The 46,016-nt window shown below is 34.0% G+C and carries 41 protein-coding genes, 1 tRNA gene, 2 pseudogenes and 1 riboswitch; of the genes and pseudogenes, 19 read left to right on the top strand and 25 right to left on the bottom strand.

The features are described from left to right. From ACI9TV_RS07060 to ACI9TV_RS07000, 13 genes are all read left to right on the top strand, one after another. Positions 1–1,490: flagellar hook-length control protein FliK (locus ACI9TV_RS07060; protein WP_415250067.1), on the top strand; the 1,490-nt coding region annotated here is incomplete at its 5' end. A 10-nt stretch (positions 1,491–1,500) separates the two neighbouring features. Then, positions 1,501–2,169, top strand: a complete 669-nt coding sequence (locus ACI9TV_RS07055) for a FlgD immunoglobulin-like domain containing protein (protein WP_415250066.1) — start codon at positions 1,501–1,503, stop codon at positions 2,167–2,169. 12 nt (positions 2,170–2,181) lie between these two features. Then, entirely contained in the window at positions 2,182–3,435 is a 1,254-nt protein-coding gene (locus ACI9TV_RS07050) for a flagellar hook-basal body complex protein (RefSeq protein ID WP_415250065.1), read from the top strand. 96 nt (positions 3,436–3,531) lie between these two features. Next, positions 3,532–6,279 (top strand): flagellar hook-basal body complex protein, encoded by a 2,748-nt coding sequence (locus ACI9TV_RS07045; RefSeq protein WP_415250064.1) that lies wholly within the window; start codon positions 3,532–3,534, stop codon positions 6,277–6,279. Between the two features lie 53 nt (positions 6,280–6,332). Beyond that, positions 6,333–7,496, top strand: a complete 1,164-nt coding sequence (gene purT, locus ACI9TV_RS07040; protein WP_415250063.1) for a formate-dependent phosphoribosylglycinamide formyltransferase — start codon at positions 6,333–6,335, stop codon at positions 7,494–7,496. Further along, the gene (locus ACI9TV_RS07035) at positions 7,497–8,420 is read left to right on the top strand and encodes a D-2-hydroxyacid dehydrogenase (RefSeq protein ID WP_415250062.1); all 924 of its coding nucleotides are present in this window, start codon (positions 7,497–7,499) and stop codon (positions 8,418–8,420) included. Positions 8,421–8,503: 83 nt separating this feature from the next. Further along, positions 8,504–8,812: a DedA family protein gene (locus ACI9TV_RS07030; protein WP_415250061.1), complete on the top strand. Its 309-nt coding sequence runs from the start codon at positions 8,504–8,506 to the stop codon at positions 8,810–8,812. A gap of 100 nt (positions 8,813–8,912) precedes the next feature. After that, positions 8,913–10,412 (top strand): FAD-dependent oxidoreductase, encoded by a 1,500-nt coding sequence (locus ACI9TV_RS07025; RefSeq protein WP_415250060.1) that lies wholly within the window; start codon positions 8,913–8,915, stop codon positions 10,410–10,412. Position 10,413: 1 nt separating this feature from the next. Next, a complete protein-coding gene (locus ACI9TV_RS07020; RefSeq protein ID WP_415250059.1) occupies positions 10,414–11,130 on the top strand; it encodes a succinate dehydrogenase/fumarate reductase iron-sulfur subunit in 717 nt (238 codons plus the stop codon). A gap of 63 nt (positions 11,131–11,193) precedes the next feature. After that, a complete protein-coding gene (locus tag ACI9TV_RS07015; protein ID WP_415250058.1) occupies positions 11,194–11,691 on the top strand; it encodes a YajQ family cyclic di-GMP-binding protein in 498 nt (165 codons plus the stop codon). A gap of 10 nt (positions 11,692–11,701) precedes the next feature. Next, positions 11,702–12,373, top strand: a complete 672-nt coding sequence (locus tag ACI9TV_RS07010; RefSeq protein WP_415250057.1) for a DNA-binding protein — start codon at positions 11,702–11,704, stop codon at positions 12,371–12,373. Between the two features lie 10 nt (positions 12,374–12,383). Then, on the top strand, positions 12,384–13,394 hold the full coding sequence (locus ACI9TV_RS07005; RefSeq protein ID WP_415250056.1) for a response regulator transcription factor: 1,011 nt from the start codon (positions 12,384–12,386) through the stop codon (positions 13,392–13,394). A gap of 20 nt (positions 13,395–13,414) precedes the next feature. Then, complete coding sequence (locus tag ACI9TV_RS07000; protein ID WP_415250055.1) at positions 13,415–15,136, top strand: PAS domain S-box protein; 1,722 nt, start codon at positions 13,415–13,417, stop codon at positions 15,134–15,136. A gap of 3 nt (positions 15,137–15,139) precedes the next feature. Here ACI9TV_RS07000 and ACI9TV_RS06995 read toward each other — a convergent pair whose 3' ends face one another. Continuing rightward, positions 15,140–17,065, bottom strand: coding sequence for a DUF1538 domain-containing protein (locus ACI9TV_RS06995; RefSeq protein WP_415250054.1), 1,926 nt, complete (start codon positions 17,063–17,065; stop codon positions 15,140–15,142). A gap of 253 nt (positions 17,066–17,318) precedes the next feature. Here ACI9TV_RS06995 and ACI9TV_RS06990 point away from each other — a divergent pair. Next, positions 17,319–17,406 (top strand) — tRNA-Ser (locus tag ACI9TV_RS06990). A 114-nt stretch (positions 17,407–17,520) separates the two neighbouring features. On the opposite strand, the gene ACI9TV_RS06985 is transcribed toward ACI9TV_RS06990, so the two are convergent. Continuing rightward, a complete protein-coding gene (locus tag ACI9TV_RS06985) occupies positions 17,521–18,429 on the bottom strand; it encodes a ketopantoate reductase family protein (protein ID WP_415250053.1) in 909 nt (302 codons plus the stop codon). Between the two features lie 156 nt (positions 18,430–18,585). Between ACI9TV_RS06985 and ACI9TV_RS06980 the strand changes: the two genes are divergently transcribed. Then, on the top strand, positions 18,586–18,990 hold the full coding sequence (locus ACI9TV_RS06980; protein WP_415250052.1) for a hypothetical protein: 405 nt from the start codon (positions 18,586–18,588) through the stop codon (positions 18,988–18,990). A gap of 2 nt (positions 18,991–18,992) precedes the next feature. On the opposite strand, the gene ACI9TV_RS06975 is transcribed toward ACI9TV_RS06980, so the two are convergent. The 8 genes and pseudogenes from ACI9TV_RS06975 to ACI9TV_RS06940 form a co-directional block, all read right to left on the bottom strand. After that, a complete protein-coding gene (locus tag ACI9TV_RS06975; protein WP_415250069.1) occupies positions 18,993–19,358 on the bottom strand; it encodes a CZB domain-containing protein in 366 nt (121 codons plus the stop codon). 66 nt (positions 19,359–19,424) lie between these two features. Further along, positions 19,425–19,784: pseudogene (locus ACI9TV_RS06970) on the bottom strand (methyl-accepting chemotaxis protein); the annotation flags it as partial. Between the two features lie 416 nt (positions 19,785–20,200). Continuing rightward, positions 20,201–22,123, bottom strand: a complete 1,923-nt coding sequence (locus tag ACI9TV_RS06965) for a LapD/MoxY N-terminal periplasmic domain-containing protein (protein ID WP_415250051.1) — start codon at positions 22,121–22,123, stop codon at positions 20,201–20,203. Between the two features lie 54 nt (positions 22,124–22,177). Beyond that, a complete protein-coding gene (locus tag ACI9TV_RS06960) occupies positions 22,178–22,819 on the bottom strand; it encodes a transglutaminase-like cysteine peptidase (protein WP_415250050.1) in 642 nt (213 codons plus the stop codon). Positions 22,820–22,842: 23 nt separating this feature from the next. Then, complete coding sequence (locus tag ACI9TV_RS06955; RefSeq protein ID WP_415250049.1) at positions 22,843–24,342, bottom strand: DUF4080 domain-containing protein; 1,500 nt, start codon at positions 24,340–24,342, stop codon at positions 22,843–22,845. A gap of 3 nt (positions 24,343–24,345) precedes the next feature. Then, entirely contained in the window at positions 24,346–24,675 is a 330-nt protein-coding gene (locus ACI9TV_RS06950; RefSeq protein WP_415250068.1) for a CZB domain-containing protein, read from the bottom strand. 138 nt (positions 24,676–24,813) lie between these two features. Further along, positions 24,814–25,056: pseudogene (locus tag ACI9TV_RS06945) on the bottom strand (methyl-accepting chemotaxis protein); the annotation flags it as partial. 697 nt (positions 25,057–25,753) lie between these two features. Then, a complete protein-coding gene (locus tag ACI9TV_RS06940; protein WP_415250048.1) occupies positions 25,754–26,239 on the bottom strand; it encodes a PAS domain-containing protein in 486 nt (161 codons plus the stop codon). 75 nt (positions 26,240–26,314) lie between these two features. On the opposite strand from ACI9TV_RS06940, the gene ACI9TV_RS06935 reads away from it, so the two are divergent. Further along, the gene (locus ACI9TV_RS06935) at positions 26,315–27,421 is read left to right on the top strand and encodes an MFS transporter (protein WP_415250047.1); all 1,107 of its coding nucleotides are present in this window, start codon (positions 26,315–26,317) and stop codon (positions 27,419–27,421) included. Positions 27,422–27,424: 3 nt separating this feature from the next. On the opposite strand, the gene ACI9TV_RS06930 is transcribed toward ACI9TV_RS06935, so the two are convergent. Genes ACI9TV_RS06930 through ACI9TV_RS06910 form a run of 5 tightly spaced genes read right to left on the bottom strand, consistent with a single transcriptional unit; the run spans position 27,425 to position 31,224 of the window. Beyond that, positions 27,425–28,270 carry a DUF481 domain-containing protein gene (locus ACI9TV_RS06930; RefSeq protein ID WP_415250046.1) on the bottom strand — a complete coding sequence of 282 codons (846 nt, stop codon included), beginning with the start codon at positions 28,268–28,270 and terminating at the stop codon, positions 27,425–27,427. 2 nt (positions 28,271–28,272) lie between these two features. Beyond that, a complete protein-coding gene (locus ACI9TV_RS06925) occupies positions 28,273–29,121 on the bottom strand; it encodes a mechanosensitive ion channel family protein (RefSeq protein ID WP_415250045.1) in 849 nt (282 codons plus the stop codon). A gap of 60 nt (positions 29,122–29,181) precedes the next feature. Then, positions 29,182–29,508 carry a DUF309 domain-containing protein gene (locus ACI9TV_RS06920; RefSeq protein ID WP_415250044.1) on the bottom strand — a complete coding sequence of 109 codons (327 nt, stop codon included), beginning with the start codon at positions 29,506–29,508 and terminating at the stop codon, positions 29,182–29,184. Next, positions 29,495–29,821: a hypothetical protein gene (locus ACI9TV_RS06915; RefSeq protein WP_415250043.1), complete on the bottom strand. Its 327-nt coding sequence runs from the start codon at positions 29,819–29,821 to the stop codon at positions 29,495–29,497. The genes ACI9TV_RS06920 and ACI9TV_RS06915 overlap by 14 nt, the downstream gene beginning before the upstream one ends. Positions 29,822–29,826: 5 nt before the next feature. Then, complete coding sequence (locus ACI9TV_RS06910; protein ID WP_415250042.1) at positions 29,827–31,224, bottom strand: putative bifunctional diguanylate cyclase/phosphodiesterase; 1,398 nt, start codon at positions 31,222–31,224, stop codon at positions 29,827–29,829. Positions 31,225–31,261: 37 nt separating this feature from the next. Here ACI9TV_RS06910 and ACI9TV_RS06905 point away from each other — a divergent pair, with 37 nt between their 5' ends. After that, positions 31,262–34,096: a helicase-related protein gene (locus tag ACI9TV_RS06905; RefSeq protein WP_415250041.1), complete on the top strand. Its 2,835-nt coding sequence runs from the start codon at positions 31,262–31,264 to the stop codon at positions 34,094–34,096. 4 nt (positions 34,097–34,100) lie between these two features. On the opposite strand, the gene ACI9TV_RS06900 is transcribed toward ACI9TV_RS06905, so the two are convergent. From ACI9TV_RS06900 to ACI9TV_RS06890, 3 genes are read right to left on the bottom strand one after another with little or no spacing between them, the layout of a single operon-like run. After that, a complete protein-coding gene (locus ACI9TV_RS06900) occupies positions 34,101–35,690 on the bottom strand; it encodes a methyl-accepting chemotaxis protein (RefSeq protein WP_415250040.1) in 1,590 nt (529 codons plus the stop codon). Between the two features lie 41 nt (positions 35,691–35,731). Further along, positions 35,732–36,289 carry a histidine phosphatase family protein gene (locus tag ACI9TV_RS06895; protein WP_415250039.1) on the bottom strand — a complete coding sequence of 186 codons (558 nt, stop codon included), beginning with the start codon at positions 36,287–36,289 and terminating at the stop codon, positions 35,732–35,734. Next, positions 36,286–37,017: an adenosylcobinamide-GDP ribazoletransferase gene (locus ACI9TV_RS06890; RefSeq protein WP_415250038.1), complete on the bottom strand. Its 732-nt coding sequence runs from the start codon at positions 37,015–37,017 to the stop codon at positions 36,286–36,288. Before ACI9TV_RS06890 ends, ACI9TV_RS06895 begins: the two co-directional genes overlap by 4 nt. A 100-nt stretch (positions 37,018–37,117) precedes the next feature. Further along, positions 37,118–37,197: riboswitch (cyclic di-GMP riboswitch) on the top strand. A 202-nt stretch (positions 37,198–37,399) separates the two neighbouring features. On the opposite strand from ACI9TV_RS06890, the gene ACI9TV_RS06885 reads away from it, so the two are divergent. Then, positions 37,400–39,034, top strand: coding sequence for a hypothetical protein (locus tag ACI9TV_RS06885; protein WP_415250037.1), 1,635 nt, complete (start codon positions 37,400–37,402; stop codon positions 39,032–39,034). A 42-nt stretch (positions 39,035–39,076) separates the two neighbouring features. Here the strand turns inward: ACI9TV_RS06885 and ACI9TV_RS06880 are convergent, their stop codons facing one another. Beyond that, a complete protein-coding gene (locus ACI9TV_RS06880) occupies positions 39,077–39,577 on the bottom strand; it encodes a bifunctional adenosylcobinamide kinase/adenosylcobinamide-phosphate guanylyltransferase (protein ID WP_415250036.1) in 501 nt (166 codons plus the stop codon). Then, positions 39,567–40,622 (bottom strand): nicotinate-nucleotide--dimethylbenzimidazole phosphoribosyltransferase, encoded by a 1,056-nt coding sequence (locus ACI9TV_RS06875; RefSeq protein ID WP_415250035.1) that lies wholly within the window; start codon positions 40,620–40,622, stop codon positions 39,567–39,569. Before ACI9TV_RS06875 ends, ACI9TV_RS06880 begins: the two co-directional genes overlap by 11 nt. Positions 40,623–40,690: 68 nt before the next feature. Between ACI9TV_RS06875 and ACI9TV_RS06870 the strand changes: the two genes are divergently transcribed. Continuing rightward, entirely contained in the window at positions 40,691–41,260 is a 570-nt protein-coding gene (locus tag ACI9TV_RS06870; protein ID WP_415250034.1) for a PAS domain-containing protein, read from the top strand. Here the strand turns inward: ACI9TV_RS06870 and cbiB are convergent. The 5 genes from cbiB to ACI9TV_RS06845 form a co-directional block, all read right to left on the bottom strand. Next, positions 41,246–42,094 carry an adenosylcobinamide-phosphate synthase CbiB gene (gene cbiB / locus ACI9TV_RS06865; protein WP_415250033.1) on the bottom strand — a complete coding sequence of 283 codons (849 nt, stop codon included), beginning with the start codon at positions 42,092–42,094 and terminating at the stop codon, positions 41,246–41,248. The two genes, ACI9TV_RS06870 and cbiB, sit on opposite strands and share 15 nt — an antisense overlap. Further along, positions 42,087–43,466 carry a cobyric acid synthase gene (locus tag ACI9TV_RS06860; RefSeq protein ID WP_415250032.1) on the bottom strand — a complete coding sequence of 460 codons (1,380 nt, stop codon included), beginning with the start codon at positions 43,464–43,466 and terminating at the stop codon, positions 42,087–42,089. The genes cbiB and ACI9TV_RS06860 overlap by 8 nt, the downstream gene beginning before the upstream one ends. 115 nt (positions 43,467–43,581) lie before the next feature. Next, positions 43,582–44,649, bottom strand: coding sequence for a Fic family protein (locus tag ACI9TV_RS06855; RefSeq protein ID WP_415250031.1), 1,068 nt, complete (start codon positions 44,647–44,649; stop codon positions 43,582–43,584). After that, positions 44,646–45,593 (bottom strand): hypothetical protein, encoded by a 948-nt coding sequence (locus ACI9TV_RS06850; RefSeq protein WP_415250030.1) that lies wholly within the window; start codon positions 45,591–45,593, stop codon positions 44,646–44,648. Before ACI9TV_RS06850 ends, ACI9TV_RS06855 begins: the two co-directional genes overlap by 4 nt. Continuing rightward, positions 45,590–46,016, bottom strand: a 427-nt coding sequence (locus ACI9TV_RS06845; RefSeq protein ID WP_415250029.1) for a hypothetical protein, incomplete at its 5' end; no start/stop codon positions are given. The genes ACI9TV_RS06850 and ACI9TV_RS06845, both read right to left, overlap by 4 nt.

Here is a 46,016-nt window from a genome sequence, read left to right as displayed (position 1 = left end):
TGAAAGCAGTTTCTGCTGAGAAAACAGATGTGAAAGCTGTTCCTGCTGAGAAAACAGATGTGAAACAAGTGCATGCTGAGAAAACAGATGTGAAAGCAGTTTCTGCTGAGAAAACAGATGTGAAAGCTGTTCCTGCTGAGAAAACAGATGTGAAACAAGTGCATGCTGAGAAAACAGATGTGAAAGCAGTTTCTGCTGAGAAAACAGATGTGAAAGCTGTTCCTGCTGAGAAAACAGATGTGAAACAAGTGCATGCTGAGAAAACAGATGTGAAAGCAGTTTCTGCTGAGAAAACAGATGTGAAAGCAGTTTCTGCTGAGAAAACAGATGTGAAAGCAGTTCCTGCTGAGAAAACAGATGTGAAAGCAGTTTCTGCTGAGAAAACAGATGTGAAAGCAGTTTCTGCTGAGAAAACAGATGTGAAACAAGTGCATGCTGAGAAAACAGATGTGAAAGCAGTTTCTGCTGAGAAAACAGATGTGAAACCAGTTGATATTGCAAAAATAGATATGAAGTCTAATCAACCCATAGAAGTAGGCAATGTAGTAAAAGAGAAAAGTACATATGATGTAAAAGACACGGCTAAAATAGATGTAAAGGTAGAAGATACTGTTGATGTGAAAGTACCAAAGAGTGCTGTACCCAAAACTTCAGTAGAATTGGATGAAACACAAGAATTAAAACAAAAATATAATACTAGAGTTGATGAAAAAAAGCTAGAAACTATTAAGGAAGTAAAATCTACACCACTTTTTAAAGCACAAGAAAAAGTAGAACATACAACAGAACAATTAGTACAGATAAAGCAATTCAAAGTTGAAGAGAAAACTCCTAAATCAAGAGCCGACGAGACCTTGAAGCTTCTGCTCCGAGGAGAAAAACCTTCAAATGACAATACTAATCTTGGAATGACAAAGGATTTCTCAGTAGCAACAGCAAGAGTTATCGCCCCTAGGGCAACTACTGAAGCTTCCAAATCTGTAGAACAACTTCTTCGTGGAGATGTTGGAGATGATATATCTAAAGTTGACGGCTTACAAACAAACAAAGCAGATAGTTTTGAAGTAAAAATTAATGAAGCAAAACAGATGCTAAAGTATCTTTCTCAAGATGTAAAAACAGCAATAGAAGACTATAAATCTCCATTTACAAGAATCAAAGTACAGCTCAACCCTGCAAAAATGGGGGAAGTTGATTTAACAGTAGTACAACGTGGAAAAAATCTTCATATTAACCTTACTTCAAACAATGCTGCGATTAACACCTTGGTTTTAAATGCGAATGATTTAAAAACACAGCTAACAAATAATGGAATACAAAATGCTACATTAAACTTTAGCGACAGCTCTCAAAATAGTGAACAAAATTCTCAACAACGTAATCGTCAAAATGAGCGAAAAGCAGATGAAGAATATAACTATTTTGACAACGAAGAGCAAAATGAAGAGATTATAGACTCTTTAGAAATTGTAGTTCAAAACTACGCTTAAAGGATAAATTATGGCAATAAATGCATATGGAAGTAATTTAGCAACCAATGGAGCTGTAGGTACTAGTTCAACAGCAGTAGAAGATAAAACAGTCTTAGGCAAAGATGATTTTATGACTCTTCTTTTAGTTCAGTTACAACATCAAGATCCTACTGAGCCTATGGATAGCGAGAAAATTTTAACACAAACATCACAACTTGCTGGTCTCGAATCCTCTGAAAACACAAGGACAGCTTTAGAAGAGTTAACTGCTTCACTAGGCAGCACAAATCAGTTCTCAACAATTTCAGCTATTGGGAAAACGGCAGACTTAGGAAGTGATGCTATTGCACTTGATGAAGGGAGTGCAGCTTCTTTTGAAGTTTATTTTCCTTCTGCTATTGAGCAAGGAACTGTAAGTATTACAGATTCAGATGATAATACAATCACTACAATTGATGTTGGAACAAATCCATCCGGTGTGTATAAATTCGATTGGGATGGTTTAGACTCTAATGGTAATTTAGCTACAAGTGGTATCTATCATGTTAACGCTTCTTATTCTGACCCAGATGGAAACACGTTACAAACTAGACTGGGTGCTTACCCGATAGAATCAGTAAGATTTGAAGGTGGGAGTACACTTGTAAAAGTTGGTTCTAATTATGTGCCATTAGAAAACATAGTAGAAGTATACTAAAAGGAGTTTATTATGTTGACTCAAGCTTTTTATACGGGACTTGCAGGGGTTAGAAGTAATCAGTTTGCAATTGACGTTACATCAGATAACTTAGCAAATATCAGTACTACAGGCTTTCGTGGTTCAGAATATGAATTTGCATCTCTCTTTGAAGATGCAATAAATACATCACATAGTCTTAATTCTAGTACAGTTGGTATAGGATCAAGAATACAGGCAACAGCTTTAAAAGAAGCGCAAGGTTCACTAGAGTTAACAGATAGAAGTACTGATTTAGCTATTTTAGGTAATGGTTGGTTTGGTACTCAAGGTGCCAATGACCCTATTTACACACGTGATGGTGCTTTTACTTTTGATGCTAATAGTGATCTAGTATCTCAGGATGGCGCTTACGTACTCGGAACAATAGGTGGTAATATTAGTGATGATGATACCCTTACTGAGATTATTGATGAAGTCCCACTGGGAAATGTTGGGACTCAGGAAAAATTACGTTTTCCAAGTACATTAACGTATCCTCCAGTAGCTTCGACAACAGCAAGTTTTATTGGTAACATCGGTACAACAGATGATTTAAGAACAATGAGTGCAGGTGTAATTGACCCAGAAAACAATAGAAATAACTTAGAACTTATCTTTACTAAAGCTACAAATCAAGTTCCTCCTGGAATTCAGTGGGATGTTATAGCGAAAACAAAAAGTCTTGATGAGCAAACAACATATGATACTCAAGAAGGATTTGTAGAATTTGATTCTCAAGGTTCATTACTTTCAAGTACATTTACTACTATAGACAATAATGGAGTGGATGTTACAATAGACCTAGGAACAGGTTTTAATGGTGTATTATCAAACAATACAGCTATAAGTGCTTCAAGTTCTGCTAATGGTACGATTGGTGGAGATTTAGTAGGATATTCCATAAATAAAAATGCAGACGTTCTTGCTACATTTTCAAATGGATTTCAAAGTAGTGTTGGAAAAATTGCTGTATACCATTTTCAGAATGATCAAGGTCTTGAGCGTATAAATGGTTCAAAATTTCAAGAAAGCTCAAATAGTGGCCGACCATTATTTTACAAAGATTCAGATAATCAAAATATTATTGGTGTAGATATAGCAAATTTTAAATTGGAAGGTTCTAATATTGACATGACCTATGGAATTACGGAGCTTATAATCTTACAAAGATCTTTTGACGCGAACTCAAAGTCTATAACAACTGCTGACCAAATGATGCAAAAAGCCCTTAATATGGATGCTTAATCCAGCTAATATGAAGTTGGAACACTAAGTGCTATATATTCATTAATAACTAAATAAATTTATCTCTTTTGAGTAAATTATAAAAAAGGATACAAAATGTTAAAGTCATTATTTGCCGGTGTATCCGGTCTACAGTCACATCAAATTGCGATGGATGTAGAGTCAAATAACATAGCGAACGTTAATACCGTTGGATTTAAATATTCTCGTGCTAATTTTTCAGATCTTTTAGCACAAACAAAGTCAATAGCAACAGCTCCTCAAGGTCAACTTGGAGGAAAAAATCCTGTTCAAATTGGTCTAGGTTCAACAGTAGCTTCAAGTACACGTATTTTTTCACAAGGATCTATTCAAAATTCAGATAAGAATACAGATGTAGCTATTCAAGGGGATGGATTTTTTATAATTTCTCCAGATAGTGGTAATACATATAAATATACTCGTTCGGGAGACCTTAAATTTGATGCATCTGGAAACTTCGTCGATAATAATGGTTTTATAGCACAAGGTTGGGTAAGAGATGCAGGTACAGGTTTAGTTGATTCAACTGCTCCTATCACAAATATACAAATTGCACCTGGATTAACAACTCCAGCTAGTCCAACAAGTGATGTAGTTTTAAAAGCAAATCTTAACTCAGGCCCTTTAGTAGAGAGTTTTTCTCCTGCGTATCAGGTTAAAACGGGAACATCAGGCTCAACACCAGCTTTAGATTCAAGTGGTAATGCTATTGCCTCGGGAAATGTAGGTGTAATGTTCAATGAAATTGGACAAGCATTCTCTCTACAAGCAAATCAGGGTGTATGGGCTTCATTCGTAAGTGCTGAAATTGCCGCTCCTGCTGCAGTAAGTGCTTCTGTTTCTTCTATTACATCTGTAACAAATAATGTAGCGTTAGATGATGATTCACTCAACATTACAATAGATGCAGTAAATATTACTTTAGCTGACTCTGGGACTGCTAACACAGCTGATGAGAATGGTCTCAGGTATGCTAATGCAATTAATGCTCAGTTGGATACAGCTGGTAAATCAGGGATATCTGCTGTCTATGATTCAAGTACGGATAAATTATCAATTGTTAATACTCAAGCTGCTCCTGTACAAATAACTGCTGTTGCAGCTGCTGGTAATAGTGGTTTAGGAACCTTGGCTTTACCTTACACAGTCGGTGGAAATCAACTTGACATAACATTTACCCTTGATGATGGGAGTACAAAAAGTATAACTACGTCTAACGGAACAGGTACAGAAAGTGTCATAGAAAATGCAAACAGATATGTTGCCGCGATTAATGCACAGACTGCAACAACAGGTGTGGCTGCTTCGGTTAATGTAAATAATGAAATTGAACTTGTAAATACAAATGCTAATCCTGCTGCTTCACACAATATTAGATTGACAGTTGGTACGAATGATAACAGTGGATTATCAGATACTACAGCAACAACAGCCTATAAGTATCAGTATGACCAATCAGGTAGTAGTACAACGACTGCAGGTTTTGCTAAAACATTTACGACAATGGCTGACTTAAGAACTGCCTTAGAAAATGAAGCACGAAATGTTGGACCTGTTATAGATGGTTCTATTAGTTCAACCGTTCTCCCAACAGATGGTACAGATAATATTTTAGATATGGTTATTGATGGAGTTACTATTAATGTTCCAGCATTGGTTGGAGCTGATACGGCGGCTAATACAGCTATAAGATATGCAAGTGAAATCAATATTGATTTAGTAGCAGCAGGTAGGCCAGATATAGTTGCTACGGCTGTTGGTGATGAACTAATTATTACAAATAGTTCAGGTATTGATATTGACATTACAGCTGTTACAAATGCTGGTGTTAGTGGACTTACAGCTCCTACTACAATATTAGCTATAGATCCAACACCAAAAGATATTAAGATAGAAGTGAGTGTTAACGAACAAGGTAAGTTAGAGATAATAAACCCAGGTGGTGGTGCTGATGCTTATGATATGAATCTAAAAGTTACGGCATTTACAGCGCAAGGTATTACTGAAAACGAATACTTTACAACGAATATGGTAGCTTTAAACTCAAGTTTACCTACAGGTAGTGCCGGTACAGCATTCTCACAAAGTTTTAATACAGCGACGCATTCAAGTTCTATTGATATTTTTGATTCACTTGGTTCAAAACATACACTAAGAATGGAATTTAGAAAAACAGCACTTGATATTGCTACAGGTAGTGCATGGGACATGTTGATTACTGTTCCAGAACCAGCATCCATTGATACCTTATCCCCATTGAATCAAAAGACTGGACAAATAAGGTTTAATAATGATGGTTCATTAGCAACTTTTAGTCCTCCAAATATATCATTTTCAGGTAATAATGGCTCATCTCCAGAACAGCAAGTAAACTTAAGATTTGGTACAGCCAATGCTTTTGATGGAATGACAAGTTTTGATTCAACTTCTTCTACATCTGGGATTAGTCAAGATGGATTTACCGGTGGTGATTTAGTTGGAATAAGAATAGATCAGAGTGGTACCTTAGTTGGTTCATTTTCAAACGGTCGTTCTTTTGGTTTAGCGCAAATAGGTATGGCTAAATTTACAAATAATGAAGGTCTAGGAACAGAAGGTGGAAATATTTTTGTTCAAACTGCCAACTCTGGTGACCCTATTATTGGTACAGCCGCAACTGCTGGACGTGGATTTATTCAGTCATCTGCACTCGAGGCTTCAAATGTTGACCTTTCTCGTGCTTTAACCCAACTGATTATTATTCAGCGTGGTTATCAAGCAAATGGTAAAACTATTACAACTTCAGATCAGTTACTCCAAACTCTCATTGGATTGAAAAACTAAATTTAATCCTAATTTGATATAATTTCTTCACTATAAATGAAGGAATTATTCACATGCAATTCTCTGCACCCCTTAAATCAAACTCAAAAAAAGTAATGTTATTAGGTTCCGGTGAACTTGGTAAAGAAGTTATCATCGAAGCGCAACGCTTAGGTCTTGAGACTATCGCTGTTGACAGATATGAAAATGCTCCTGCTCATCATGTAGCACATCGTTCTTATGTACTCAATATGCAAGATAAAGATGCTATCTTAGAGATTATCCGTCGTGAAAAACCTGACTATATTTTACCTGAGATTGAAGCTATTTCTATTGAGGCTTTGTTTGAAGCTGAGAAAGAAGGTTTTAATGTCATTCCCAATGCCGAGGCTGTTTCTAAAACGATGAACCGTAAAAATATTCGTACTTTTGCAGCTGAGGATTTAGGTCTTAAAACTGGTCCTTATAAATTTGTTACAACGAAAGAGGATATGTTAGAAGCTGCTCAGTCATTAGGGTTTCCCTGTGTGATTAAGCCTGTTATGTCTTCATCTGGTCATGGTCAATCTGTGGCAAGAGATGAAGGAGATATACCACTTTCTTGGGAGATGGCAAAAGAAGCAAGAGGTGATGCGAGCGAGTTAATTGTTGAAGCTTTTGTTGACTTTGATTACGAGATTACAATGTTAACTGCTAGAAATGGACAAGAGACTGTGTACTGCGAACCTATCGGACATGAGCAAAGAGATGGTGATTATGTGTTCTCGTGGCAACCAATGCAAATGAGTAATGTAGCAAAAGCTAAGGCACAGAACATGGCAAAAGTGATTACTGACGGTCTTGGTGGTCAAGGTCTTTTTGGAGTTGAAATGTTTGTTAAAGGAGATGAAGTATATTTCTCTGAGGTTTCCCCACGTCCACACGATACAGGAATGGTAACCCTCATCACTCAGTCTCAAAGTGAGTTTGCACTTCATCTTCGTGCAGTTCTTGGTCTTCCTCTTGGTTTTACTTTTTATGGAGATGGTGCATCGGCTGCATTTAAATCTGAGACGCATAACTATGCTCCAGTTGTAGATGTGGATGATAGTTTATTTTCTGATAATTCTTTTGTAAGAGTATTTTCAAAACCTGAAGCTCACAAAGGAAGACGTTTAGCAGTAGCACTTGTTTTTGATAAGGTTGAAAAAGCTTTAGAAAAGTCTCGTGCAATGATTACTAAAATTAAGGATGCATAAATGAAAATAGTTTTACTTGATGCTTTAACATTCGGCTCTACTAGTTTAAGTGGCTTTGACACTTTAGGTGAAGTAGAAATTTTTCAAACTACTTCAAAGGAACAAACATTAGAACGTATAGCTAACGCAGATGTTATTGTGACTAACAAAGTTGTTATAACTGATGAACATATGCAAGAGTGCAAAAATCTAAAGCTCATTTGTGTAGCTGCGACTGGAATGAATAACGTTGATTTAGAAGCTGCAAAGAAGCAAGATATACAAGTGAAAAATGTAGCTGGTTACTCAACTGACTCTGTAATTCAACATACATTTTCTATGCTTTTTTACCTAATGGGACATTCTCGTTATTATGATGAAGTGGTGAAGGATGGAAGGTACTCTCGAAGTCCTATCTTCACTGATGTCTCAAAACCATTTTTTGAAATTAAAGGTAAAAAATGGGGAATAATTGGCCTTGGTTCTATTGGTCGTGGAGTTGCAAATATTGCTCAAACTTTTGGTGCAGAAGTGTATTACTACTCAACAAGTGGAGTTAATCGTACAGATGACTTCCAGCGTGCAAATTTATATGAGCTTTTAAAGACTTGCGATATTATCTCTATTCATTCCCCTCTTAATGAAAAGACAAATAATCTTTTAGATTATGAACAATTACAAATGTGTAAAGACGGTTCTATTATTTTAAATCTTGGACGTGGTGGTATAATTAACGAAGGTGCGATTGTGAAAATAATTGATGAGAAAAATATATCTTTTGCTTTAGATGTTTTAATGCAAGAACCTATGAAAGAAAATCATCCTTTTTTATTGGTAAACAATAAAGAAAACCTTTATATTACGCCACATATTGCTTGGGCATCTGTTGAGGCACGAGAGAAGCTTATTACTTTAACTATTGAGAATATTCAATCTCTGAACTAGCTCTTTTTTTCTCCGCTTTTCTAGCGGCAACGATTTTACCATTTTCTTCTGAAGTTGCTTTTTTATTCGCTTTGGAAAATGGTATGCCTCAACTTTCTGCTCTTTTCTTTGCATCACTTGGTAATATTTTGGCGATTATTCTTAACTACTTCCTTGGATTTTGGCTTTACGATAAAACAAAAGAAAAATTACACTCGAGTAAAATAGGAAGAAAATCACTCTATTTTGGCTATAAATATGGATTTATTAGTTTATTTTTAACATGGATTCCGATATTCGGTGATCCACTAACATTAGTTACTGGAATACTTAGACTAAGATTTATATCATTTTTACTTATAGCAGGTACTTTGAGAATACTTAGATATTATGCGCTCACATTTGTACTATAGTGCATTTAATTAAATCAAATGGATGATTCAATTTCTAAGCTAATTGATGATGAAGAACTGTATAATGTTATAAAGAAGTTTTTAGGTAAATAGGAAATATATGTATAGTGATGTTTTAATTATAGGAGCTGGAGGAGCAGGACTTACTGCTGCTTTACATGCTAGAGAAGAAGGTGTGAGCGTGAGAGTACTAACAAAAGAGTATCCAACACGTTCACAAACATGTATGGCTCAAGGGGGTATTAACGCTGCTCTTGGAAACAATGGTGAAGATACTACTGAGTCACATATAGAAAATACTTTAAAATCTGCGCACGGTATGGCAAATGAAGATGCGGTACGTCATTTGTGCGAGAGTGCTCCTTCAGCGGTAAGGTGGTTAGACAGTATTGGTGTATGTTTTTCACGAACAAAAGATGCAAAAATCGCTCAAAGAAGTTTAGGTGGGGCATCCTCTCCTCGCGCATGTTACGCACAAGACTATACAGGATTAAAAATACTACATACTTTATATGACCAGTGCTTAGCTAAAGAGATTGAAATCTTAAATGAAAAATTCTTACTTGAAATCCTAAAAAATGATGATAGAGTGTGTGGAGCAAGTGTTTTAAATATTAGAACTGGTGAAGTGGAAGTGTATGAAGCAAAGTCTGTTATTCTCGCAACGGGTGGTTATAGCCGAATTTACGATAAATACTCAACAAATTCTACAGCTTCGACAGGAGATGGTATAGCAACTGCATTGAGAGCTGGTGCAAAGCTCAAAGATATGGCATTTGTGCAGTTTCACCCTACAGGATTAAAAAAGTCTTCTATTTTGATTTCTGAGTCTGCTCGTGGTGCTGGTGGTTATCTTGTTAATACAAAAAATGAAAGGTTTATCGATGAGCTTCTTCCTCGCGATAGAGTTGCTCGAGCGATTGATGAGCAAATTAAAAATGGCCAGAATGTATTTTTAGATATTCGCCATTTAGGTGAAGAATTTATTGATGAAGAGCTTCCACAAGAAAGAAAGTTAGCAAAACTTTATGAAAATGTTGACCCGGTACATGATTTGATACCTATAAAACCAGTAGCTCATTATACTATGGGTGGGATAGAAGTAGATGTAAAATCAAGTACTTGTATAGATGGATTGTACGCAGTTGGGGAATGTGCGAACCATCAAGTTCATGGTGCGAATCGTCTTGGTGGGAACTCTCTCTTAGAGTTGATAGTATTTGGTAAACAGGCGGGTATGAATGCCGCTGAATTTGCAAGAGAAAACGACACTTTAACACTAGAACTACAAGTTAGCGAAATACAAAACACCCAAGAAGTGGAAGTAGATTTCTATAAAATAAAAGAAGAGATTGGTGAATTGTTTTACAAAAATGTTGGGATAGTACGAACTGAGAAAGAGTTAGCGCACGCACAAGTAAGTATCAAAGATATACAATCAAAACTTTACCTTATGGGATGGACTGATAATGAAAAAGTCTATAACACAAATAGAATAGAATTTTTAGAATTTAAAAATATGTTGGATATTTGTGAGCAGGTTGTTACTCAAGCATTAGAGATAAAACAGAGCTGCGGCGCTCACTATAGGATTGATTAGTATGAAAATAACAATACAAAGAGAAAGTATAGAAGAGTATCAAGTTAGTTTGCCTGATGCAACACTTTTGGAAGTTTTAGGTGAAATAAAACATCATCAAGACAGAACATTGTCCTATTCAAGTGGATGCAGAAGTAGTGTTTGTGGATCATGCTCTATGCGTGTAAATGGACGAGAAGTGTTAGCATGTTCTTATAAGGTACAAGATGGAGATTTTGTTGAACCGCTTAAAAATGTGAATGTAATACGTGATTTAGTTGTAGACATGGATAAGGCAATGTCCTTTAATGCAAAAGCAAAAGCTTATGCAAAAACAAATAGTGAGGGTATATTAGTTACGCAAGAGAATGAGAAACTTAATGAAGTGCAAAGTGATTGCATCTTGTGTGGTTCATGTTATAGTGCTTGTCCTGTATATGCAGTTAATGGTGAATTCTTAGGGCCATTTTCTCTTACTCGTGTTTGGAAATATGTGAGTGATGTTCGTGAGCAAGATATGAAAGAAAAAATTGATACGATTCAAATAAACGGCATTTGGGATTGTACTTTATGTAATGAATGTACAATTGTTTGTCCTCAAGATATATCTTCAAAAACAGACATAGAAAAACTTCGTTCACGTTCCGCAATGGAAGGACATATGGATCCAAGTTTTTCAGGTGGATTTGGAGATTCATTTGGTAGCGGATTTGGATTTGATGGAAGTCCTACTTTTTAAGACAAACTACTAACATTTATTTATGTTATAATAACTATAATACGTTATTAAGGATATAGATAAATGGCTAAAGAACATTCATTTGACATTACAGCTAAAATAGACATTCAAACTTTTAAAAATGCAATTAATCTAGTAGATAGAGAAGTTGCTAATCGTTATGACTTCAAAGGAACTACCTATGAAGTTACTTTCAATGAAAAAGCAAAAACTCTTGTCTTAATCGCTTCAAGTGATAACAAGCTTGATGCCCTCAAAGACATTGTTATAGCAAAGTTTCTCAAACAAGGATTATCTTCTAAAGTAATAGACGAACTTAAAGTCGAAGACTCTTCAGGTGGAAATAGAAAAGTTACTTTTAAAGTGGTTGACTATATTGAAGTTAAAGAGGCAAAGAAGATTACTGCTGAAATAAAAAAGATGAAACTAAAAGTAAATGCTCAAATAGAAGGTGATTCTATAAGAGTTAAAGGTGCTAAGCTTGATGAACTACAAAAAGTTATTGCAATGGTAAAGGCTGAGGAATGGGATGCTCCTCTTGTATTTGAAAACATGAGATAAGGAAAGTAGTATGGCAAGCATGACTATAATGGATGCAGCAGAGCATTTAGGAATTTCTAAAGAAGCTATTCATAATCGAGTAAGACGTGGTTCAATGGAAGTTACTGTGATTGACGGGGTAAAGTATGTAAATGTAGATGCCACGTTAAATACTGCGAGTTCTACTAAGACAAAAAAAGCACCAGTGAGAAGAACATCTACTAAAGCTGCTGAAGATAGATACTATAAACTTTTAGAAGAACAAAATGCACAGCTTCAGAATAAAGTGGAAAAACTTGAAGGTGAAACACGAACTTTACGTGATCAAAAAGAAGAAATGTTGATTCAAGAGCGAATTAAGATTGAACAAATATACAAAGATAAAGATGAACAACTTAAAAATCTTTTGAACACAATATCTTCACAGTTCATGATTCAAGCTCCTGTTGTAAAACAAGAAGAAGAACATCTTGATGCTGAGATTGAAGAAGTAGAGGAACTCGTAGAGGTTCAAGAAGACGAAAAAGGTAAACTTATCTCTTTGAAAAAATACTTGAGAAATTATAAGTATTCTGAAAAAAAACAAGAAAAAATTAAAGCTAGATTTACAAAAAAATCAAAAAATGATGACAGAATTATTGTTTTAGGAAAGAAAGTTTATATAGATATTTTGAAGTATGATTATAGTGATTTAATTCGATAAGGAAAATACTATGGCTATTACCGCAAAAGATTTAAAAGAAGTTGCATCTTCTCTCAACATTTTATATGCTGAGGATGAGGAAATATTAAGAGAGGGCATGCAAAGTAGTTTATCAAAACTTTTTGCTAATGTTTATACAGCTAGAAATGGTCAAGAAGCATTTGAATATTTTAAAAAAGAAGATATTGACATAGTTATGACAGATATAAATATGCCAATAATGAGTGGTGTTGAGCTTATCGAAAGCATAAATCGTTATACAGATAAAGAACCTAAAATTATTGTGTTATCAGCGCATAATGAGTCAAAACTACTTCAAAATATTATTAATATGGGTGTAAATAACTACTTAAATAAGCCTGTTGACAAGCAGGTAATGGTTAGTTTACTTTATAAAGCTGCCCAAGCCATAACAGATGGAAAATTACTTATCGAGTATAGAAGTAGATTAGAAAAAGAATTAGAATTTTCAGATAGAAAAAATAAAATCCTTGAAGAAAAATTAAAGCAACTTGCTGTGCATGTAAATAAAGCTGAAGCAGTGGAAAATAAAGAGTCTGTAGTTGAGGTAAAAAAAGTTGATGATAATTACTTTGATACGCTATTACAAGATGATAAAGATGAATTAAGAGACTTATCTCATGAATTAGAAAGTTTCATAGCGATGCTTTTTACAGATGATGGACTCAATGAAGATTACATTGACATACTTTCTGTTACTTATAAGAATTATGCTTCTGTGTTAAATGCTTATGTAGAGTTTTTTGATGTAGCAGTATCCTTAACAGAATTTAGTAACACTATACTGTCTTTGCGAAATAAATTTATGGAAAATTTACAACAAACGGGTATTTATTTTGAATCGCTACAACTAACACTAGAAAGCTTTAGACACAATGTATGGGAAAAAGAAGCACAAAATCCTAGGTTTTACAATGCTTCATTGAAAATGGATATTCAACTGATTATAGATTTCTTGGAAGAAAAAGAGATAGTAGAAAACGAGATAGAGTTTTTTTAAAATACATGAAGGAGTGAATTGTGAGTCTCACTAGTTTATTATCTAATCCACATAAAAGAATAGAATATACACACTTTCTTGTAGTATTTATCTTAAGTGTTAATATCATATTCTTCACGCAAAATAATATGTCAATGCTTATCCAAGTAGTCCTTATAATTGCAGTATTCTTACATAATAAAGATGACAAACTAGTAAGAAAAGACCTTGAAAATATTGAAAGTAAATTAAGAGAAGATGCAAATATATTTGATCGTAATATTATTGTATCAGAAACTGATATAAATGGAATTATTACTTATGCAAATGAAAATTTTTGTAAAGTAAGTGGCTATTCTAAAGAAGAATTGATAGGTTCACCACATTCTTTAGTGAGATCTCAAGATATGTCTAATGAATTTTTTGCAAACCTTTGGTCGAGTATAAAAAGTGGTACTACTTTTCATGAAATTATTAAGAATATAAACAAAAAGGGTAAGACATATTGGGTTGATTCTTCTATTTCACCTATTAATGTCAATGGTGAAATTATTGGTTATAAAGCTATCCGTTTTGACATAACAGATAGTTACTTAGCAGATAAGTGTCATAAAGACGAGATGATAGTCAAAGATGATTTACTTCATGAGCAAGGGAAGAGATTTGAGTTTGCTATCAACTCTTCACGAGATGGGTTTTGGGATTATAACCTTGTGAGTAAAGAATTTTATTTAAGTTCTGGATGGAAAGAGCGTTTAGGTTTTGAGAAGAATGAAGATATAACGTACCTTGATTTTCTGAGCTTGATACCGGAGAAGGATAGAATTGATCATCACAATGCTATGGAAGATACTATAGATGGCTTTGCAGACGTAGTAAGTTTTGTGCATTTTAGAATTAAATACTCACTTATAACAAGAGCAGGAGAAAGGTTACTTATTGAAGATGTAGGCGATGCATTTTTTGATAGTGATGGTGAAACCTTACTAAGAATAACAGGCTTTCATAGAGATATTACAGAACAAGAAAGACAAAACAAAATGATTGAGTCTCAAAATAGAGTATCTGCCATGGGAGATATGATAGGAAATATAGCACATCAATGGAGACAACCAATAGGTGCGATTAACAACACGCTAAATGACTTAGAATTTGACATAGAACTTGAAGACCTTACAGAGATTGATGCAAAAGTATTTTTAGAGGTATCAACTAAGGTAAAAGGATATATATCCCATTTAAGCCAAACTATTGATGATTTTCGAGATTTAGCAAGTAATGAAAAAGAGAAGACTGATTTTATGGTTAAAGATGTACTAGAAGAAGCATATGCGATTGTAGAAACTGAATATACAAAACACAATATAATATATAATATAAATATTGATGGGGAGTGTAGCTGTAATTTCAGTGGATTTAAAAGAGAACTTTTACAGGTTGTTATCAATATTTTAAATAATGCAAAAGATATTTTTCTTGAAAAAAATAGAGAGAACCCTAAAGTTAAAATGGGAATTTATAGAGATGAAGATAAAGTATATATAAGTATACATGATAATGCTGGTGGGATACCAAGTACGATAATAGAGAAAATATTTGATCCTTATTTTACAACAAAACATGAAAGTATAGGAACTGGTATAGGTTTATTTATGAGTAAAAAAATGATAGATGAGCATTTCCACGGAACTTTATCCGTTGAAAATGAAGATGATGGAGCGAAGTTTATTATAGCTTTACCACGTCAAGATAAAGAAGACTAACTTTTATAAATCGCTACCTTTGAGTGTTAATCCTTTAAGATGTGTGATAGGATATGCATACGAAATACCTTCTCCCTCTCCTGTTATATCAAGATCAGTTATAACTGTTTTGATGATTCTATCAACCATTTTTGTGGGTGTAATAAACATTAAGTTTGAATCCGTTGAATCACTATGAAGTCTGTTATAGAAGTTAGTCATCTCTTCAAGGCCCATACCATGTGCAGACATAATTGTAACTCCACGTGCTCCAGCTGACTTAGCTGAGAGCAAGGCTTCTTCTTCTTTGTTATGTGGTACGATTATGTGTACTGCTGAAAACTGCATTGCATAAGAATGACGCTTATCAGTTCCATGAACATTAACGGTAGAAAGACCCATGTTCTCAGCATCTTGTAACGCGTGACGAAGTTCATCAAGATGAATTTCTTCTTTTTCGTGTTCGCCGAGAACACCCATTCTCTCAGTAATAACACCATAAGCCATAACTGTTATCATAGGGAAAAGTGAAGCAAAGGCAATAAGCCCAAATCCATCAATAAGTGGATCTCTCCCAGGGATATTTGTAGCTAAACCAAGACCAAGTGCAGCAACTAAAGGAACTGTGACTGTAGAAGTTGTAACTCCACCACTATCGTACGCTATAGAGACTATATATTTTGGTGCAATGAATGTGAGAGCGATTACAAACATATAACCAGCAATGATATAGTAAACAATATCTCCACCATTTACAATTCTAAAAGCACCTAATGCGATACCAAAAGATACTCCAAAAGCAACTGCTATTCGAAGTACAAAGTCATTTATCTTTCCATCGCTAATTTCTTTAGCTTTTCTTGCTATTGCTGTGAGTGAAGGCTCTGCCATAGTAGTTGAAAAACCAATAGCACCAGCAAAAGAATAAATGATAACATTACTGTCATTTTGAGTGAGTTGTAAGGCCATAGTCTCGCCAAGGGAGAAAAGTCCCATCTCCAAACCAATAATAAAAGCATCAAGACCAATAATTACTAGTCCAAAACCTATGAGTACCTCTTTAAGATTTTCAACTGGTTTTTTAAGGATTATATATTGAAAAAATAAAATAACACCTAGGATTGGAACAACATCTCCAACAACACCGAGTAAGCCTTTGAGTAGATTTAAAATTTTAAAATCAAAGGCAGGAGCAGTTTCAGCTATATGAGCAGCAACTGGCATTACAATTTCTGAAGCTTCTACAAATTGGTAGACATAAATTCCATAAAATTGTACAAAAATCATTGGGGTAAGTGAAGCAAAAGCAATAAGCCCAAAACCGTCTAGAACAGGATTTCGACCTTTAATGGTTGATGCAAGACCAATACCTAAAGCTGCAACAAGTGGAACAGTGACAGTTGATGTTGTAACACCACCAAGGTCAAATGCAAGCCCAACTATTTCTTTTGGTGAAAAGAAGGTTGCTGCAACAACCATAATGTAACCAGAGATTATGTAGTAATGGATTGGGGTACCTTTAATGATCCTCCAAACACCAACAACTATTGCAAAACCAACAGAAAATGCAACAACCATTCTCAGCGTAAATGCATCGATACGACCAGCACTAATCCCTGCAGCTTTATCAGCGATAACAAGAAGTGCAGGTTCAGCAACTGTAGTACCAAAACCTATCATAAAAGCAAATATGATAATCCAAAGAGTAGAACCTTTACGGGCAAAATCTCCTGCTAATCCTTCCCCAACAGGAAAGACTCCAACTTCTAGACCGAGTAAAAATACAGCGAGACCAACACCAACGATAGCGAGACCAATAGTAGTACTAAGCCAGTTATCTGGTATGGCTTGAATAATTGCGAGTTGAAAAAACATAATTACCAAGATTATTGGTAACAAGTCTCTAAAGGATTCCTTGAGGAGTTTAAAAAATGATGCAAAACTAAGCATTGGTACACCTTGTATAATATATTTTCTTATTTTATCTTTCTAATTTTAAAGTAAAGGGATATGTAAAAGCATGTTCCTTTATTTTCGTTACTTTATAGTAATATTTTTATTTCATTAAAAAGTTCAGCCCTTCTTCAATTTTTGAAAAATTTAGTATTATAAGTAGTACTAAAAAAAGAACTATTTGTGATATGTATCATTTTTAATAAAAACACAGTTTATTCTTGTATAATTCTATTCTCTTTGTAAATATGGTTTCGTGTCCGAGTGGCCGATGGTGCAACCTTGGAAAGGTTGTGTAGATTTTTCTACCGTGAGTTCGAATCTCACCGAAACCACCAGAAATACTCTTCCATCTAAAACTACACTTTTAATAGTGTAAGCTAGTTCCTCAAACTCATTAATTTAATGTCTCAACCAAGGGATAGATCTATGATCTTTTTATTTCTAATATACTATTTTTTTTCTCTTAATGCATCATAAAGCTTTTGCATCACAGGTACGTCTATATTCAATAATTCTGCCTCATCTATGATATATTTTGTCAGAGTATCCAATTCAGTTTGGCGATGCTGTTGAAAATCTAGATGCATAGATGTAGAGGCACCTTGGGGAAGAGAAGATGCTGTTTTGAGAGCTTTTGCAATTTCATTTTTAATATCAATACCTTTAGCATTTGCTACAGATATAATTTCTTCTAGGAGCTCTTCGCACTCATGGTAGTGTTGATCATGAACTTCTTTGATACTCATATCATAGTAAGATGTAAGAGATGCAAATGTACTGATAAAGAGATATTTTTTCCAAACAGCAGTTTCTATATCTTCTGTGTACTTTGAGCGTAAGCCTGCATCTTTGAACATATAGTCAATATAAAGACTTTCATTAGACCAAATACTATCTCCGAAAGAAACAGCAAATACACTTCCTTTTTTGTGAATAATCCCTGCTGATTTTATGTGAGAGAGAATGTAGGCACAACCATTGATTACTTTTGCATCTAGTATGCTACTTATGGTTTGCGCATTGTTAACGCCATTGGCAAATGACATTACTACGGTGTCTTGGCGAATATTTTTTTTAAGGGGGAGAAGGGCCTCCGTTATAGCATAGCTTTTGACACAGACTATGATGAGATCAAATGTACCTTCCGCTTCCTCTGCCGTACAAACAGCTGTGGGAGTAACAGTGAATTCGCCTTCATCTTCGATTATTTTTAAACCATTTTGTTTCACTGCTCGCGCATGTTCACCACGGGCAATGAAAATTATTTCGTATTTTTTCTTTTGTGTGCCAATTAAGCTACATAATTTTGCTCCAATATAGCCTCCTAACCCACCAATTCCTACTACTGCAATTCTCATTGAAACTCCATATTACATATTTGTATTATTATATCCGAAGATAGGATACAGGCCTATATAGGATTGAGAAAATTTACAATAGTATAAATAAAAAAACGAGGGAATAAGCTAATTGGAATTCCTCCTTGACAATGATTGACATGGTATAATACTTCTATGGATATTTCATTACTTATACAATTTTTTGTTATTCTTGTTATTATTTTAGGAGTGTTGCTATTGTTTTTCTTTCGTCTCATGAAGGCTAAAAAGAATCGCTTACAAAATGCTAAAAAGACAAAGAAAAAAACTAATTCTATGGACTTAAAAACTTTGAGGGATACACTTAAAGATAAAAAACTCTCTATCACACAACTCCAAGAGACAATGGATTTAATTATAAAAGAATATGGAGATATTGATGATTATAGTTTATATGCAGATATTATTTTAAGAATGACACATCACCCTTCGGCAAATAAAGAGATTATAATTAGTTTTGATAGAGAACTCTCAAAGTTAAACCCACATTATGCATCGTCGATATCACATAGTGTTACAAATGGACTAAGCTCTAGATGAACTTAGTTTTTGGCATGTCTCATGTTCTTTTCTTCTGCTAACATAGAGTTAAGGTTTGAAACAACTTTTTTACTTGCCTCTTCTGCTGTATGAAAGTAAGTCATAACATTTTGTGAATGTTCAGTACATGTACCTTCGGCTACACACTGAACAGCTTTTTTAATGTTGTCGTGAACCTCTTTATGAGGTGCTGCCATTTTTGTATAACTTGGACATTTAGAAAATTTATCTTTTCCTTGGCCAGTAAAATACCAGTTACCAAGTCTACATTCAGTTTCTGCTAGAAATTGGCCATGTACTTCACCAGTAAATACAGTTTTATATCCATTTGCTTTAAAGAGTAGGTGGTCTAATTTACTTAAAATCATGAAAACAGCATAGGTAATATCTTTGTTCTCTTGAGCAATGATATTTGCATTAGTTGTAAGTTGACCCATTCTACCTTGAAAAATATCCATTTGTGCATTAGAACTTGTAGAGAGTTTTTCCATCTCAACGGAATGAGAATGAACTTCTTGTGTATTTTGTTTTAGACTTTGAACAGTGATTTCTACTTCGCTTGTAGCTTTTTGTGTTCTTTCCGCAAGTTTACGAACTTCATCAGCAACAACAGCAAAACCACGTCCATGTTCACCTGCCCGTGCTGCTTCTATAGCAGCATTAAGAGCAAGAAGGTTTGTTTGGTCAGATATATCTTTGATAAGGTTAATTACATCTGAGATACTCTCAACATTAGAATTAAGAGTATTTACTTGATCAAAAGTACTTGTAATATGTTCTAGTAAAGAATGCATAGTGCTACTGAGTACTTCTACATCACTGCTACATTCATTGGTATGTTCTGTATTTGATTGGTTTCTTGTATCGATATCTTCAAGTGCAGCTAGGTTGTTACTTAAATCTGTTTGAAGTAGTTTAAGGTCTCGATCGCAACCATCTGTGAGACCTTGCGTTAGAGATTTTATGAGGTCATTCATAATTTTGTCACTACCAGCATTTTTTACTTTTTTCTCAAGTTGGCTAATTGTAGCATTTGCACTTGAAAGCTCATTCTCAAGTTCTGCAATTAGTATATTTTTCTCTATTAATTCTTGTTCAAGTTTTTTATTATTTCCAAATAGCATTTATATATTCCTTTTTAAAGACATTTAAATACAAGATTATATCATAATCACTTATAAAACATATAATTTTTTAGAAATTATATATTTTATACTAATTCTATCATTTCAGTGACTCTACCTTGAATGACATATATATCTTTAGCTTGTAGTTTTTCTAGTGCTTCCATACTCATAACACCAGTAGCTATAAGTGAGATTCCAACAGTATCTGTAATCAATCTAAGTGCAGAAAGTGCTTGATCACTTTGGCTTAAGAAATAGCTTGGTTCACCTTTAATGTAGACAGGTCGTAAATCTTGAAGATACTGATAGTCATCACTTTCTCCAATAAATTCATAAATACCCATGTCAATATTATATTTTTCAAAAAGAGCTTTATATTCTTGTATCTGTGTTGAGTTTTGACGAAACATTTTATCTGGAATTTCTAGAATAAGCTTAAATGGAAGTTGATACGCATAAGTCTTAAGTAAATCACTTAATTCTGTATATGTTTCTCTCATATCCATGTATTCAAAAGAAAGTCGTATGGAACATACATTATTTTTAAGCTTCATATCCGGAGATTTAAACATCATTCGCATAATATTTTGATAAATCTTAGAACTCAGTCCAATCTGATTTGCAGAAGCCATAAACTGACCATAAAAGTATTTTTTGTCATCTGCTTGCATGGTTAAACTTAGAGCATGATGTGCAATTTTTTTCGCTTTAGAGTCTACTGCAGTCCAAGATACAAACTCAAAGCTATTTGTATCGATAGCCTTGTTAATAACAGCCCTCCAGTCATCTTTACCCATAACCTCTTCATCTTCTAAAGATTTATCTAAATGGATTTTAGAGTCCTTAAATTTTGCTTGTGCAAGAGCATTATCAGATCCCGAGAGTAATTGACCTATATTTTGTTTATAGTTGTATTGGTATACACCAAGGGATATAAAAACAACATCTGCATCTAGTTCATACTTTGCGATTGCTTTTCCTGCATCTCTGGAAATACCTTCAGCAATTGCTAAACCATTTACGGAAGGACAATCTGGTAAAAGTATAGAAAATTCGGTACCATTCATTCTGGCGATAAGAGGATCCTCATATATTTGTGCATTATTACGAAAAATAGTGGCAATATCATTGAAGAGTTGATCGACATCTCTATGCCCAATTTGCTCATTTGCTTCTACTAATCCTGAAAGGGAAGTCATTATGTTTACCCCACCTTTTGATGCTGCATCTATTTTTAAGTATTCCGGTAGTTTATCGATGAGGTATTTTCTATTTCTTAATTTGGTTGTTGGGTCAATATATTCAAGTTCTTTTTGACGTTTAAGCTCGGCATTTCCTTTATCAAACATTGCTTTTACTTTTGAGACCATCTTGTTCATACCAAGAACAACTTCTTTAAACTCTTTGGTCTTTGGAATATTTTTTTGAAAGATAAATTCATTCCTACCAACAGCCTCGGCTTGTTTTTGAACCTCTTTAAGCGGCTTAAGAATTGCAGCGAGTATGCTATATAAAACTATGAGAGCTATTATGGTTATAAGACCAAAAGAAATCAGAAGGTTCATTAAAATTGTATAGAGTTGTTTATATGCAAAAGCGACGTCACTTTGAACATTGAGGATTCCAACTTGACTCCAACCAGCTGAAACATTTGCAGAAGCAACTGGTGCTTCAATAGTGACATTTTCTAAAAACCATGTAGGAACTTCTGAGTATTCACTCTCAGCAGTTCTTTCATACAAAAGTACATCATCTACGTCAACAAGAGAGATAATAAGGTAGTTTCCACTATCAAAGTTGGCGTTTATCATAGTTGACATCATAGAAACATCGCCATTAGCACTTCCAAGAGAAAGACTAAGCGAACTCGCGGTATTCTTAGCATCTTCATAGAGTCTATCTTGAACGGAAGTGTTAGCACTTTGAAAGTTGAGTGTTAGTACAGTTGTTAGTATAATCACAAGAAATATTGATAGCATGATTGCAATCTGTTTAAATAATGTCATAATCTAAATCTCCTTACTTGGTATAAAATAATCTTCTAGCATATCTTAGTCCTTTTATATTTTTTTATTTTTCATGTTTCGCATGAGTTGATCCCATTTTTTGTGAGCCTTCTTAGAGTTCACCTTTTTCCCATTGCCTTTTTTACTTGCTCTGTAAAGAGACTCCCCATTAAAGTTATAAATAGGGGTTAAATCTTTTCTCTTTGAAGCTGGAAATATTTTATGGTTGTTGTTATCTAAAATAAGAGGTTCACTTCTTGGTGTCTTAAAGTAGGTAAGAACCATGTGGGCTGCTTTAAACTTACTTGATCGTACATAGGTAAAAAAGAGTTTTTTAGAATCAACACCAAGATAAAGAAGTGCAAAGTATTTACTAATAACATAATCTTCACAGTCTCCTTTGTCTTTACCTAAAAACTCCCAAGGTGTGGCCCAGTAATCTTTCTTTTTATATACTTTTAAGTCTGACATATAGCGAACGCCATTATAAAAAGTGTTGACTTTGTTAAGTTTTTCTAGGTCAGTTTTTCCTTGTAGAGAATCAAGAGATTTTTGTTCGTAAAAGAACCTTTTTTTTGCAAAAACTTTGTATTTTTTTGTAATTTTTTTAAGTAGAGGTTTCTCTACGTAAGGCTTTGCTGCATAGGAGAAGGTAGTGATGATAAAAAAAAGCAAAACAAAACGTAAAATATTCATAAATAATTATACTACCTTTGTAATTAGTTTTGTCTTTTATTAAAACCAGATGTACCTTTTTTTGCATCTTGAATAAAGTCTTGAGCATAAGGCTTGAGATAACTTGGTACCGCACGACCTTTAAGTTTCATCATGTCTTGGAGCATTATATCAGCAATTGTTTGAGGATTACCATCTTTTTCTTCGTGTAAGTACTTAAACAATAGTTCACCGAGTCTTTGCAGAGATATTTTCCAAGTAGAATCAGTTTGGGTATATATCCAAAGACTAAATGCATAAAAGTTTTCATATACACTTTGGTTTTCCCAAAGAAGTGTAATGGAATTTTTAAAGTTCCCACTGTTGTATGTTATATCCCAAAATCTTGCGAAGCGTTTCATAATTTGTATATCGTTAAAAGAGAGGGTAGAGTTTTTGAGTATGTCATAGGGTGGAATATCACTATAGACCATGCCGTAGTTTATATCATGTCTATCAATCTTTGTTCCGGAGAGTTTTTTAAGTATACCTATTTGAATTTCGCAAGAACTCATTTGTACTAGAGTATCAAGATTATTACCGAAACTCTCTAAGCTTTCACCGGGTAATCCAACAATCAAGTCTAGGTGAATATGAGCATGTGTTTCATTTTCTAAAAAAGAAACATTTTCTCTGATTTTCTCTAGTTTGAGTTGTCTTGATATATTGATAGCTACTTCAAGATTAAGAGTTTGAATTCCGATTTCCAGTTGTAAAGCTCCATGAGGGAATTGTTTGATTTTTTCCTTGAGAGAGGCTGGAAAATGATCAGGGATAACCTCAAAATGGGCAAAATATTCTTCATCTTTTGCTAAGAAAAAATCTAAAATTCTATTTGAAGCTTTTATGTTTAGGTTAAAAGTCCTATCTACAAACTTGTAGTTTCTTGCCCCTCTATCCCAAAGTTTTTGAAATTCTTCTAAAACATCATCGAGCTTAAAAGCACGTACTTTTTCATCCATAGAGGAGAGACAAAATTCACATTCAAAAGGACAACCTCTGGAGATTTCAACATAAATATAGCGATTTTGAATATCGTCATCCGTATAAAACTCATAAGGGAGTACTAATTCTTTGAGATTTGGAGTACTCATGCTGATAATTTTATTCTGAGGTTTTTCTTTTCTTTTGAGTTGTTTACATAACTCATAAAAGCTCACTTCACCTTCACCTTGGATGATATAATCAGCATCATCAAGATCCACTCGAAATGGAGAGTAACTTACTTCAGGACCACCTAAAATAATAATAAGTTGGGGAGATATCTTTTTGAGTATGTGAATGAGTTCTACAACTTCACTCACATTCCAAATATACACGCCAATACCTATAACATCAGGTTTGTCAGCAAGTAGTTTTTCACCAACAGTTTGAATAGCATCATTGATGCTAAATTCTAGTATTTGAGTATCATTTTGAAGTTCATGAAGGTTTGCATAGATATAACGCAAGCCTATAGAGCTATGAGTGTATCTAGAATTAAGTGTGCTAAGTGTTATCTTCAAGTATTAATTACCTGCATCAAATTCGTCTAGCATACCATCAAGATTAACATAGAGTTCTTGTGATGCATTTTCCATAACTTTGAAGTTATCTTCAATAAGTGTAGGGTTATTAAATTTTAATGTTGTTTTAGCTTTTACATATTCTAAGTTTTTAAATACACTTTCATGAACAAGAGCGTGAGGTCGATCCATTGCTGCAAATGATTTAGTATGTCCAAATCTTTCTTTACCTAAACCTAAGTACCATTTACCCATACGACAGTTGTGATGATCGGCAAATTCTTTAGTAGCATCAGAGGCTAAAACTGTTGAGTATGCATTTGATTTAAAGATGATGTGATCGACTTTAACAAGTGTTGTGAAAAGACGGTTTTGTACATTAATTGCAGATGCGTAGGAGTCAGCCGCAAGAGAAGTGAGTTCTGTAAATGTACTCTCAAATTTACTAACAACATTATTAGAGTTTTGCGCGATATCTGAAATTTTATCAGAGTTATTTCTTATATCATTAGATTCTTGCTGAAGTGTTGAAATGCTCATTTCAATCTCAGAAGTTGCTTTTTGGGTACGTTCAGCAAGTTTTCTAACCTCGTCTGCAACAACAGCAAATCCACGTCCATGTTCACCAGCTCGCGCTGCTTCAATAGCGGCATTTAAAGCAAGTAGGTTTGTTTGATCGGCAATATCTTTAATGAGACCAACAATAGTAGAAATTTCTCCTGAGCGTTGTTCTAGACTAATAATTCCTTCGTGACTAGATTCGATTAACTCAAGTAAACTACTAAGCATTGAACCTATTTGAACTACTCCTTCTAAACTTTTTGAAGACTCATCAGATGTTTTTTGGGATACCCTAACGATGTCATTAGCATCATTAGAACTTCTGCTAATATCATTTTGAATTACTACAAGTCCTTCACTTATTCCACCACCTAGAGTAGAGAAACTCAGTGCCATTTTACCTATAATTCTTGTTTCATAGCCAGCAGCAATGGATGCAATAGCATTGTTTATATCACTTGCTGTTGTATGAAAAAGTCCATGAAGTCCAGAAGGGTAAGTTCGTCTGTGTGTTTTTCCCTCTGAAGCATTCGCCATGGTGGTAGCCGCATCACGCATAAAAGCTTCAATCTGATCAAGGGTATCATTTATTGCCCAAGCAAATGAGGCTTCATTAGAATTGTCATCTGGAATATGGGTAACACGATCTTCTAGTTTACCTTGTGCTGCTGCTGTTATAACTTTATACATTTGTTCTTGTAAAGAGGATTGCTTTTTTGCATTTGAAGATGATGGCACAAACCACGCAACAACACAGATAAGAAATACAATGCCACTGAGTATATAGTTATTTGCAACTAGGCCAAAAATGATTACTCCCAAAAGTGTACTGCGTAGTAGAAGTGTTTGTTTATCCTTGAATAGTGATGATAAATTCATTGTAGCTCACTCCTTTTTCATGTAAAATATCTGTAAGTATTTTCATCCCAGCATTAATTCCACCAGATTTTTCGGCTTGTAGCATTTGGGAGTACAGTGGAGTAATGATTTCTAGGGCTTTTGGATTGGGCATTCTTCTAACAGAATAATAGGCAATAGTGTTTCCATTTTCATCACGAGAAGGAGTTACATTTGCATAAACCCAATATTCATTGTTGTTTTTTGTTTTATTAAGTACGAAAGCAAAAATTTCATCTCCACTTTGAATTATATCCCATAGAAGTTTAAATACTGCCTTTGGCATACTTGGGTGACGTATGATACTGTGAGGCTGGGTAAGAAGCTCTTCTTCTGAATACTCACCCATCTCCATAAAGATTTTGTTAGCGTATGTGAGACGACCTTTTAAATCTGTTTTTGAAATTATAAAGTTATTTTTACTCATTTGTTTTAGCATACAAACCCCTGTTTGTCTTTTAATTATATCTTTTAATTATAGCACAGAAATATTGGATTTCAGTTATAATCACCTATGCCAATATTATTATCAACATTTTATTTTTTTTACTTTGCAATTATCGGTGTATACATAATCTTCATGCCTAAAGTGCTAGCTATGAGTGGCTACTCTGCGAGTGAAATTGGGATTATTTTTGCAGCTGGTCCACTCGTTCGTTTCATCCTTCCTTTTGCTTTTATTAAAGGTTTGAAGATTGACTTGAAAAGTTTTAATTTTGCACTTGCTATTATGCTTTTGAGCGCAGTGAGTTTTTACTTTTCACTTGATAGCTTTTATAAACTTCTTTTTTCTAACATTGGATTAGGGATTGGGTTGAGTGTTATCTTGCCATATATAGAAGTGATTTCTCTTAGCGTAATTGGAAAGGAGAGATACGGGAAAGTGAGACTCTTTGGTTCGGTTGGTTTTGTGCTTGTAGCCTTAGTTTTGGTGAAGTACCTCTCGGCTCCTGTTATAGCTTTAAACTACTTACTCTTAGCAACAGGTGCAACCGCAGTAATTGCTTTTGTTATTGTATTAAACGCACATGCTAAGCGTGTAAAAAAAGAAGAAATTAAAAACGACATTAATCTTTTAGCGGATTGGAAATTATGGTTAGGACTTACCCTGATGCAAGTGAGTTTTGGTTCCTTTTATAACTTCTTTACCATCTATGAAACAGACTTTGGTGTGAGTTTAGATATGACTATTTATTTGTGGAGCTTTGGTGTTATAATGGAGATTGTGATGCTATTTTCTCAAGGAAGGTTTTTACAAAATAACCTTTTAACAATCTTACAAATTACAACATTCGCATCAGCGATTCGATGGTTCTTAGTCTATGCTTTTCCTCAAGATTTAGTAGTTTTATTTTTTAGCCAATCATTACATGCACTTTCATTTGCACTTTTTCATTCAGCTGCGATTAGCTACTTGTTTCATACATACAAACATCAGGCTTTAGCGCAGCAGTTTTTTTCAGGAATTACATATGGATTAGGTGGTTTTAGTGGTGCTCTACTTGCAGGGTATATTTATGAGATTTTTCCAAGAGAGCTGTTTTTAAGTTCAGCTCTCATTGCTTTTTTAGCTTTTGTATCTTTACGTTTTCACGCACAAAGAAGTAAGGGAAACTCTTAAGTACTAATAGTCAGCGATAAGATTGGCGGTTAAAGTCTTATCTGAGTGTTGCGTAGATGCTGGGGGTGCATTTACATAATCTATCTTATAGTTGATACCAAATGAAAAAATATCAGATATTTTACTTATAAAAGCAGTTTTTGAGTATACAAAATAATTATTTGAGTCCTCTAGTTCCGTTCTATAGCTTAGGTCTTGTGCAAATTTTAAGTTCTCAAGAATCTGCCATTCGTAAACACCTTTAGCTCTAAATGAACCGTAGTTTGAAGTCTTTGATGTAAGTTCTAACTCATCTTGAGAGTATAGAATATTCCCCTCTAAGCTAAGGTTATGATTTTCTTCTTTAATCGCTTTATATTTAATACCGGGTCCTGTATATGATTGGTAGTTGTAGCCTGAAAATTTATCATCTTTGTATCCAACTAAATAATTAAAAGCGAATCTCTCTGTGAACTCATAGTCATATGATAGTTCAGAAAAAAACTTATTTTTTGTTTCTATACCATTGTCATCAGCATATTGACCATCAAAAGTTAAGGCAAATACATGTTTATCCCAGTTCTTTTTTACGCTTAAATCGAGATTGTAGTTTGTTGTATCTGTGTTCCCAGACGTTGATATAAAACCTAACTCAGTATGTGTTACAAAAGCATTCTTTTTCTCTTGTTCTGCTAATTGAGCCATTTTTTCTTTTTCTATATTTTTTGGTAGGCTAGATTCAAGTTTTGTAACATTTGCCTGAAGCTCAGCTATTTTAGCTTTTGCTTGTGCAATTTGTTCTTGAGTGCTTAAATTATTAGCTAAAAGTACGCTACTAAGGGTGAGTAAAAGTAGTGAATATTTTTTCATGATTACGCTTCCTTTTGTGGATTGTGAATATCCATTTGAGGATAAGGTATAGAGATTCCTTTCTCATCAAATGTAAGTTTTACTGTTTCAAGCATATCAAAATATACAGCCCAATAGTCATCAGTTGCTACCCATGCACGAAATACAAAGTTTACACTGCTGTCCCCTAGTTCACTTACTGCAACAAATGGAGCAGGTTCGCTTAAAACTCTCTCATCAGCTTGCATGATTTCCATTAAAGTATTTTTTGCAAGTTTTAAATCATCACCATAACCAATACCAAAAACATGGTCAACACGTCTTTGTTTTTTAGTTGAAAAATTTGTTATGTTGCCACCAATGATTGATGCATTTGGAACAATAACAGTACGATTATCTAGTGGTGAAATAATAGTTGAAAAAAGATTTACATCATCAACTGTACCTGTTGCTCCACCAGCTTCTATGAAGTCACCAACTTTAAATGGACGAAACACAATAATAAGAACGGCAGCTCCAATATTTGCTAATGACCCTTGAAGTGCCAAACCAATAGCAAGACCAGCAGCACCAAAAATAGCTACAAATGAGGTAGTATTTACACCTAAAGAGTTTAGAGATGCAAGAACAACTACAAGCATAAGGATAAAGTAAATTAAACTTTCACCAAACTCAACTAAAGTTTGATCTACTTTGGCTTTTTCCATAAGAGTTTTTACAACTTTTGTGAGTCTAGCTACAAACCATTTTCCTATAACAAATATAAGTAGTGCAGAAATGATTTTTAAACCATATTCACTTCCATACATTATTGCGATGTCTGTGTATTTGGATACCTCTTGCGTTGCTACCTCTATATTTACATCTTCCATAATTGTCTCCGAATTAAATTTGGCGTATTATATCTAAGAGATGTGAGTAATTCGAAGGTTTTAGAAGTTAGTATTGATTTTTTCTAGGTATCTAGAAATAGAATGGTATTGATTACTGTGTGGTGAAGTCACTTTGTATAGTAAAGGTCGATATTTGAGATAATTTTTCCATACTTTTTTACTTTGGGGCAGCTTGTTTTTTTTTCTAAGCTCAAAACTCACAGATGCGTTAATGAAGCCTTTGAGTAAATGTATCTCATTATTCTCTTCAAAACGTCTGGGAAACCAAATTTCTTCGAGTGCTTCATGTGCATCATAGTACCTTTTCTCATCTAAACACAGTACAAACTCATCTAGCAACTCTTTGTGTATGTTAGCTATTATCATCTTCATCCAATATCATCATATTTTTTCTCCAATATCCTCGTCCACCCTTGAGTGATATACAGTGTTGCTTTGGAAAATTTTCTTTATACTCTTTAAGTCTATCGAGTGTTGCCTTCCCACTGTCGCAATAAAAGACAAATACACTTTCTTCTGGCTGAGTCTTTAGCTCATGCCGGTTGTATACAGTAGTCTCTGCTTTGTCTATAGGAGAGAGAATAGTATCTATTAATAGGACTTTTATCCCTTCTTTTTCAAGTTTGATTTTATTTTTAAGAAAATCTTTTTGGGTCCATTGATCTGGGTATTTTTTCATATTACTCACTTTAAGATATCCTGTAGTTTTTTTTCAATTTCAAATGCACTTGCAGGTTTATGATAAAGATTACCTTGAATTTGAGTACAAGCATTTTCTTGAAGAAAACTAAGCTGTTCTTTTGTTTGAACACCTACTGCAATGAGATTTAAATTAAAATGCTTTGCTAAAGAAATAATTGATTTAAGAAGTTCAATATTTTTTTCTAGTCCATTTAGTAGAGAAGGGTTTATTTTTATTGTATCTATAAACATTGTATTTAAAGAGGCAAGCTTTGTGTTGGAACTCGCAAAACTGTCTAAGGATAGACCAATCCCAAATCGAGAAAGTTTTTCTAAAGTTTTTACATAGGCCTTAGGGTTTTGCATTACTTCTGCTTCTAGAAGCTCAAAACATAGGTATTTTTTTATCTCTGGATCTCGGTTAATAAGATTGGCAAGAGACGGAAGAAACTTGCTGTCTTGAAGCCGTTTAGCAGATATATTAAGTGATAATTTTCCCGTATATAAAGATTGTTTATGCCATTGTTTGTATTGTGCAAGAGCAGTTTGCATTGCCCATTCCTCCAATGTAAGTATAAAACCAGTACTATGTGCCAAAGGTAAAAAATCTTTTGGTAATAAAACTCCTAGTAGAGGATGATTCCACCTTAGTAAAGCCTCCATCCCGAGGATTTTATTGCCTTTAGTATCTATTTGTAGTTGATAATATACTTGCATTTGCTCATTTTCTAAAGACTCTAAGAGTGCTATTTCTAATTTTTGACGTCGCAATGTTGTGTTTGTTAGTTCTGAGGTATAAAACTTGTAGTCGTTCCGGCCATTTTCTTTTACACAACGCATAGCAATAGATGCATTGGAAAGTATAGAGGAAGAGTCTTGGCTATCCTCAGGATAAATAGACACACCAACACTATATGTTAGATTAATAGTGTGACCTTGTATGCTAAATGGTTCTTTTGTAATATTCATTATTTTACTAACAACTGATTCTATGAAACTAGAGTCCTCAAAATGATCAAGGATAATCATAAATTCATCTCCACCAAGTCGAGCTACGGTATCGCTTTTTCGGATAGAAGATACAAGTTTTTCTGAAAGAACTTGTAAAAGTTCATCTCCAGTATCTGAGCCCAAAGAATCATTAAGTACTTTAAAGTGATCGAGTCCAAGATAAAGAATAGCAATTTTTTTCTTATGTCTTTGTGCATTTTTTATGGATTGATTGAGTCTATCCACAACAAGAACACCATTTGCCAGTCCTGTTAATGAATCATGCTCGGCTGCATAAAGAAGTGTATCTTCAGTGATGAAGTGTTGTTTGATAGTTTTTTTAAGCTTAAAAATCCAAATAACAAGAAGAACAATTATAAAGCTAAAAGATAGAATAAGCACAATTTCCATACATTTCCTTTTATTTTCATAATACTATTTTAGCATAATGAATGTACTCTTTACTCTTAAATGGCTACAATATCGTATGGGAAAAAAGAACAAAAAAAATTCTAAGATAAATCAAAAAATACGAAAATACTTCGATGATGATCCTTTTGATGTAGGGGTTGAAAGAGTTGACTCACAAACTTTAAGTGAACTCTTTCATGCATTGGGTATTTTAGATGTAGAATTTTCTAAAATAGCAATGCTAAAGAATATTCGTATGCTTTGGAGTCAAGCAGACAGCGACTTACGGGAAAACATACTGGACTTTTTTGAAGCCAATTCTGTAGAGTACTTATCTGGAAAAATAAAAGAGGCTCCAGTAGGTAGAGATGAAAATCTCAATGAATTACTTGGAGAGTTTGAGCTTAGTCTTGAAGAAGAAGTAATTTTACGTGAAGCTTTTATGGATGTGAGAAGTAAGAAACTGACGTTAGAAAAAATTGAAGCTAAATTACGTCATATTCGCTTTGAAGTAAAAAAGGAAAAGCTGGAAAAAGCTCTTGATGGAACTTTTGATATTGATGATTCTTTAGAATTTAATGCATCTCTAAAGTACAGAATTCACGAACACCATTTTCATAAAATACTTACATTAAATACTAAACCATATGAGTATAAATATCTTCATGAAACAGAAATTGAAGGCATCGTAGAGAAATTAGAGCAAGATAAAGAAGAAGTAACAGCTTTAAAGCAAAAAAATATAGAAAAATTCATTGCTGGCCTAAAAAGTCCACATGATTACTTGACAGACAGAGAGATTGTCTTTGCCTTGCGAGTATCTCCACCAAAAACAAAGGTACATTTTCCTACTTTAAAAGCAGCTATATTGAAATCCCTCATCGAGGTACATTTAGATGTACTTGAGTTAGTTCTTCATGATGAGGAAATTTTACTTAAAGTTCAAGAGAAAGTAAGACTCCCTTTTTCTGAAATAGATGTAAAGTATGAATTAGATCTTCACCTAGAGCTGGATGGATTGTTAGAGTCAATTTGGAACTCTGAGCCACTAGATTTTTCTGCTGTTTTACTTACTGCTAAACAAGAGCATGAAGAGCACTTCAAGCTTGAGTTAAAGGAGCTTGTTTTCTCTTGTGGAAACTATGCGAGTTTACTTCACCTTAGTGATGAAGAACTTCATCTAAAAGTCTATGGATTTCTTATAGAGTTGCTTCCAAAAACACTTGTTATAACACCAAAGATAGTTAAGAAAACAACACGTATCTTTATTTATAACATTCAAGAAGAACTTATAAAGAAACAAAGGCATGCTCTTTTAGCACGTACTATACGGGATTTTAAAAACCTTTTTCCAATGGCAAGAGGGATGAGAAGAAAGCTAACCCTTCACATTGGGCCTACTAACAGTGGTAAAACATATGAAGCCATGCAGCATCTTCGTGAAGCTGATACGGGCTACTATCTTGCACCATTAAGACTTTTGGCGTTAGAGGGGTATGAGAGTTTAAAAGAACAAGGAATTGAATCTTCCCTTATTACAGGGGAAGAGCAGATTCTAGACGATGAAGCAACGCATATAAGCTCAACTATAGAGATGCTAAACTTTGACGTGGATGTAGATGTTTGTGTCATCGATGAGGTGCAAATGCTAGATGACCGTGATCGTGGCTGGGCATGGGCAAATGCGATTATTGGGGCACCTGCAAAAGAAATTATTATGACAGGTTCACTAAATGCTAAAGAAGCGATTATAGCACTGGCAGAGTATCTCGGTGAAGAGCTAGAAATCAAAGAGTTTGAGAGGAAAAACCCTTTACGTTTACTGGAGACTTTCACAGATACAAAAGATGTTGAAGCGGGAACTGCGATTATTGCTTTTAGTCGAAAAGATGTACTGAGATTAAAACAAAATTTTTCAAGAAACTTTTCTGTGAGTGTAGTGTATGGGAATCTTTCACCAGAGGTAAGACGTGAAGAAGCAAGACGTTTTCGAGAAGGGGAAACAGAGATTTTAATTGCTACTGATGCTATCGCCATGGGAATGAATCTTCCGATTAAAACAATACTTTTCTCAAAAGCTGAAAAATTTGATGGAATAAGTCAGAGAAATCTTCACCCATCAGAAATCCACCAAATTTCGGGTCGAGCAGGGCGTTATGGTCTGAATGAAGAGGGTTTTGTTGGAGCATTGAATCCTGAATCTTTAAAAATAGTACAAAAAAACTTTTACAAAGAAGCAAAAACGATAACAATCCCTTTTAAAGTGATGGCAAACTTAGAACATATTAAACTTGTGGGAAGCATTCTAGAAGAGACTTCACTTGAAGAGATCTTAAAGTTCTTTGTTGAGAACATGGAGTTTAATGGTCCTTTTCATGCTTCATCACTTGAAGATATGCTTTTAGCTTCGGAAATAGTAGATAAGTTTGATTTAGATATAGCAATGAAGTACCATTTAGCATGTGCGCCATTAACTTTAAAATCTCCATATATTGTTGGTGCATATGAAGAGTACATCGCTTCACTAGAGAGGAAAAGACCTGTACTCTATACATCACCTACTCTTTATGGAAGTTTTGCACAAACTACCGATGAACTTTTACGTGCTGAAGATATGGTCAAAGAAATCTCTCTTTATCTGTGGCTTTCTTATCGGTTTGATGAGTATTTTGTGGATGAGAAAAAAGCAAGAATATCGAGAGGTGTTTTAAACAAATATATTGAAGAATCTCTTCACCAGAGTCACTTTGTGCAAACGTGTAAACTGTGCCATAAGCCTTTGCCAGCAAACACAAACTATAATATTTGTCAGGCTTGTTTTAAAAAGAACTATACACATCGTAATGGACGCTCTAGAGGACCTAGGCGTTAACCTTTTAACTATGAAACTCTTCAATAGTACTTTGTAAAGACTCTGCAATACTTACAAGTTTTCCTAAGTCTTCTTCTATATGTAAAGCGCTTGTTCCGTTTGCTGTTGAAATTGCTTCTATTTCTGTAATATCATGAATAATATTTGCTATTTCTTTAGACATTATTTCGCCATCTTCTCTTGCTTTATGTGCGGCTTTATTCGAGCTGTCCATTGCTTCTGAAGTGAGAGAAATTTTATCTTCAACTTCACTAGAAATTTCTGCTAGTTTTTCAATATTTTTTGCATTGTTATTCATTTTATCGCTTACATCATTGATTGACTGTACGATAGTACTCACACTCATATCGATCTCTATGAGTGATTTTTGTGTTCTCTCAGCAAGCTTACGAACTTCATCTGCAACGACAGCAAATCCACGACCGTGTTCTCCTGCCCGTGCTGCTTCAATCGCCGCATTAAGAGCCAGAAGGTTTGTTTGTTCGGCAATATCTTTGATTACACTAAGTACATTTTTTACTTGATCTGCATTATTTTTAAGACCTGAGAGTTCAGTAGATAATTCATTTTCAATCTCAACAAAAGAGCTTACTTCACTAGAGAGTGAATTTAATGATTCTTGTGCTAAAGTTAAACCATCATTGGCATTTTCAACCATTGTTTGTGTTTTTTGTGAAGTTTCACTTACTTCTAATAGAAGTTCTCGTATTACTTCGCTTCTTTGGGTTGTTTTGGTAACAATTTTTTGTTCATTTTTTGTACTTTGGACTATAACGTGACTTGCTTGTTGTAGCTCTTGTGCAATTTCGTAGTTTTCTACTCCCAAGTCTTTAACGTTGTTGACAGTCCCTTGTATCATACTGATGAAGTTATTTACTTGATGTGCAGCTTCTCCAAACTCATTTCCTTGTGAATAAGAAAGACGTTTTGTTAAATCTTTATCTCCACTGACAAGCTCTGATGTACGTTGCTGTAAAGAGCTTAGAGGTGAAAAAATTTCTTTTGCGAAGAAGATACTAGCAAGTACAGCAAATACTATGAGGGCAATAATTAAAGCGATAAAAAGAATCATTTCTGTAGTAGCAATATCGCTATCTATTTGGTCAAGGGAGATAACAATATCCATAGATCCAAGTACATTACCTACTTGTGCGTTGTAGTGGCATGATAAACATTTTGCCTCAGCAACCATAGGTATAATTCTTCTAATTGTATGATGTCCATCTTCATTCTTTTCTATAACTTTCGTAGTTTTATTTTCTAAAACATCTCTGAGTAAAGGGTCTGAAGTATACACTTTACCATTACCATATACTTCAAGTACAGCACGTGATTGTGTTATTTCTAAGGATTCTATCCCGTGTATTGATTCTGCTGACTTAAAGGCATCTTCAACAACAGTAGGATCACCGAGCATCATACTCCCTGTCATTGTCTGAAATATTGATGTACTTAGCATTTCAAGAGATTGTTTAGTCGTTTTTTGAGATAAATCATTGAGCGTATATGAAAGATATGAGGAGATACCGATTAAGCCGAGGATACTTACCCCAACAATGGATATGATAACTTTTGATTTGACAGAATTAAACATTTCTTACCCTGATTACTTAAAGTATTTTAAAAATATTATAGCTAAAGTATTCTAAAAACATCATTTACTTTTTCTAATTTTATATATGATGCGTAGGGTAGGCTTTTAGAAAAAGATTCTTCGATTGGAATCTTCAGTACCTGAGATACAATACTCTTAATAAGCCCTGAATGCGTCATTACAAGGACATTTTGATTTGAGCTATTTAGAATGTATTTTTGAAAATAGTTATAAGTTTTTTTTATATAATTTTGTGTGCTTTCACCATCAAGAGCATTGAGCCATTGCTCAAAATTTATATATTTTATACCACTTTCTTCTATCTCTTGAAAACTCTTTCCTTCGTGAATACCCCAAGATTTTTCTCGTAAGTTTTCTGTAAATATAGGCGTTAATTGAAGGTCAAAAGCTGCTAAAGTTTGTTTTGCTCGTAATAAGTCAGAACAGTAGATAGCGTCATAGTTTTCATTTTTAAGAGTTCTCGCTATTTCTATGGCTTGCAGTTTGCCATTTTCTGAAAGTGGAATATCTATATGACCATTATACTTGCCTTGGTACTTTTCTATTACTTGAGCATGACGTACAAGTGTGATTATCATGAGAAATGAACGATTATGAGATAGTTGAGTAAAACTAATTCTGTGACTTCAATGATAAAACCATATATATCGCCATTAAGACCTTTGAGTCTTAATGTGAAAAATCTTGCACTTATGATTAAAACTAAAACTGAAAGAATAAATAGTTCTACTCCATGGAATACGGAGGCTAAAGCTAGACTGTATAGAACGGCGAACAACAGATGTTTTTTACCTAGCTCTTCTTTGAGAAGTTTTCCAACTCCACTACTAATATACTCATAAAAATAGATTGCTAATGTAGCATTAAGACGAGAGAACATCAAAATTATAGGAAGTAAATACATGAGCTGGTAGAAACTAAGATAAATGACAGAAGATAATTTAAAAGCTAAAAATATAACTGTAAATGTCATCCCCATACCACCAACATGAGAATCTTTCATAACTTCAAGCGCTTTTTCTTTACTGACAAATAGTCCATCCACGGTATCTGAAAACCCATCAAGGTGAAGTGCCCCAGTTATAAGAACCCAAAGACTAAAGATAAAAACTGCTAGATGAGAAGGGGGTATGTAAGGTGTTAGTAAGGTGTGTGCTCCCCAAAGTAAAGAACCTAAAAGAAAGCCAATAAGAGGATAAAACATAACTGAGTATCCGTTTATACCTTTAAAAAAATTATGTACTTTAAAAAATGGAAAAATGCTTAACATATTAAAGGCAAGAGCAAAGGCTTTGAAGATTTTCATAATGGATTATATCAAGTTTCATATGGTATTTATTGTTTTTTTGATAGACTAGTTTCTAGAATTAAAGATTTGTATATTTTTAATATGTTTTTTAAATAATAATTTGTTGTGCCAAACTTGTTGTGAAGCAAGGACGGAAAGCTATGGGTCTTAAGTATTTGAGATTGCCAAGTTACCAAATTAATCTAAAAGTAAGTTACTTCACTTATTGCTATTAATTGTCCATCCTATTTTTATAACATTTTCCCCAGATTTTGTTTCATTTAACTTCTACATTACTATGTAAAATTTATACTCAATAATAATATAAAGTTAAAAACTCTTTGTATTATTATTTTATATATAATTTCGCATTGTTTGTATTTTTCCTTAGGAGGAAATTATGAAAATTCAAAGTAAATTTATAAGCATGATTGCAGCTACTGCATTATTAGCAAGTGTTAGTGCAAGTGCTGAAGAAATTATAGAGCCTACTGGAATCGATCAAATCAAAGATATTGTGCAAAATGATACAGGTATTAAGTGGTGGTTGGAAAAAAGAGCAAAGCTACCATTGAGTACTTTAAACCTTGCAACACCATCAATTGATGGAATGAATGCCTTGATAAAAGAAGCAATTAAAGTGGAAGGTTTAGTAAATGATGGTGTTTTATCAATTGCTGATGTAAGAGAAATTAATACATATCTTGTAACAAATCATGCTAACACATGGTATGAATTAAGAGGACAAAATGCAGGAAATGATTCTACTGGCTTTTATACAGTTAACAGAAGAGGTGTGAGATCAAATACTACTATCTTAGATTCGAATGCAGTGAATATGTGGGGACACATATATAATCTTGGTTTTGAAGCGTATAGTCCTAATGCAAAAAGAAAACAGCAGAATCTTACGGACTATACAGGTAGAAAACAACAAAGTTTTACAACAGTCGGCTACTGGCTTGGGGAAATTATGAAAGCTGATATAGCAAGTGGTGAACTAAACAATCCGGATTATGAAGAGGTTGAAGGGACTACTGGTACAAAACTAGACATTATTGTTAAGACTATTTTTAATGACCAAGGTCTTTTAAGACGAATATCTACAGGAGATATGAGAGAGGGCGCTACATCTGCTGATGGTATGAATCATTTAATTGTAGAAGCAATTAAAGCTGAGGGTTTAGGTAATGATGGCAAACTTACAACTGCTGACATTAGAACTATAAACAACTATCTTGTTTCCAATCATAAAGAGGAGTGGGCAGGTCTTCATGGAGATGATGAAAACAATGAAGAGACAGGCTATCATACAGTTCAAAATGATGGAGCACATACAAGAATGTTTGCAGATAATGTAATGAATTCTGTTGCTGATGGTATATACCATCTTGGATTTGAAACGAACAATAAAAACAGACTTCTTAATGAAGATGGCAATAAAAATAAAAGCTTTGAAAAAGTTGCATGGTGGTTAGATACTGCTTTGAAAACTGATTTACTTGAAGGTAAATTTAACAACCCTGAGTATGAAGAAGTAGAAGGTACTACTGGAACTACATTTGATAAGATAGTCCCATATATTTATAATGATCAAGGTCTGCTTTTAAAAGTTTCAATGGAAGATATTCGAGCAGGAGCTAATGCCGCAAATGAGATGAATAAACTAATTGTTGAAGCTATTAAAACTACAGGAGTTGCGGCAGACAATGATATAAGTACTGATGATGCAAAAACTATAAATCAATACCTAGTTTCTCATTATCAATCTTTATGGGCAGAGCTTCATGGAGATGATGAAAACGGTGAAGAAACAGGATATCATAGAATTCAAAATGACGGAGCAAGAGGTATTGCTTATAACACAAATGTAATGAATAGTTTAGCTGATGGTATTTACCATCTTGGGTTTGAAACACCACATGCAAACAGACTTGTAAATGAGGATGGAAATAAAAATAAATCATTTAAAAAAGTAGCGTATTGGTTAAACAAATCTTTACAAGAGGATTATGCAGTAGGTATACTTAAGTAGGTAGTTATTTCTTAGAGGCGATAGCCTCTAAGTTTTCATAGCTTATTTTATTTTTACACTTATCCCAGCTACGGTGTTATATACTTCTTCACATCTTGAAGCTAGAAATTGTGAAATACGACCGTTGATGTCTACAAATTCTCTAACAAGCTTATTCTCACTCACAACAGAACAACTTACATCATTGATAACCCAAATAGTTTGCGTGTTCATTTGTTCAATTTTTTCTAGTTGTTTGAGCATATCTTCTTCATTGAACTTGTGATAAAGCATATTGTTAATCCACATACTAACGCACTCAACTAACACTACGTTATGTTGTAGTTTTATAATGTTAGCTAAATTCAGTGGTTCTTCAAGAGTGCTAAAGTTGTCTACTCTTTGCTCTTTGTGAAGTTGTACACGTTTTTTCATTTCATCATCGAAAAACTCATTTGTGGCTAAATAGATTGGTTTTTCTTTTGCAATTTTGAGAGTATATTCTTCTGCATTTTTACTCTTACCAGATTTAATGCCACCAATGAAAAGAGCCTTACATCCCATAAATTAAAATCTCTATTTCGTTGAGGATTTGGGCATTGTTTAATCCATTGGCAAGACCATAGGCTAAACAAGCCCCAGCTCCAACACCTTCTTTTGCTTCACCCTCATCGTATTTTTTAAGTATAGGTATCTCAGTATTTGCAAAACTAAATTCGGTGAAGATAGCGTGAGGTGTATAACTCAAATGTGAGAGAAGATGTTGTATGTCTGAAGAAGTGTCATTTGCTACCCAGCTAGTTGTAGCAAGAGTGAGGTTATCTGATTTAAGTTGCATTAAGACGTCTTCTCGTAGTTTGTCAGCTATAAGTAAACATGCTGCCATTTGTGTTCCGCCCGCAAGAACTACATGAAAACGTCTTGTAGCTTCAAGTAAAAAACCAGCACAAAAAAGAAGCATGTTATCACTTACTATGCTTAGTTTTTCAAAGTTACTCATCTCTTGTGTTGTGAGGCGGATTGCTTGACGTATAGTTTCTGCTTTTATAGCACTAGGCTCATCTGCAAAACTAGAAGAGAAGTCATTTTTACAGGTATACCCAAGTGCTAAACATGAAGCAGCTGCTGTTGTAGTTCCAGAGGGAGTACTTTCACCGAGTATAAGGTAGTTTCCTTTTAGCTCATAACTCTTACCAAAATCCATCCCCTTTATAAATACTGCTTTGGCATCAATCTTGGCTCCAGTAGCAATGGACTCTGATGGATTAATGTCAAAGTTATGAAGATGAACACTTTGCGGTTTCACCGACAAACCTAAATCTAAAATCTCTAGTGAAGAAAAAGGACTAAGATTATGAACAGCCCTTGTAATGAGTGCAGGAGTAGGAACACCAGTAGGTGTTTCAGCAAGTTCGCCTAAAGAAAATACTTTTTCATTTGTGATAAATTCACCATCTAGAGTAGGGGTAAGAGGAATTTTTCCAGGGATTCCAGCTTGTGTAATTCCCTCTATTTGACATGTGAGGGTAACACTTGAAGCAAGTAAGAAATCTGCTTTACCTTGAGGAAGTTCATCTTTGTGATGTGTAAAAATATTAAATGTTTTCATAATAATCTTTCATTTTTTTAGAATTATATAGTAAAATGTTGCAATATGTTTAAATGATAGGAAATTTTATGCCAACAATCACAGGACTAAGACCATTAGATGTAGAGTTTACAGTAAGTGGAAAAAAAGAGTTAATATCTGAGACAGACTTACTGGGTGTTATTACATATGCGAATGAAGATTTTTCTGAACTTTCAGGACACCCTATATCAAAACTTGTAGGATCTCCTCATAATATTATTCGTCATGTTGATATGCCAGAGACAGTTTTTAAACTTTTATGGGATAACTTAAAAGTTGGTAGAGAATACAAGGCTGTTGTTCAAAATAAACGTGCAGATGGAAAATACTACTGGGTGTATTCAGAGTATTTTCCATTATATGATGATAATCGTAAGATGTACGGTTATCGTTCAAAAAGGTATCCTGTATCTAAAAAAATTGTACAAGATGTAGCTGTAATTTATAAAAAGCTATTAGATCTTGAGCGAACAAAATCTCCAAGAGAAGCAGAGATGTTTTTGGAACTTAAGCTTCACAATGATGGTTACCATGATTATAAAGAGTTTATTGAGTACCTATATGAGACTAGATTTAAAGGTGTTTCAGGCTTTTTTAGAAAATTATTTGGGAAGTAGATTTAGGGCTTTTCTTACATCGTCTGCTGTGATCTCTTCTCTTCCATTTCCAAAGTAAGCTTTTTTCTTTACTTTACCAAAGTAAGAAGTATCTCCCCCTAGTTTGATGTCAAGTGCTAAAGCCATAGCTGTTATGGGGTGGCCAGCATTTGGGCTTTCGTGTTTTTTTCCATCTTCATAGAAGGCAAAAAGGTCCTGCTTGGTAGCAAAAAGCATGATTAACATAGCTGTTATTCTCGCTGGGACGTAATTAACTACGTCATCCAAAAGAGCTGCAGCTTTTCCAAATAGCTTATACTTTTGGGTTTTGTATCCAACCATAGAATCCATTGTATTAATCGCTTTATAGACTAAAATTCCAGGAAGCCCAAAGAGTAAAAGGTAAAACATGGGAGCGATGACCCCATCACTTAGGTTTTCTGCGTAGGTCTCAATGGCTGCTTTGTACACATCACTTTCACTTAAATCTTTTGTATCTCTACTTACAAGTTGCGCTACGAGAGCCTTTTTATTGTCAGCTTCAATGATTGCATAAACTGAATCATGTAGCATCTTACGCGCGATAAACATAGAAGCGATAATCGCAGAGATACTTACAGTCAAAATGGGGATAAAGTAACTTAAAAACTCTTCGATTACTAAACCAACCCCACCGATACTCACAACAATGAAAACAACAAGACCGAAGCCATTAATCACACTATCTTTATAGTAACGCTCTTCATAGAAGTTAATCATATCTCCCATATACATTACGGGATGTCGAAAACGTTTAAATTCACCAAAGAATTTGTCGATAAAGTAGGCGATTATTGTGATTAAGATGTTAGTCATTTAGTTCCTGCACTATACGTTCTATATCTACATGTTGCTCGATGTGTTGTGCAAACTCATGTATAGATTTCTTTTTATACTTTTTGAAATTATACCCTTTGTAGTATTTATTTACTTTAGAAAAGATTTTGTAGCGGAGTGCATCGCTATCAAAAATCCCATGAACAAAGGTTCCGTAGACATTTTTCTTTCTTTGTGCGATCTTTTGCGTTACCCCATTATGAATCTCATAACCTTGGAGTTTCACACCAAAGAGTTTATACTTTTTCTTTTTAACGATTTTCTTCTTTTTAAAGCTTACCCCACCACTAAAGATTCCAAAACCTTTTACTATTTTGTTCTCGGATTCTATTTGTTTTGGATCTAAAATACTTTCATACATCATCTCGTAACCGCCACAAATAGCTACTACGGTTTTACCTTGGAGCTTTTTTTCAAAACCTCTTTTTCTAAGCCACCCTAAATCATCAACAACTCTTTTAGTACCGGGTAAAACAACAACATCACAAGAGTCGATTTCACTAGGGTTTACGAGAAAAGAAAGCTCCACTTCACCATCAGCTATAAGTGGCTCAAAGTCGGTAAAGTTAGAGATGTGAGGAAGTTTAATCACTCCTACTTTTATGATAGCCTTAGTAGTGTCTTGAACATAGTTCATGATAGATTCACTATCTTCAAATCCAAGGTTAAATGGTTTAAATGGAACTACCCCTAAAACTGGGATTTTGAATTTTTCTTCGATGATTGTAACACCCTCATCAAAAAGAGACATATCTCCTTGAAACTTGTTGACAATAACCCCAATGACATTTTTACGAAGCTTTTCTGGAAGGAGATGATACACACCATAAATGGAAGCAAAAACACCACCTCTTTGGATGTCTGCTACTAAGACAATCTTAGTGTTAAACTCCTCTGCAACGTAGATGTTAGATAAGTCTTTGTCCATCAAGTTTAACTCAACTGGACTCCCAGCACCCTCAGCAACAACACAGTCATACTTTTCTTGAAGTCGAAGAAAAGCTTTTTTTACATGAGGTTTAAGCGTGTCAAGATCACGATAATAACTCCAAACATCTTTGTTACTAACACTCTCTCCGTTAACAATAACGTGAGCTTGTGATTTGCCACCTGACTTTAAAAGAACAGGATTAATGTCGGGCGTTGTTTTCATCCCAATAGCTTCTGCCGCAAAGTACTGAGGAATAGCAACTTCACCACCTGCATCTGTAACTTGTGAGTTGTTAGAAACATTCTGTGCTTTAAAAGGGGCAACCTTAATACCGCGATGGTGAAGTAGGTATGTAATGGCAAAAGAAAGCGTAGACTTTCCAGCGTCAGAGCTTGTACCAAATATGCTTAGGGAGTTCATAGTTTGTTTTGCCTTTTTTTATAGCTATGTTAAGATTTTTCTATTTTTTCGACATATAATAAATCTATGTTAAATAAATAGAGTTTTTTTAACATAGGTCTAATGCTATGTTAAATTAAATATTTTTTTGTAACATAGCATAAAGTTTAATATTTATAAAAAACTTACTATTTTTAATTTGAATACTTTGCATTATTCCAATGTTCTCAAGTTCTTTTAGATATTTTGATGCGGTTTGTCTTGTTGTACCTAGTATGTCAACTAAAAAATCTATCTTAGTATAAGGGTGCATAAAAAGAATTTCTACCAAATCTTTAGAGTAAATTTTAGGTAGCTTATCTTTTAATTCTTTTGTTGTTTCTTCCATCATTTTATATATATTTTCAACAAGCTCAATAGTCTCTAACGAAGTTTGTTCTACCCCATCAAGAATATACAAAATCCACTCTTGCATTTTATCCTCAGTTCTAACCTCTTGAAGAAGTCTATAGTAATCACTTTTATGCTCAATAATATATCTACTTAGATACAAAATAGGAATATCAAGTAAATCTTTTAAAATAAGATATAAAATGTTGATAATTCTACCTGTACGGCCATTGCCATCATAAAAAGGGTGAATAGTCTCAAATTGATAGTGAATAATAGCCATATCTATGAGAGGATCCACTTCACTAGGTTCATTTATAAACTTCTCAAGGTTGTCTAAAAGGTTTTGAATAGTTTCATAGTTTTGCGGTGGAATAAAAACAACTTCACCAGTAAGAGCATTTTTAAGATTAGTTCCACTCTGTTTTCTAACTCCAGCGTTATTTTGCTCTAACTCTTCTTGAATCTCAACAATGTACTTTTTAAGAAGTAGTTGATTTTCTTTTACCAAATCATAACCCAAAAGAAGAGCGTGAGAGTAGTTTTGAACCTCTTTGGCTTCATTGGTTACATCCATGATATTTAAAGATGCTCTATAGAGCTCATCATGTGTAGTAATGATATTTTCAATCTCACTACTATCTTTCGCTTCTTGCAGAACCAAAGAGTTTATTAAAATATTTTGGTTGGGAATAATTTTAGCAACACCGTTTAGTTTCGCTAAAGCCCTGTTTGCAGAAATGGTTTTTTTTAGGACTTTTGTTGTTTCTATGTTTTGAGGTAGTGGTAGGTTTTTAGGGAGGAACTCTTTCATAATAAATCTAGCTCCTCTGAGATGTCTTTTATGAGTTTACTAAGAGGGCGTTTGTTTATATCTTTGTCTTCTAAAGAAGTACCCATTAGTAAGCCTTTTAAATATGTTTCATCTCTATCTCTAAAAACTTCTGTATCACTTAAAATACTTGAAATAGAAGCTTGATTATAGAGTTCCTGTTTCTCTTTTAGTTCTAAAACAATATCTTTATGCTTATTATACTGTGGAAGCAAAACAAAATCTTGAATATTATTTTTTGCTTTTTTTAACAAATCTGCATCATCACTGGCATCATCAAAGGTAATATCAAAATCTGTTGCCTTGTTACACATACTTAATGGCTTAGAGGTGGAAAATTTGTGTATATCATTAAAGCTATCTATGTAAGGGTGTAAATGAGTCTCAGGTGAAAAAGGTTTACTTCCCTTTATCGTTCTATTACATATTAGGCAGGATGGGATTAAATTATATATAGACAGTGCAAAATATGGATAAGTTTCTTTTGGTAAAAAATGGTCAATGTCAGGTCGTGTATATTGTTTTTTCTTTATTTTTGAAGATTTATCTATAACAGTATATGTATAGTTTTTATTGCAATACGGGCATACATTAATATTTAGTTTTTCTGCTAAATCATACGCTCTATATTCATTCTCATGTTTTGTAGAAAATTTATTATAACCATTAAAATTACCAGATTTATTTTTACTTTTTTCTTGAGAACCAATAAACGCTAGTTTCATTTTTTTAGTGTTGATTATCTGTGTTTTAATCTCATCTGATAATTTGGAAAAGTTTTGAGGTTTACATGTGATAATCTCTTTTATTTTTTCTTGCGTAAAGTATACTTTGTCTTTTTTTGAAAAAACATCTAATCGAATATAATCTTTAACGCCATTATAAAAAGTTTCAACAATATCTTCTGTTATCTCTATTTTAATCATTGTCGCTCTTTTTTAGCTTTAAGTTTTGCTATCTCTTCTTCATGGGCTTTTATTTGCTCATCTATATTTAGACGAGTCTGTTTATCAAATAGTTTTTGAAGCTCTTTTTGCAGTACAGGTTCACCAATAATTTTAATAATTTGTTTTGCTTTGTCTGTTGTCATATCTCCATCATAATGTTCATCTGAAAGAAATTTATATACATCATTGATTCTATCTTTAGCAAATTCTCCCATAAGCCCATCTTTCATAAAAAAGCCGTGAGAAAGTAAGGTGTGGATATTTGCTCCAAAAGGTCTTATGTCAATCTCATCAGTAACATTCTTACAGTTTCCGATTTTTTGTTTTTTCTCAATGACTTCTTTATCTTTTTTCTTATAATTTTCTAAAAAGATTACATTTTCTTTTGGAATGTCTGAGAGA

Origin of the sequence: Sulfurimonas sp. (genome assembly GCF_047622445.1) — a bacterium.
In the GTDB taxonomy this organism is placed as follows: Bacteria; Campylobacterota; Campylobacteria; order Campylobacterales; family Sulfurimonadaceae; genus Sulfurimonas.
Note: the sequence above shows the minus strand (reverse complement) of the source record. Positions and strands in the feature narration are given on the sequence as shown.

Excerpts from the sequence above, each read along its gene's own strand:
- ACI9TV_RS06915 (WP_415250043.1), bottom strand. The coding sequence starts at position 29,821 with ATGAAAAAATACCCAGATCAATGGACCCAAAAAGATTTTCTTAAAAAT.
- ACI9TV_RS07020 (WP_415250059.1), top strand. The coding sequence starts at position 10,414 with ATGAAAATAACAATACAAAGAGAAAGTATAGAAGAGTATCAAGTTAGT.
- ACI9TV_RS07010 (WP_415250057.1), top strand. The coding sequence starts at position 11,702 with ATGGCAAGCATGACTATAATGGATGCAGCAGAGCATTTAGGAATTTCT.
- ACI9TV_RS06940 (WP_415250048.1), bottom strand. The coding sequence starts at position 26,239 with ATGCTAAAACAAATGAGTAAAAATAACTTTATAATTTCAAAAACAGAT.
- ACI9TV_RS07005 (WP_415250056.1), top strand. The coding sequence starts at position 12,384 with ATGGCTATTACCGCAAAAGATTTAAAAGAAGTTGCATCTTCTCTCAAC.
- ACI9TV_RS06895 (WP_415250039.1), bottom strand. The coding sequence starts at position 36,289 with ATGATAATCACACTTGTACGTCATGCTCAAGTAATAGAAAAGTACCAA.
- ACI9TV_RS07050 (WP_415250065.1), top strand. The coding sequence starts at position 2,182 with ATGTTGACTCAAGCTTTTTATACGGGACTTGCAGGGGTTAGAAGTAAT.
- ACI9TV_RS06855 (WP_415250031.1), bottom strand. The coding sequence starts at position 44,649 with ATGAAAGAGTTCCTCCCTAAAAACCTACCACTACCTCAAAACATAGAA.
- ACI9TV_RS06925 (WP_415250045.1), bottom strand. The coding sequence starts at position 29,121 with ATGGAAGATGTAAATATAGAGGTAGCAACGCAAGAGGTATCCAAATAC.
- ACI9TV_RS06910 (WP_415250042.1), bottom strand. The coding sequence starts at position 31,224 with ATGGAAATTGTGCTTATTCTATCTTTTAGCTTTATAATTGTTCTTCTT.
- ACI9TV_RS06880 (WP_415250036.1), bottom strand. The coding sequence starts at position 39,577 with ATGGGATGTAAGGCTCTTTTCATTGGTGGCATTAAATCTGGTAAGAGT.
- ACI9TV_RS06965 (WP_415250051.1), bottom strand. The coding sequence starts at position 22,123 with ATGACATTATTTAAACAGATTGCAATCATGCTATCAATATTTCTTGTG.
- purT (WP_415250063.1), top strand. The coding sequence starts at position 6,333 with ATGCAATTCTCTGCACCCCTTAAATCAAACTCAAAAAAAGTAATGTTA.
- ACI9TV_RS06900 (WP_415250040.1), bottom strand. The coding sequence starts at position 35,690 with ATGTTTAATTCTGTCAAATCAAAAGTTATCATATCCATTGTTGGGGTA.
- ACI9TV_RS07030 (WP_415250061.1), top strand. The coding sequence starts at position 8,504 with ATGCCTCAACTTTCTGCTCTTTTCTTTGCATCACTTGGTAATATTTTG.
- ACI9TV_RS06875 (WP_415250035.1), bottom strand. The coding sequence starts at position 40,622 with ATGAAAACATTTAATATTTTTACACATCACAAAGATGAACTTCCTCAA.
- ACI9TV_RS07025 (WP_415250060.1), top strand. The coding sequence starts at position 8,913 with ATGTATAGTGATGTTTTAATTATAGGAGCTGGAGGAGCAGGACTTACT.
- ACI9TV_RS06960 (WP_415250050.1), bottom strand. The coding sequence starts at position 22,819 with ATGAATATTTTACGTTTTGTTTTGCTTTTTTTTATCATCACTACCTTC.
- ACI9TV_RS06885 (WP_415250037.1), top strand. The coding sequence starts at position 37,400 with ATGAAAATTCAAAGTAAATTTATAAGCATGATTGCAGCTACTGCATTA.
- cbiB (WP_415250033.1), bottom strand. The coding sequence starts at position 42,094 with ATGACTAACATCTTAATCACAATAATCGCCTACTTTATCGACAAATTC.
- ACI9TV_RS06890 (WP_415250038.1), bottom strand. The coding sequence starts at position 37,017 with ATGAAAATCTTCAAAGCCTTTGCTCTTGCCTTTAATATGTTAAGCATT.
- ACI9TV_RS07035 (WP_415250062.1), top strand. The coding sequence starts at position 7,497 with ATGAAAATAGTTTTACTTGATGCTTTAACATTCGGCTCTACTAGTTTA.
- ACI9TV_RS06980 (WP_415250052.1), top strand. The coding sequence starts at position 18,586 with ATGGATATTTCATTACTTATACAATTTTTTGTTATTCTTGTTATTATT.
- ACI9TV_RS06930 (WP_415250046.1), bottom strand. The coding sequence starts at position 28,270 with ATGAAAAAATATTCACTACTTTTACTCACCCTTAGTAGCGTACTTTTA.
- ACI9TV_RS06850 (WP_415250030.1), bottom strand. The coding sequence starts at position 45,593 with ATGATTAAAATAGAGATAACAGAAGATATTGTTGAAACTTTTTATAAT.
- ACI9TV_RS06985 (WP_415250053.1), bottom strand. The coding sequence starts at position 18,429 with ATGAGAATTGCAGTAGTAGGAATTGGTGGGTTAGGAGGCTATATTGGA.
- ACI9TV_RS07055 (WP_415250066.1), top strand. The coding sequence starts at position 1,501 with ATGGCAATAAATGCATATGGAAGTAATTTAGCAACCAATGGAGCTGTA.
- ACI9TV_RS07015 (WP_415250058.1), top strand. The coding sequence starts at position 11,194 with ATGGCTAAAGAACATTCATTTGACATTACAGCTAAAATAGACATTCAA.
- ACI9TV_RS06860 (WP_415250032.1), bottom strand. The coding sequence starts at position 43,466 with ATGAACTCCCTAAGCATATTTGGTACAAGCTCTGACGCTGGAAAGTCT.
- ACI9TV_RS07045 (WP_415250064.1), top strand. The coding sequence starts at position 3,532 with ATGTTAAAGTCATTATTTGCCGGTGTATCCGGTCTACAGTCACATCAA.
- ACI9TV_RS06935 (WP_415250047.1), top strand. The coding sequence starts at position 26,315 with ATGCCAATATTATTATCAACATTTTATTTTTTTTACTTTGCAATTATC.
- ACI9TV_RS06870 (WP_415250034.1), top strand. The coding sequence starts at position 40,691 with ATGCCAACAATCACAGGACTAAGACCATTAGATGTAGAGTTTACAGTA.
- ACI9TV_RS06920 (WP_415250044.1), bottom strand. The coding sequence starts at position 29,508 with ATGATAATAGCTAACATACACAAAGAGTTGCTAGATGAGTTTGTACTG.
- ACI9TV_RS06975 (WP_415250069.1), bottom strand. The coding sequence starts at position 19,358 with ATGATTTTAAGTAAATTAGACCACCTACTCTTTAAAGCAAATGGATAT.
- ACI9TV_RS06905 (WP_415250041.1), top strand. The coding sequence starts at position 31,262 with ATGAATGTACTCTTTACTCTTAAATGGCTACAATATCGTATGGGAAAA.
- ACI9TV_RS06995 (WP_415250054.1), bottom strand. The coding sequence starts at position 17,065 with ATGCTTAGTTTTGCATCATTTTTTAAACTCCTCAAGGAATCCTTTAGA.